This window comes from Hydrogenophaga luteola, from assembly GCF_042648585.1.
GTDB lineage: Bacteria > Pseudomonadota > Gammaproteobacteria > Burkholderiales > Burkholderiaceae_C > Hydrogenophaga > Hydrogenophaga luteola.
Genome location: NZ_JBHRXX010000009.1, coordinates 335870 through 392410 on the forward strand (window position 1 = coordinate 335870; position 56541 = coordinate 392410).

At 59.5% G+C, this 56541-nt stretch carries 53 protein-coding genes, 1 tRNA gene and 1 pseudogene (1 of these 55 running past the window's edge); 22 read left to right on the forward strand and 33 right to left on the reverse strand.

Going from position 1 to position 56541, the window contains the following annotated elements:
* The first annotated feature begins 130 nt into the window (after positions 1–130).
* Complete coding sequence (ppa, locus tag ACFOPI_RS20370; protein WP_382178039.1) at positions 131–667, forward strand: inorganic diphosphatase; 537 nt, start codon at positions 131–133, stop codon at positions 665–667.
* Positions 668–748: 81 nt separating this feature from the next.
* Here ppa and ACFOPI_RS20375 read toward each other — a convergent pair whose 3' ends face one another.
* The 6 genes from ACFOPI_RS20375 to ACFOPI_RS20400 form a co-directional block, all read right to left on the reverse strand.
* Positions 749–1153 carry a bactofilin family protein gene (locus ACFOPI_RS20375; protein WP_066263662.1) on the reverse strand — a complete coding sequence of 135 codons (405 nt, stop codon included), beginning with the start codon at positions 1151–1153 and terminating at the stop codon, positions 749–751.
* A 4-nt stretch (positions 1154–1157) separates the two neighbouring features.
* Complete coding sequence (locus ACFOPI_RS20380; RefSeq protein WP_382178042.1) at positions 1158–1637, reverse strand: hypothetical protein; 480 nt, start codon at positions 1635–1637, stop codon at positions 1158–1160.
* A gap of 7 nt (positions 1638–1644) precedes the next feature.
* Complete coding sequence (locus tag ACFOPI_RS20385) at positions 1645–2235, reverse strand: bactofilin family protein (protein ID WP_382178045.1); 591 nt, start codon at positions 2233–2235, stop codon at positions 1645–1647.
* On the reverse strand, positions 2232–2690 hold the full coding sequence (locus ACFOPI_RS20390; RefSeq protein WP_382178048.1) for a bactofilin family protein: 459 nt from the start codon (positions 2688–2690) through the stop codon (positions 2232–2234). The genes ACFOPI_RS20385 and ACFOPI_RS20390 overlap by 4 nt, the downstream gene beginning before the upstream one ends.
* Positions 2687–3001 carry a hypothetical protein gene (locus ACFOPI_RS20395; protein ID WP_382178051.1) on the reverse strand — a complete coding sequence of 105 codons (315 nt, stop codon included), beginning with the start codon at positions 2999–3001 and terminating at the stop codon, positions 2687–2689. Before ACFOPI_RS20395 ends, ACFOPI_RS20390 begins: the two co-directional genes overlap by 4 nt.
* Before the next feature lie 100 nt (positions 3002–3101).
* Positions 3102–4286: a GNAT family N-acetyltransferase gene (locus tag ACFOPI_RS20400; RefSeq protein WP_382178054.1), complete on the reverse strand. Its 1185-nt coding sequence runs from the start codon at positions 4284–4286 to the stop codon at positions 3102–3104.
* A gap of 64 nt (positions 4287–4350) precedes the next feature.
* Between ACFOPI_RS20400 and ACFOPI_RS20405 the strand changes: the two genes are divergently transcribed.
* Both ACFOPI_RS20405 and ACFOPI_RS20410 read left to right on the forward strand, forming a co-directional pair.
* The gene (locus tag ACFOPI_RS20405) at positions 4351–6042 is read left to right on the forward strand and encodes an NAD+ synthase (RefSeq protein WP_382178057.1); all 1692 of its coding nucleotides are present in this window, start codon (positions 4351–4353) and stop codon (positions 6040–6042) included.
* Between the two features lie 81 nt (positions 6043–6123).
* Complete coding sequence (locus tag ACFOPI_RS20410) at positions 6124–6462, forward strand: P-II family nitrogen regulator (RefSeq protein ID WP_066263643.1); 339 nt, start codon at positions 6124–6126, stop codon at positions 6460–6462.
* Here ACFOPI_RS20410 and ACFOPI_RS20415 read toward each other — a convergent pair.
* From ACFOPI_RS20415 to ACFOPI_RS20425, 3 genes are all read right to left on the reverse strand, one after another.
* Positions 6459–7046: an LOG family protein gene (locus ACFOPI_RS20415; RefSeq protein WP_382178061.1), complete on the reverse strand. Its 588-nt coding sequence runs from the start codon at positions 7044–7046 to the stop codon at positions 6459–6461. The two genes, ACFOPI_RS20410 and ACFOPI_RS20415, sit on opposite strands and share 4 nt — an antisense overlap.
* The gene (locus ACFOPI_RS20420; protein ID WP_382178064.1) at positions 7043–7378 is read right to left on the reverse strand and encodes a diacylglycerol kinase; all 336 of its coding nucleotides are present in this window, start codon (positions 7376–7378) and stop codon (positions 7043–7045) included. The genes ACFOPI_RS20415 and ACFOPI_RS20420 overlap by 4 nt, the downstream gene beginning before the upstream one ends.
* A 65-nt stretch (positions 7379–7443) precedes the next feature.
* On the reverse strand, positions 7444–7989 hold the full coding sequence (locus tag ACFOPI_RS20425; RefSeq protein WP_382178766.1) for an RDD family protein: 546 nt from the start codon (positions 7987–7989) through the stop codon (positions 7444–7446).
* A 266-nt stretch (positions 7990–8255) separates the two neighbouring features.
* Between ACFOPI_RS20425 and ACFOPI_RS20430 the strand changes: the two genes are divergently transcribed.
* From ACFOPI_RS20430 to ACFOPI_RS20455, 6 genes are all read left to right on the forward strand, one after another.
* Positions 8256–10040, forward strand: coding sequence for an acetolactate synthase 3 catalytic subunit (locus ACFOPI_RS20430; RefSeq protein WP_382178067.1), 1785 nt, complete (start codon positions 8256–8258; stop codon positions 10038–10040).
* 133 nt (positions 10041–10173) lie between these two features.
* Positions 10174–10665, forward strand: a complete 492-nt coding sequence (gene ilvN / locus ACFOPI_RS20435; protein ID WP_066151204.1) for an acetolactate synthase small subunit — start codon at positions 10174–10176, stop codon at positions 10663–10665.
* A 110-nt stretch (positions 10666–10775) separates the two neighbouring features.
* Positions 10776–11792: a ketol-acid reductoisomerase gene (ilvC, locus tag ACFOPI_RS20440; protein WP_382178070.1), complete on the forward strand. Its 1017-nt coding sequence runs from the start codon at positions 10776–10778 to the stop codon at positions 11790–11792.
* A 113-nt stretch (positions 11793–11905) separates the two neighbouring features.
* Complete coding sequence (gene pssA / locus ACFOPI_RS20445; RefSeq protein WP_382178073.1) at positions 11906–12715, forward strand: CDP-diacylglycerol--serine O-phosphatidyltransferase; 810 nt, start codon at positions 11906–11908, stop codon at positions 12713–12715.
* A gap of 235 nt (positions 12716–12950) precedes the next feature.
* Positions 12951–14492 carry a 2-isopropylmalate synthase gene (locus ACFOPI_RS20450; RefSeq protein ID WP_382178076.1) on the forward strand — a complete coding sequence of 514 codons (1542 nt, stop codon included), beginning with the start codon at positions 12951–12953 and terminating at the stop codon, positions 14490–14492.
* A 177-nt stretch (positions 14493–14669) separates the two neighbouring features.
* The gene (locus ACFOPI_RS20455; RefSeq protein WP_382178079.1) at positions 14670–15890 is read left to right on the forward strand and encodes a serine hydrolase; all 1221 of its coding nucleotides are present in this window, start codon (positions 14670–14672) and stop codon (positions 15888–15890) included.
* Between the two features lie 60 nt (positions 15891–15950).
* On the opposite strand, the gene ACFOPI_RS20460 is transcribed toward ACFOPI_RS20455, so the two are convergent.
* The 5 genes from ACFOPI_RS20460 to ACFOPI_RS20480 all read right to left on the reverse strand — a co-directional run bounded on the left by ACFOPI_RS20460 (position 15951) and on the right by ACFOPI_RS20480 (position 18821).
* On the reverse strand, positions 15951–16754 hold the full coding sequence (locus ACFOPI_RS20460) for an IclR family transcriptional regulator (protein WP_382178082.1): 804 nt from the start codon (positions 16752–16754) through the stop codon (positions 15951–15953).
* Between the two features lie 37 nt (positions 16755–16791).
* A complete protein-coding gene (locus ACFOPI_RS20465) occupies positions 16792–17532 on the reverse strand; it encodes an arginyltransferase (protein ID WP_382178085.1) in 741 nt (246 codons plus the stop codon).
* Positions 17529–18302 (reverse strand): leucyl/phenylalanyl-tRNA--protein transferase, encoded by a 774-nt coding sequence (gene aat, locus ACFOPI_RS20470; RefSeq protein WP_382178088.1) that lies wholly within the window; start codon positions 18300–18302, stop codon positions 17529–17531. The genes ACFOPI_RS20465 and aat overlap by 4 nt, the downstream gene beginning before the upstream one ends.
* Before the next feature lie 4 nt (positions 18303–18306).
* Positions 18307–18711 (reverse strand): VanZ family protein, encoded by a 405-nt coding sequence (locus tag ACFOPI_RS20475; protein ID WP_382178091.1) that lies wholly within the window; start codon positions 18709–18711, stop codon positions 18307–18309.
* Positions 18712–18751: 40 nt separating this feature from the next.
* Positions 18752–18821, reverse strand: a tRNA-Asn gene (locus tag ACFOPI_RS20480).
* A 129-nt stretch (positions 18822–18950) separates the two neighbouring features.
* Here ACFOPI_RS20480 and ACFOPI_RS20485 point away from each other — a divergent pair.
* The 3 genes from ACFOPI_RS20485 (at position 18951) to ACFOPI_RS20495 (ending at position 21852) form a co-directional block, all read left to right on the forward strand.
* Positions 18951–20267: a tyrosine-type recombinase/integrase gene (locus ACFOPI_RS20485; RefSeq protein WP_382178093.1), complete on the forward strand. Its 1317-nt coding sequence runs from the start codon at positions 18951–18953 to the stop codon at positions 20265–20267.
* Positions 20268–20590: 323 nt separating this feature from the next.
* Entirely contained in the window at positions 20591–20905 is a 315-nt protein-coding gene (locus ACFOPI_RS20490; protein WP_382178096.1) for a hypothetical protein, read from the forward strand.
* Positions 20906–20910: 5 nt separating this feature from the next.
* On the forward strand, positions 20911–21852 hold the full coding sequence (locus ACFOPI_RS20495; protein ID WP_382178099.1) for a hypothetical protein: 942 nt from the start codon (positions 20911–20913) through the stop codon (positions 21850–21852).
* A gap of 161 nt (positions 21853–22013) precedes the next feature.
* Here the strand turns inward: ACFOPI_RS20495 and ACFOPI_RS20500 are convergent.
* The 12 genes and pseudogenes from ACFOPI_RS20500 to ltrA all read right to left on the reverse strand — a co-directional run.
* Positions 22014–22202, reverse strand: a pseudogene (locus ACFOPI_RS20500) (integrase core domain-containing protein); the annotation flags it as partial.
* A gap of 245 nt (positions 22203–22447) precedes the next feature.
* The gene (locus ACFOPI_RS20505; RefSeq protein ID WP_382178102.1) at positions 22448–24709 is read right to left on the reverse strand and encodes a hypothetical protein; all 2262 of its coding nucleotides are present in this window, start codon (positions 24707–24709) and stop codon (positions 22448–22450) included.
* An 83-nt stretch (positions 24710–24792) separates the two neighbouring features.
* Positions 24793–24921, reverse strand: coding sequence for a hypothetical protein (locus tag ACFOPI_RS20510; protein ID WP_382178103.1), 129 nt, complete (start codon positions 24919–24921; stop codon positions 24793–24795).
* 7 nt (positions 24922–24928) lie between these two features.
* Positions 24929–25912, reverse strand: a complete 984-nt coding sequence (locus tag ACFOPI_RS20515; RefSeq protein ID WP_382178106.1) for a hypothetical protein — start codon at positions 25910–25912, stop codon at positions 24929–24931.
* The gene (locus tag ACFOPI_RS20520) at positions 25909–26298 is read right to left on the reverse strand and encodes a hypothetical protein (protein ID WP_382178108.1); all 390 of its coding nucleotides are present in this window, start codon (positions 26296–26298) and stop codon (positions 25909–25911) included. The genes ACFOPI_RS20515 and ACFOPI_RS20520 overlap by 4 nt, the downstream gene beginning before the upstream one ends.
* A gap of 408 nt (positions 26299–26706) precedes the next feature.
* Positions 26707–27906, reverse strand: coding sequence for a tetratricopeptide repeat protein (locus ACFOPI_RS20525; RefSeq protein ID WP_382178110.1), 1200 nt, complete (start codon positions 27904–27906; stop codon positions 26707–26709).
* A 178-nt stretch (positions 27907–28084) separates the two neighbouring features.
* Positions 28085–29059 carry an enediyne biosynthesis protein UnbU gene (locus ACFOPI_RS20530; RefSeq protein ID WP_382178113.1) on the reverse strand — a complete coding sequence of 325 codons (975 nt, stop codon included), beginning with the start codon at positions 29057–29059 and terminating at the stop codon, positions 28085–28087.
* 13 nt (positions 29060–29072) lie between these two features.
* A complete protein-coding gene (locus ACFOPI_RS20535) occupies positions 29073–30992 on the reverse strand; it encodes a CRTAC1 family protein (protein WP_382178116.1) in 1920 nt (639 codons plus the stop codon).
* Entirely contained in the window at positions 30989–32026 is a 1038-nt protein-coding gene (locus ACFOPI_RS20540) for a DUF1702 family protein (RefSeq protein ID WP_382178119.1), read from the reverse strand. Before ACFOPI_RS20540 ends, ACFOPI_RS20535 begins: the two co-directional genes overlap by 4 nt.
* The gene (locus ACFOPI_RS20545; protein WP_382178122.1) at positions 32019–32453 is read right to left on the reverse strand and encodes an acyl-CoA thioesterase; all 435 of its coding nucleotides are present in this window, start codon (positions 32451–32453) and stop codon (positions 32019–32021) included. The genes ACFOPI_RS20540 and ACFOPI_RS20545 overlap by 8 nt, the downstream gene beginning before the upstream one ends.
* A 13-nt stretch (positions 32454–32466) precedes the next feature.
* Positions 32467–38259 (reverse strand): SDR family NAD(P)-dependent oxidoreductase, encoded by a 5793-nt coding sequence (locus tag ACFOPI_RS20550; protein ID WP_382178125.1) that lies wholly within the window; start codon positions 38257–38259, stop codon positions 32467–32469.
* Between the two features lie 416 nt (positions 38260–38675).
* Complete coding sequence (ltrA, locus tag ACFOPI_RS20555; RefSeq protein WP_382178128.1) at positions 38676–40175, reverse strand: group II intron reverse transcriptase/maturase; 1500 nt, start codon at positions 40173–40175, stop codon at positions 38676–38678.
* Between the two features lie 742 nt (positions 40176–40917).
* On the opposite strand from ltrA, the gene ACFOPI_RS20560 reads away from it, so the two are divergent.
* The 5 genes from ACFOPI_RS20560 (at position 40918) to ACFOPI_RS20580 (ending at position 45535) form a co-directional block, all read left to right on the forward strand.
* The gene (locus ACFOPI_RS20560) at positions 40918–41454 is read left to right on the forward strand and encodes a JAB domain-containing protein (RefSeq protein WP_382178131.1); all 537 of its coding nucleotides are present in this window, start codon (positions 40918–40920) and stop codon (positions 41452–41454) included.
* A gap of 702 nt (positions 41455–42156) precedes the next feature.
* Positions 42157–42609, forward strand: coding sequence for a single-stranded DNA-binding protein (locus ACFOPI_RS20565; RefSeq protein WP_382178133.1), 453 nt, complete (start codon positions 42157–42159; stop codon positions 42607–42609).
* A 69-nt stretch (positions 42610–42678) separates the two neighbouring features.
* Complete coding sequence (locus ACFOPI_RS20570) at positions 42679–43539, forward strand: DUF932 domain-containing protein (RefSeq protein WP_382178135.1); 861 nt, start codon at positions 42679–42681, stop codon at positions 43537–43539.
* 228 nt (positions 43540–43767) lie between these two features.
* Entirely contained in the window at positions 43768–44625 is an 858-nt protein-coding gene (locus tag ACFOPI_RS20575) for a ParA family protein (protein WP_382178138.1), read from the forward strand.
* Complete coding sequence (locus ACFOPI_RS20580) at positions 44606–45535, forward strand: ParB/RepB/Spo0J family partition protein (protein WP_382178140.1); 930 nt, start codon at positions 44606–44608, stop codon at positions 45533–45535. Before ACFOPI_RS20575 ends, ACFOPI_RS20580 begins: the two co-directional genes overlap by 20 nt.
* Here ACFOPI_RS20580 and ACFOPI_RS20585 read toward each other — a convergent pair.
* Complete coding sequence (locus tag ACFOPI_RS20585) at positions 45495–46442, reverse strand: hypothetical protein (protein ID WP_382178143.1); 948 nt, start codon at positions 46440–46442, stop codon at positions 45495–45497. The genes ACFOPI_RS20580 and ACFOPI_RS20585 overlap by 41 nt on opposite strands.
* Before the next feature lie 247 nt (positions 46443–46689).
* Between ACFOPI_RS20585 and ACFOPI_RS20590 the strand changes: the two genes are divergently transcribed.
* Complete coding sequence (locus ACFOPI_RS20590; RefSeq protein WP_382178146.1) at positions 46690–47259, forward strand: hypothetical protein; 570 nt, start codon at positions 46690–46692, stop codon at positions 47257–47259.
* 16 nt (positions 47260–47275) lie between these two features.
* Positions 47276–48247, forward strand: coding sequence for a relaxase/mobilization nuclease domain-containing protein (locus ACFOPI_RS20595; protein WP_382178148.1), 972 nt, complete (start codon positions 47276–47278; stop codon positions 48245–48247).
* Between the two features lie 221 nt (positions 48248–48468).
* Here ACFOPI_RS20595 and ACFOPI_RS20600 read toward each other — a convergent pair whose 3' ends face one another.
* Genes ACFOPI_RS20600 through ACFOPI_RS20620 form a run of 5 tightly spaced genes read right to left on the reverse strand, consistent with a single transcriptional unit; the run spans position 48469 to position 52925 of the window.
* Positions 48469–48945 (reverse strand): Mov34/MPN/PAD-1 family protein, encoded by a 477-nt coding sequence (locus tag ACFOPI_RS20600; protein WP_382178151.1) that lies wholly within the window; start codon positions 48943–48945, stop codon positions 48469–48471.
* Positions 48933–50561, reverse strand: coding sequence for a ThiF family adenylyltransferase (locus tag ACFOPI_RS20605; protein ID WP_382178153.1), 1629 nt, complete (start codon positions 50559–50561; stop codon positions 48933–48935). The genes ACFOPI_RS20600 and ACFOPI_RS20605 overlap by 13 nt, the downstream gene beginning before the upstream one ends.
* Positions 50558–51700, reverse strand: a complete 1143-nt coding sequence (locus tag ACFOPI_RS20610; RefSeq protein ID WP_382178155.1) for a CBASS cGAMP synthase — start codon at positions 51698–51700, stop codon at positions 50558–50560. The genes ACFOPI_RS20605 and ACFOPI_RS20610 overlap by 4 nt, the downstream gene beginning before the upstream one ends.
* Positions 51694–52692, reverse strand: coding sequence for a CBASS cGAMP-activated phospholipase (locus ACFOPI_RS20615; RefSeq protein WP_449272028.1), 999 nt, complete (start codon positions 52690–52692; stop codon positions 51694–51696). Before ACFOPI_RS20615 ends, ACFOPI_RS20610 begins: the two co-directional genes overlap by 7 nt.
* Before the next feature lie 8 nt (positions 52693–52700).
* Complete coding sequence (locus ACFOPI_RS20620) at positions 52701–52925, reverse strand: DUF2188 domain-containing protein (protein WP_382178160.1); 225 nt, start codon at positions 52923–52925, stop codon at positions 52701–52703.
* A 275-nt stretch (positions 52926–53200) separates the two neighbouring features.
* On the opposite strand from ACFOPI_RS20620, the gene ACFOPI_RS20625 reads away from it, so the two are divergent.
* Positions 53201–53587, forward strand: coding sequence for a helix-turn-helix domain-containing protein (locus tag ACFOPI_RS20625; RefSeq protein ID WP_003454804.1), 387 nt, complete (start codon positions 53201–53203; stop codon positions 53585–53587).
* A gap of 2 nt (positions 53588–53589) precedes the next feature.
* Positions 53590–54459: an ImmA/IrrE family metallo-endopeptidase gene (locus ACFOPI_RS20630; protein WP_382178165.1), complete on the forward strand. Its 870-nt coding sequence runs from the start codon at positions 53590–53592 to the stop codon at positions 54457–54459.
* Positions 54460–54867: 408 nt separating this feature from the next.
* Here the strand turns inward: ACFOPI_RS20630 and ACFOPI_RS20635 are convergent, their stop codons facing one another.
* Positions 54868–55059, reverse strand: a complete 192-nt coding sequence (locus tag ACFOPI_RS20635; protein WP_382178168.1) for an IS66 family transposase — start codon at positions 55057–55059, stop codon at positions 54868–54870.
* A 147-nt stretch (positions 55060–55206) separates the two neighbouring features.
* On the opposite strand from ACFOPI_RS20635, the gene ACFOPI_RS20640 reads away from it, so the two are divergent.
* Positions 55207–56541: the 5' portion of a P-loop ATPase, Sll1717 family gene (locus tag ACFOPI_RS20640; protein ID WP_382178171.1), read on the forward strand. Its footprint extends 261 nt past the window's final position; 1335 of the gene's 1596 nt are visible here — the first part of the coding sequence; its start codon is at positions 55207–55209; its stop codon lies off the right edge, out of view.

Consider the following 56541-nt stretch of genomic DNA (forward strand, 5'->3'; position numbering starts at 1 on the left):
CGATTGGCCAACGGAGTGAATGTAGCGGGAATTGCTTCAGGGACGAACTGATATGGATCAGGAAGTCAGGTTGGAATCAGTAAAATCAGGGTTAATCACTAGCGTTTTCCTCAACTTTCCAAAGAACCCCATGTCTCTTGACAACGTCACCCCTGGCGACAAGATCCCCGAAGCGTTCAACGTCATTATCGAGATCCCCATGAACGGCGATCCGATCAAGTACGAAGTGGACAAGGAATCGGGCGCGATCTTCGTGGACCGCTTCATGAACACCGCCATGCACTATCCGACCAACTATGGTTATGTGCCCAAGACGATCGCTGGTGACGGCGACCCGGTGGATGTCCTGGTGGTCACCCCCGTGCCGCTGATGCCTGGCGTCGTGGTGCCTTGCCGTGCCATCGGCATCCTGAAGATGACCGACGAAGCCGGCGAAGACGGCAAGGTGCTGGCTGTGCCGACCAACAAGATCCTGTCGCTCTACAGCCGCTGGACCAAGCCCGAAGACCTGAATCCGATGCGCCTGAAAGCCATCGAGCACTTCTTCGAGCACTACAAGGACCTGGAGCAGGGCAAGTGGGTCAAGGTGGGTGGCTGGGAAGGTCCGGAAGCTGCCCACAAGGAAATCATGGACGGCGTCGCTGCCTACAACAAGGCGCAGGGCTGATCTCTCTTCGGCACCTTCGAGGTGCCGGACACAAAAAAGCCTGCCGAGCGGCAGGCTTTTTTGTGGGCGCAGCGAACAGGTTCAGTTCTGTGCAGCGTCGATGTCACCTCGGTACTCGATCTTGCCGCGCACACGGGCGCGCGGATGCATGTCGATCAGTTCGTCGTAGCTGGCGTCGCCGATCAGCGTGGCAGATCCGGTGATCTCCAGTGCTTTGCGCGCGATCACGGCGCCGATCACCTTGCCCTCGATGAACACGTAGTCGGCCTCAAGCCGGGTGTTCTCGATCACACCAGTGGCACCCACATGCAGGGTGCCGCCGGTTTCGAACGTGATGTTGCCTTTGAGCTGGCCATCGACCTTGATGCCCTGGTCGCGCGTGGTGTGAAAGTTGCCGTCGAAAACGGCGCCTTCGGCGATCAGGCTGGTGATGGCGGAAAGGCGCTCGGCCGGAACGAGGCGCGTGGACGCGGGGTTGTGGCTCATGAGATCAGGGCTCCTTGCTGTGCAACCAGTTTTCAGGGGTGAGGGTGAGTGTATCGGGAGATGTCGGTGCTTCAACAGCTGTTGTCGCGACGTTGGCGACGACACCAAGCGCCGCGCTGGCGCGCAGAGTCAGCGGTGTCGAGTCCGCTTCTGTGCTGGTTTCCGGAGGCTCCACGGCAGCCGGCGAGGGCGCGTACACCGCAGCCTCTGCTTCGATCATGCGTGGTTCGGCTGCCGCGGGTATTGCCGGGAGCCAGCCGGCCAGGTAGCCCACGGCGACCAGCAGCGCCAAGGCGGCCAACAGCCAGGGCAGGTACCGCAGAGCGAACCAGACGATCCAGCGCCAGACGATTCTGCGTTGGGCCACGCGCCGGTCCCGGCGCCAACTCGCCTGAAGCGCGGCCAGCCGCAGCGCCTCGGAGCCGGGGATCGGCGGCTGGCGGCGCGAGGGCGGTTGCTGGTGTTCGCTCCGCTGCCACTGCATGAGGCCGTCAGTTCACTTTCCGGGCGGGAGCCACGCGTTCGAGCGTCGCATTCAGATCGGCGCCATTGACCTGGATACGCCCATAGCGCACCAGCCCGTGAACACTGGCCGAATCGTGCAGGGACACTTCGCCCTGGCCCGAGTCGAGCACACCATCGGTGTGCCCCATGACGGAGATCTTGTGGGCGGTGATGTCTCCTTTGACACGCCCGGTCTCGGTGACCACCACCGACACCTGGATGCCTTCGGCCTGGGTGAGGTTGCCATCAATCTGCCCCGCCACGCTGAACGGCCCCTTGAGCAGGGCGTTGCCTACAAAGTGCATGCCATCGGCCAGCATGCTGCGGGCCGTGGCTGCCTCGGTCGCGTCGATCACGGACACGCTGCTGTCTTGCGCCTGCAGCATGGGAATCGCCTCTGCCATGGCCGGCGGCATGGCGCGGCCCACATCCACTTCAAGCGCCTGTGGCATGTCAGACGCAGGTGCCTGCTCCGGATTGGGCATGGCGGGGAAGCTGTTCTGGTCGTTCATCATGGTCTGGGGTCCTGGGTGCTGTTCGAGATGGCGTTCGGGCGGAATGTAGCGGCGTGCTTTCATGATCGGCTTCCGGGTGCTCTCAAGGGCTGCTGGGACTGGACATCATGCAACACGGGCACGGTGCTTCCCAACTTTAGCGTCTTGAAAGGACCGCGAAGATCAGCGCCCTCGTACAGCTGCAATCGTTTGGCCATCAGCGTGCCCGTGGACACACCAGTCTGGGCCACATAGGCCATGCCATGGCATTCGAGCTGCGTGTCCTGCGCGGAGCCCTCGGCCACGCCGAGCTGGCCGAACAGGTACAGGTCGCCCTGCACACGAACCGTGCCCCGCACCACGCCACCCTTCCAGATGATGAGGCGTCCGTTGACCCGAATCTGCCCGGAAATCTCCCCCTGGACCAGCAGGCCTCCTTCGAACAGCAAGTCTCCCTGCAGCCGGCTCCCGGCGGCCACCCGGTTGACCACGTTCATGGCGATCGGGTCGATCGTCAGCGTGTCCTGCGGCAGCTTCATTTCCACAGCAGCAGCCCCCAGGAAACGGCCGATCCGGTCAGCGAGAGCAAGCCCAGAATTGCCACCCACAGCGCATGGCGCTCCATCAGGCGGCGCACACGACCAGGCCGGGCCCTTGCGGAACCGGGTGGCGTGGCATGGTGGAGCACTGCCCATTCCTGCCAGAGCCGGCTCAGACGGCTTTCACCGGTGGCCAGATCAATGCGCAGGCCTTCCGAGTCCGTGCCACCGGGCTGGCGCCGCCGGCCGAGCAGGACAGTGAATGGCGCGCCCACAACGGTCTGGGTGAAGAAGGCGTCTGTCGGGTCCATGGTTCGCGATTGTAGGGAGAATGTAACAAGTCGCTACGGACGCGTGCGCACGTCGAATGTCTTAGAGCATTCCGTGGGCAGCACACAGGGTGCAGCGGGACTACGACCGATTGTCGGGGATGGTTGCGGCAGGTGGCTCTGCAGATGTCCGGACCGGATTGCGTTCCGCCAGATGCGCGAGGTAGTTGTCCACACCGCTCTCCTCGCGCTCAAGGAAGCGGGCCACCGCGTCAGCAAATGCCGGGTGGGCCAGCCAGTGGGCGCTGCTGGTGCGCGTGGGCAGTAGCGCGCGGGCCATCTTGTGCTCGCCCTGGGCCCCGCCTTCGAACCGTTCAAACCCGTTCCGGATGCACCAGTTCAGGGGCTGGTAGTAACAGGCCTCGAAATGCAGGCAGTCCACCCGCTCCAGCGCGCCCCAGTAGCGGCCGTACGCCACCCGCCGTGACGCGTCGATGCCCACCAGGCTGCTGGCAATCGGACGACCTTCGCGCTCTGCGACGAACATCAGCCAGTGTTCGGGCATGTCGTGGGCCATGCGGGCGAAGAAGTCCGGCTGCAGGTAGGGCGCATTGCCATGTTCCAGGTAGGTGCGTTCGTAGCAGCTGTAGAAGAACCGCCAGTCCGCGTGGCTGATGTCCCGGCCCTGTGCATGGCGGAACTGCACGCCAGCATCGGCGACCTTGCGCCGTTCCTGTCGGATCTTCTTCCGCTTGTCCTGCTGCAGGCTGGCCAGGAACTGCTCGAAGTCCAGGTGGTTCTGGTTGTGCCAGTGGAACTGCACCGTGTGGCGCAGCATCAGCCCGGCATCGACGCAGGCCTGCTGGTCGCGCGGCTGGGCAAACAGCAGATGCAGCGACGAGAGCTTCTGGTCCTGACAGTAACGGAGCAGCGCCTGCAGCAATGCCGCTCGTGATGCATCGTCGCGCGCCAGCAGCCGGGCGCCGGGCACAGGGGTAAAGGGCACTGCCACCAGGGCTTTCGGGTAGTAGGACAGCCCATGCTGTTCGTAGGCGTTGGCCCACGCCCAGTCGAACACGTATTCGCCATAGGAATGCCGCTTCAGGTAGAGCGGGCAGGCCGCGACCATGTGACCACCGTCCCACAAGGTCATGAAGGCCGGCTGCCACCCGGTGCGATGGGTGGCGCTGCCGCTGGCATCGAGCGCCGCCAGATACTCCAGTCGCATGAAGGGGCTGGGGTCGGTCTCGAGCGCCAGCAGGTTATTCCAATCGGCGAGAGGGATTTCCGCCGGCGCTTCGAAAACCCGGGTGACATAATCTTTCACCCCCCTGCCGGGGCTTGGTGCACCGGTGGCTGTTCTCTGTGTTGTTCCCCTTGGTTCCGATTCCATGACGCTCAAAATTTGTGTGGCCCAGCTCAATTTCGTGGTGGGGGACATGACTGGCAACGCCAGGCGCATTGTGGAGGCGGCGCGCAGCGCCCATGCTGGCGGAGCACAACTGCTCGTGACACCGGAGCTGGCGCTGTGTGGTTACGCGGCGGAGGACCTCTTCCTTCGGCCCGCCTTTGTCGACGCCAGTGATGATGCGCTCAAAGTGATCGTCAGCGGCACGGCCGACCTCAAAGGCCTGCACATCGTGGTGGGACATCCGGCCCGCATAGAGGGCGACGCAGGGGTGCGCAACCGAAGTGTGTCGGTGGCCAGCCTGTACAACGCTGCGAGCGTGGTCTGCGAGGGGCGCATCACCCACACCTATGCCAAGCGCGAGCTGCCCAACTACCAGGTCTTTGACGAGCGTCGTTACTTCGTTCCGGGGGATGACGTCGGCGTGTTTGATGTTCTGGACAGCACAGGCCGGTCTGCGAAGGTGGGCCTGCTGATCTGCGAGGACGCCTGGTTCGACGAGCCCGCAGCCGATGCCCGCGCCGCTGGTGCCGAGGTGCTGGTGGTCATCAACGCCTCGCCGTTTCATGTCGGCAAGGGGGGCGAACGCGAGTCCACCATGCGCGATCGAGCCCGGGCGGTTGGTCTTCCGCTGGTGTATGCCCACCTGGTCGGCGGGCAGGACGAAATTGTGTTCGAGGGGCGCAGCTTTGTGCTGTGCGCCGACGGGGGGCTGGCGGGCCGCGCGATCAGCTTTGAAGAATCCCTGTTTGACATCGCCATGACCCGTGCCGACGGTGGCTGGCAGATTGAGGCGACCGTGGATCGGCCCCACAGCCTGGAAGCAGATCTTTGGCACGCGCTGGTTCTGGGTGTGCGCGACTACCTGGGCAAGAACGGCTTTCCCGGGGCGCTGCTCGGGCTATCGGGTGGTATTGACTCGGCACTGGTGCTGGCGATTGCGGTCGATGCGCTGGGCAAGGAACGTGTGCGGGCGGTGATGATGCCGTCTCCCTACACAGCAGACATTTCCTGGATCGACGCGCGAGACATGGTGGCGCGTCTGGGGGTGCGCTACGACGAGATCGCCATCGCGCCAGAGTTCGAGTCGTTCCGGGCGTCGCTCACACCCCTGTTCGAAGGACGCCCAGAAGACACCACCGAAGAAAACCTGCAGGCGCGCATCCGCGGCACGCTGCTGATGGCGCTGTCCAACAAGTTCGGCTCCATCGTGCTGACCACCGGCAACAAGAGCGAGATGGCCACGGGGTACTGCACTCTCTACGGTGACATGGCCGGTGGATTTGCGGTCATCAAGGATGTCGCCAAGACCATGGTGTTCCGGCTGGCGCGCTGGCGCAACGCGCACGACCCCTACGGCACCGGCGCGAACCCGATTCCGGAACGAATCATCACGCGGCCGCCGAGTGCCGAACTGCGGCCGGACCAGAAGGATCAGGACAGCCTGCCGGAGTACGAGGTCCTGGATGCCATCATCGAACGCTACATGGAGAACGACCGCAGCCCGGACCAGATCGTGGCGGAGGGATATCCGCAGGCCGACGTGGACAAGGTGGTCCGGCTGATCCGCATCAACGAATACAAGCGGCGCCAGGCGCCCATCGGCATTCGCGTCACGCACCGCAGCTTCGGCAAGGACTGGCGCTACCCGATCACCAGTCGATACCGCGCCTGACACGCCCGAGTGCCCCATGGGGACAGGCCCCCTTGGGCATAATCGCCCGGCAACTTTGCCCGCCAGACTGGAGACCCCGACATGAAGCAGATCACCGCCGTCATCAAACCGTTCAAGCTGGAGGAGGTGCGGGAGGCGCTCGCCGAACAGGGCGTGACCGGTCTGACCGTGACCGAGGTCAAGGGGTTCGGTCGCCAGAAGGGGCACACCGAGCTCTACCGAGGTGCCGAATACGTGGTGGACTTCTTGCCCAAGGTGAAGCTGGAGGTGGTCGTGAAGTCGGACGACGTGGATCGTTGCGTCGACGCGATCGTGCGTGCCGCGCGCACCGGAAAGATCGGTGACGGCAAGATCTTTGTGACGCCGGTCGAGCGCGTGGTGCGCATCCGCACCGGTGAAGAAGACGAAACCGCGGTCTAAACCCGGTCCAGGTGGTCGGCGGGCGTGACGCCCCCGGCCTGCACCAGTTCCGGCAGCAGCAGCTGCCAGTCGGATCCCACGCGGATCAGCTCCATCTGCCACGGTCCCATGAACTGCTGCTCAACACCGGTTTGCATGAAGCCCAGCAGTCCGTCGTAGTAGCCATCGACATTGAGCAGGCCGACCGGCTTGTCGTGGTACCCCAGCTGGCGCCAGGTCCAGACCTCGAAGAACTCCTCGAAGGTGCCGATGCCTCCCGGCAAGGCGAGAAAGGCGTCGGCTCGTTCGGCCATCATGCGCTTGCGCTCGTGCATGGTGTCGACCACATGCAACTCGCTGCACCCCTTGTGAGCCCATTCCCGCTCGACCAGGGCCTTGGGAATGATGCCAACCACCCGTCCACCGGCCGTCAGCGTCGCGTCGGCCAGCAGCCCCATCAAGCCGTTGTGTCCCCCGCCATAGACCAACTGGCCTCCATGGCGCCCGATCCACTCCCCCACGCATCGCGCAACCTGCGCATAGGCAGGATTGGCGCCCGGTCGGGAGCCGCAGTAGACACAGAGAGAGAACGCAGGTGATTTCATGGGATTCGATGGATGAGGGCTGCGACCCAGGTGCCGGCACACAGCAACAAGCTGAGCAGCACCGCAGCGCTGCCCATGTCTTTGGCGCGCTTGGACAGTTCGTGCCATTCCGGTCCGATGCGATCGATGGCTGACTCGACGCCGGTGTTGAGCAACTCGACGATCAGCACCAGCAGCACCGAGCCCGCCAGCAGAACCACCTCCACCCAGCTGCGACCCAGCCAGAAGGACGAGGGCAGCAGCAGCGCCGCAGCGAGCATCTCCTGCCGCAGAGCCGTTTCCTGCCAGCCCGCGCGCAGCCCCGCCATAGAGTAGCCGAAGGCGTGCCACATCCGGCTGAGTCCGTGCCGGCGCTTCTGGGCGTCGGTGGGCTCGGTAGGGGTGTTGGGCGCGGGTTTCACAGATGCCAGAACTTGCGCGGGCGAGGGGGTAGGTCGGGCTTGAAATGCACCAGGCGTGTGCCGGCCAGCGCATCGTGGACAAACTGGCCCTGTGCGTGGAACCGGGACAGCAGGGCCCAGACCAGCACCCATCCCACCACGATGACCGAGAGTTCTCCCGCGGGCAGCCTGAACATCCCTCCAGCGGCCAGCGGCGGCAGGAACCACAGCCAGCTCAGGAGATAGCGAACCAGGGCCCTTGTCTGTGTCAGGGCATGCCCGTTGGCGTCAACGACCCGGATGTGCCATGTCTTCATGGCCAGCGTCTGCCCCTTGGCCCAGAACCAGACGAAATAGATGCCAAACACGATGAACAGGAACCCCTGCTGCCAGTGGCGGTTGTCCAGGGCGTTGCGGGTCTGGGTGAGTGTGGAAAACAGATAGCCGGCGATGAACACGACGCCAAAAAGGAGCGTGCCCTCGTACAGCCAGCAGGCCATGCGGCGCATCAGCGGGGGCGCAATGAGGGAGGGAGGACTGGCAGAGACGGGAGAGGCTTGCATCATGGGCGCGCGAAACAGCGGGCGATTGTCGCACCCTGCGACAGGTGCTTTGCTCAACGTTTCTGAACATCTTGGCGGGTCATGCGCGAAGGTTTGTGCTGCAGTGCGATAATGTCAGGCTGCAATTCAAAAAAGCAAACGGGTCATGGTCCGGCGGGGTATGTGTCCGCTCATGTCCACTGGCCTCAAGTTCCGACACCGCTTCACGAGAGTTGGTGAAGGAGCACCCAAGGTATTTCGTCAGAGAAATTCTCGAAAGGTTGATCATGGAAATCTCCAAGGCTGAAATGGCCTCGGCCGCCGCCGCTGTCGCCGGCCAATCCCCCGCATCCGAACAGCTCATGGGCGCCGAAATCATGGTGCGCGCCCTGCAGGCCGAAGGCGTGAAGTACATCTGGGGTTACCCGGGTGGTGCGGTTCTCTACATCTACGATGCCCTGTACAAGCAGGACACCATGCAGCATGTGCTGGTGCGCCACGAGCAGGCTGCCGTGCACGCCGCAGACGGCTACGCCCGTGCCACCGGTGACGTGGGTGTGGCGCTGGTCACCTCGGGACCTGGCGTGACCAATGCCGTCACCGGTATCGCCACGGCGTATACCGACAGCATCCCCATGGTCATCATCGCGGGTCAGGTGCCCACGGCGGCCATCGGTTCGGACGCATTCCAGGAATGCGACACCGTCGGTATCACCCGCCCCATCGTGAAGCACAACTTCCTGGTCAAGGATGTGCGTGAGCTGGCGGACGTGATGAAAAAGGCCTTCCACATCGCCCGCACCGGTCGTCCTGGTCCCGTGGTGGTGGATATTCCAAAAGACGTGTCCTTCAACAAGGCCACCTGGACCGGTTACCCCGAGTCGGTGGAAATGCGCTCCTACAACCCGGTTCGCAAGGGGCATGGAGGCCAGATCCGCAAGGCGTTGCAGCTGCTGCTGACGGCCAAACGGCCCTACATCTACACCGGCGGTGGTGTTCTGCTCGGCAACGCGGTTCCCGAATTGCGCACCCTGGTGGACTTGCTGGGCTATCCGGTCACCCACACCCTGATGGGGCTGGGCGCCTACCCGGCGACCGATCGCAAGTTCCTGGGCATGCTGGGCATGCACGGCACCATCGAAGCCAACCACGCCATGCAGAATTGCGACGTGCTGCTGGCGGTGGGTGCACGCTTTGACGACCGCGTGATCGGCAACCCCAAGCACTTTGCTTCGGTGGAGCGCAAGATTATTCACATCGACATCGATCCTTCGAGCATCGCCAAACGCGTCAAGGTGGACGTGCCCATCGTGGGGGATGTCAAGGATGTGCTGACCGAGCTGATCAACATGATCAAGGAAGGTCAGGCAAGGCCGGACGAGAAGGCGCTGGCTTCCTGGTGGGACACCATTGAGGGCTGGCGTTCGCGCGACTGCCTGCGCTATGACCGCACCAACACGCAGGTGATCAAGCCGCAGATGGTGGTGGAGACGCTTTGGAATCTGACCAAGGACGACGACTGCTACATCACGTCCGACGTGGGGCAGCACCAAATGTTCGCCGCGCAGTTCTACAAGTTCAACGAACCTCGGCGCTGGATCAACTCTGGTGGTCTGGGCACGATGGGCGTGGGACTGCCATACGCCATGGGCATCAAGCTGGCCAAACCCGACGCCGACTGCTGGTGCATCACCGGCGAAGGCTCGATCCAGATGAACATCCAGGAGCTGTCAACCTGCCAGCAGTACGGTACGGCGGTGAAGGTGTTGTCCCTGAACAACCGCTACCTGGGAATGGTGCGGCAATGGCAGGAACTGATTTACCAGGGCCGCTACAGCCACAGCTACATGGATGCGCTGCCGAACTTCGTCAAGCTGGCAGAGGCCTATGGTCACGTCGGCATGCTGGTCGAGCGCCCACAGGACGTAGAAGCCGCATTGCGTGAAGCGCGCTCCATCAAGGATCGCTGCGTCTTCATTGACGTGCGCACCGACCCGACGGAGAACGTCTGGCCCATGGTGGAAGCCGGCAAGGGCATCACCGAAATGCTGCTGGGCTCAGAAGAGCTCTGATAGACCCTCTGCACCAGGACGTTGCGCGCGTCAGCACGCAACGTCCTGGTGCTTCCCTTCGACGAATCTATTTGCAGCCGAGCCTGTGCATTACCGTGCGCAGGGGAGGGCTCAGAAAAGAGGAATCTTCATCATGAAACACATCATTGCCGTGCTGCTTGAGAACGAAGCTGGCGCGCTGTCCCGCGTCGTGGGGTTGTTCTCGGCCCGCGGCTACAACATCGAGTCACTCACCGTGGCGCCGACGGAAGATCCGTCGCTTTCGCGCATGACCATCCAGACCACCGGGTCGGACGATGTCATCGAGCAGATCACCAAGCACCTGAACCGCCTGATCGAGGTGGTGAAGGTGGTGGACCTGACCGAAGGCGCCTACACCGAGCGCGAGCTCATGCTGGTGAAGGTGCGCGCGGTAGGCAAGGAGCGCGAAGAGATGAAGCGCATGGCGGACATCTTCCGGGGTCGCATCATCGACGTGACAGAGAAGAGCTACACCATTGAGCTGACGGGCGACCAAGGCAAGAACGACGCATTTCTGGAAGCCATCGACCGCTCTGCCATCCTTGAGACGGTGCGTACGGGCTCGTGCGGCATCGGACGTGGCGAGCGCATTCTGCGCGTTTAAGATCTTGGGTTTTTCGGGCTCAGCCGAACCGCCGTTCGGGCTGGGCCTGTCGAGGGCCTTCGACGGGCTCGCATGCGAACGGCAAACCAACACTCCAAAGAGGAATGACCATGAAAGTTTTCTACGACAAAGACTGTGACCTGAGCCTGATCAAGGGCAAGACCGTCGCGATCATCGGCTACGGTTCGCAAGGCCACGCCCACGCCCAGAACCTGAACGACAGCGGCGTGAAGGTTGTGGTCGGCCTGCGCAAGGGCGGCGCCTCGTGGGACAAGGTCGGCAAGGCCGGCCTGACCGTGATGGAAGTCAACGACGCAGTGAAGGCCGCTGACGTGGTCATGATCCTGCTGCCTGATGAGCAGATCGCCGAGGTTTACAACAACAACGTGGCCCCCAACATCAAGCAAGGCGCTTCGCTGGTGTTCGCCCATGGCTTCAACGTGCACTACAACCAGGTCGTTCCCCGCGCCGATCTTGATGTGTGGATGGTTGCGCCCAAGGCCCCCGGCCATACCGTGCGCAACACCTACACCCAAGGCGGTGGCGTGCCTCACCTGATCGCGGTGCACCAGGACAAGTCCGGCAAGGCCCGCGACCTGGCCCTGAGCTACGCCATGGCCAACGGTGGCGGCAAGGCCGGCATCATCGAGACCAACTTCAAGGAAGAGACCGAGACCGACCTGTTCGGTGAGCAGGCCGTGCTGTGCGGTGGCGCCGTCGAGTTGATCAAGATGGGTTACGAGACCCTGGTCGAAGCCGGCTATGCACCTGAAATGGCCTACTTCGAGTGCCTGCATGAGCTCAAGCTGATCGTCGACCTGATCTACGAAGGTGGCATCGCCAACATGAACTACTCGATCTCCAACAATGCGGAGTTCGGTGAGTACGTCACCGGTCCGGAAGTGATCAACGAAGAGTCGCGCAAGGCCATGCGCAACGCGCTCAAGCGCATTCAAAACGGTGATTACGCCAAGATGTTTATCCAGGAAGGCCGCCTGAACTACCCGAGCATGACCGCCCGCCGTCGCAACACCGCCGATCACCAGATCGAAGTGGTGGGTGCCCAGCTGCGCGCCATGATGCCGTGGATCGCCAAGAACAAGCTGGTTGACCAGACCCGCAACTGATCGACATTGCCCAGTTTGAGAGGCCACTTCGGTGGCCTTTTTTCATGAAGCTGGGCATTGTCACTGGCTTACACTGCGCCTCTCACGCCTTTGTGGCCCGAATACCCTGACCCATGCACGACGGATCCAATCCCCTTCACGAACCGGCGGCGGAAAGCCCCCGTCGTCCCAAAGGCATCTACATGTTGCCGAACATGATCACCCTGGCGGCTTTGTTCGGGGGCTTCTACGCGATCGTGATGGCCATGAACGGGCGCTTTGATCTCGCCACCGTCGGTATCTTTGCCGCCATGGTGCTGGACAGTCTGGACGGTCGCGTCGCCCGCATGACCAACACGCAAAGCGCCTTTGGCGAACAGATGGACTCCCTGTCGGACATGGTGTCGTTCGGAGCGGCGCCGGCGCTGGTGGCCTACGTCTGGGTGCTCAGGGACATCGGACGCTGGGGCTGGATTGCCGCGTTCGTTTACTGCGCCTGCGCCGCCCTGCGGCTCGCGCGTTTCAACGTGAATACCGGGGTTGTCGACAAGCGCTATTTTCAAGGTCTGCCTTCACCGGCAGCGGCTGCGCTTGTGTCGGGGTTCATCTGGCTCGCCAATGAGCTTGAGCTGGTCAAGGCCGATCTGGTCTGGGCCATGTTCGCGATCACGCTGTACGCCGGTTTGACCATGGTGACGAACGTCCCGTTCTACAGCTTCAAGGACCTGAGTCTGAAGAAGAGCGTGCCCTTCGCCGCCATCGTGCTGGTGGCCTTGGGCATTGCGGTCATCAACATTCATCCGCCCACGGTTCTGTTTGGGTTGTTCGTGATGTATGGACTGTCGGGGTATGCCATGTATTTCTGGCGCAAGGCCAAGGGACGCCCCACCAGCGTGATCAGCACATCTACCGATGAACCTGACGAGCGCGGATTGCACGAATGAGAACGCGCATGGCGCCCATGGTTTTCCTCAATCGGCGTGTTCTCTGTCCTGTGCTACATTGCACGGCATGAGTTTCAGCACCTTCTCGCTACTACTGGATGTCCGTGACGGGCAGGTCTGGTAACGCGCGAGAGGTTTCCAACAACGGCCCGTTTGCACCCGCAGCGGGCCGTTTGTTTTGGAGCTGCGGGTTTTTTCAAGAGTGGTCCACGAGCCCACACACCGGAGAAAAGTTATGAGCGACCAGTTGATCATTTTCGACACCACTTTGCGCGACGGCGAGCAGTCGCCTGGTGCTTCCATGACCAAGGACGAAAAGCTGCGTATTGCACGCCAGCTCGAGCGGCTGAAGGTCGATGTGATCGAGGCGGGTTTTGCCGCCAGCTCCAATGGGGACTTTGACTGTGTCCAGGCGATCGCCAACACCATCAAGGACTCAACGGTTTGCTCGCTGGCCCGCGCCAATGATCGCGATATTTCCCGCGCCGCCGAAGCCCTCAAAGGAGCCAATCGGGCACGTATTCACACCTTCATCGCGACCAGCCCCCTCCACATGGAGAAAAAGCTGCGCATGACGCCGGACCAGGTGTTCGAGCAGGCCAGGCAGTCGGTGCGTTTTGCGCGGAACCTCGTCGATGACATTGAGTTCAGCCCGGAGGACGGATATCGCAGCGACATCGACTTCCTCTGTCGGGTGCTTGAAGCTGTGATCAACGAAGGTGCGACAACGCTGAATATCCCCGACACCGTGGGGTATGCGGTGCCCGAGCTTTACGGCAACTTCATTCGTACGCTGCGGGAGAGAATTCCCAACTCCGACAAGGCTATCTGGTCTGTGCATTGCCACAACGATCTCGGCATGGCGGTCGCCAACTCACTGGCTGGCGTGAAGATTGGTGGCGCCCGTCAGGTCGAGTGCACCATCAATGGGCTCGGCGAGCGTGCAGGCAACTGCTCGCTCGAAGAAATCGTGATGGCGGTGAAGACTCGGCGCGACTATTTCAACCTGGACATTGGCATCGACACTACCCAGATCGTCCCGGCCAGCCGGATGGTCAGTCAGACCACTGGTTTTGTGGTTCAACCCAACAAGGCTGTCGTAGGGGCCAACGCGTTTGCGCATGCCTCGGGCATCCACCAGGATGGGGTGCTCAAGGCGCGCGATACCTATGAAATCATGCGTGCAGAGGATGTAGGCTGGAGCGCCAACAAGATCGTGCTGGGCAAGCTCAGTGGTCGCAATGCGTTCAAGCAGCGCTTGCAAGATCTGGGTATCGAGATGGCGTCGGAAAGCGAGATCAACACCGCCTTCGCCGCTTTCAAGGAGTTGGCCGATCGCAAGAGCGAGATATTCGACGAAGACATCCTCGCGCTGTGCAGCGACGAGAGCGTGACCGCCGAAAAAGAACGCTATGGTCTGGTGTCGCTGTCCCAACGCAGTGAAACGGGGGAGCGCCCCCATGCCGAGGTGGTGTTCACGGTCGAAGGCAAAGAAATCCACGGCTCGTCCGACGGCAACGGCCCCGTCGATGCCTCGCTCAAGGCCATCGAGAGCCATGTCAAGAGTGGGGCGGAACTGGTGCTGTATTCGGTCAATGCCATCACCAGTGGTTCAACCGAAAGCCAGGGAGAGGTGACCGTTCGACTGCAGCACGGTGGCCGGGTGGTGAACGGGGTCGGTGCCGATCCTGACATCGTCGTGGCGTCTGCCAAGGCCTATCTGAGTGCTCTCAACAAGCTGGAAAGCCAAGCGGAGAGGGTTGCAGCACAAGGATAAGGCATTACAAATCAACCACTTGTAACGAAATCCTCGGAGCAAGCCACGAACAACCATGTATCTCAGCGGTTGTTTCGGCGTTCACTGAGGAGTGCGTTACAAGCGTTTGATATTGCTAGTTTTTTTTCATACTCCTATACTTAGGCACCTGCTTTTGAGGCCGTTGGAGTGGAGCCCATGAAATTGTCCCGCGTACGATTCGTCACGCTGCTGCATTTTGTTGCGCTTGCCGTGATGTCGGCGTCCCTGGCGTTGCCGGTGACCGCGGAGGCGGCCTCCAACAAAGCTGAAAAAGCTGCCCGCAAAGCTACTTCCCAGTCTACCGAACGCAGCAAGCGCTCCAGCGTCGCCAAGAAAGATGCGCGCGAGAGCAAGAGGGAACTCTCTGCCAAAAGAAAGCAAGCGGCGAAAGCCGCTCGTTTGGCGCAGTCTGACTCCCGGGCGAGCAAGCGCAAGACTGAGAGAAGCAGTCGTCTGGCGAAGGCCCGCAAGGCCAGTGAAGCAAGGCATGCTCGTGCCGCTCGCCAGCCAGTGCGACTGGTGGCGCACCAGCCCAGTCGCACGGTACGTTCGGTGGCGGTGGAGCCACGTGCATCCATTGGGGAGCGGATGGGGCTTCGGGCTGCGGGGGATCCTTTGGATCTCAACTCCAGTGTTGCGCTGGTGGTGGATCAGCAAACCAACGAGGTGCTGTTCAGCAAAAACGATTCCGCGGTTCTTCCAATTGCATCCTTGACGAAGTTGATGACTGGGCTTGTGGTCACCGATGCGAATCTGCCCCTTGATGAGATGGTGACGATCACGTCCGACGACGTTGACACGGTCAAAGGCAGTCGCTCGCGGTTGGCGGTGGGGACCACCCTGACGCGGCTGGAGTTGATGCACTTGGCGCTCATGTCCAGTGAGAACCGCGCCGCCCACGCTTTGGGGCGCACTTATCCTGGTGGGTTGGATCAGTTTGTGCGTCTGATGAATACGAAAGCACGCGAGCTGGGCATGCTCGACACACGTTATGTCGAGCCGACTGGCTTGTCGAGTCTGAACCAGTCCAGCGCGCGTGATCTCGCGACTTTGGTGTCTGTGGCGTATCAAAGGCCGCTGCTCCGCAGCCTCTCGACTTCGCCAAGCCACCAGTTGGAACTGGGTCATCGAACATTGGAGTATCGCAACTCCAACCGTTTGATTCGTGATCCCGACTGGGATATTGGTCTCCAGAAGACTGGGTACATATCGGAGGCGGGTCGATGCCTGGTGATGCAGGCGCGTGTGGCTGGGCGCCAGTTGATCATGGTGTTCCTCGATGCAACGGGCAAGCTGGGAAGGGCCCAGGACGCCGAACGAGTGCGTCGCTGGGTCGAGGCACAACCAATGCACCAGGCAGTGCGCCCGCAAGGTTGAGTTTCTCCTTGCCACCAAAGCAAAAAAGCGGCCCGAAGTGGACCGCTTTTTGTTTGCAGGTCAGCGGGCAACCGGCTGTGCAGCGAAGCCTTTGGGACACCCCAAAGCAATCGAAATCTCCGCGGCTGTTGAGCGAAGTTTAGGAACCCAGTTTTCGTCGATGCGATCTGCGGGCGCTGAAATTGACAGTCCGGCGACCAGCCGGCACTGGTCATCGTAGATGCCAGCAGCCATGCAACGCACTCCCAGTTCCAGCTCCTCATTGTCACGGGCCAAGCCAGCCATACGGCACTGCTGTAGTTCTCGTTCAAGGTTGGGCAGCTGAGTCAGGCTGTTGCGGGTGTTGCCAGCAAGACCGGTTCGGGTTGCGTAGGCACGCACCCTCTGAGGTTCATCGGCAGCCAGAAACAGTTTGCCCACCGAAGTCAGATGCAGTGGAGCGCGGCCGCCAATGGCGCGGACGACCTGCATTCCAGACCGCTCGCTGTAGGCCCGCTCCACATAGACGATTTCGTCGCCCTGCCGGACGCTTAGGTTGACCGGTTGCTGGATCAGCTTGTGGAGCTCTCGCATTGGAGCAAGCGCGGCATCCCTGACACTGAGGCGCGCTTTCACCAGGTTGCCCAACTCAAGCAGGCGCATGCCGAGTCTGTAGCTCCCTGCCTCAGGACGGTCCACGAAGCGGCCGATGGTCAGGTCGTTGAGAATCCGATGCGCGGTTGAGGGGTGCAAGCCGGTCTTCTCACTGATTTCCTTGAGGGATACCGGCTCTTCGCGGGAAGCTAGAACCTCCAGAAGGTTGAACATCCGTTCGATGACCTGGACCGTGGGGGTGCTGGGCAGAGAGTCGTTTCGTTTTGTCATGGCCGCAATAGATTTGCGGATATTTTACGAGATGAAATCACCGCGGCATCACCCACTGCCCATCTCTGAGCAGTTCATGCGGTCGAAAGGACGCCTTATAGTTCATCTTTGAACTCTGCTCGATCCAGTAGCCCAGATACATGTGCGAAAGGCCCAATTCACGGGCTTGCTCAATCTGCCAGAGGATGCTGTAGGTGCCGTAACTGGCGCCCGCGTCCGACGGGTCGTAAAAGGTGTACACGGCCGATAGCCCGTCGTTCAGGACGTCGACGATGGACACCATCACCAGGCGGCTCGGATGGCCAGCGTGAGCGGGTTCACGAAACTCTACCAATCTTGAGTTGACACGGCTCTGCAGCAGAAACTGGCTGTACTGGTCAACACTGTCCTGATCCATGCCTCCCCCGGCATGACGACTGTTCTGGTAGCGCAAGTACAACTGGTAGTGCTCGGGTTCAAAGCACAGTCCGAGAACCCGTGTCTCCAGGTTGGCATGCCGTACCAAGGAGCGCCGCTGGCTGCGGCTAGCGCGAAACGTGTTCACCGGAATGCGCAGCGGGATGCAGGCGTGGCAACCGTCACAGTGCGGGCGGTAGGTGAACACGCCGCTGCGCCGGAACCCCAGGGTCACGAGGTCCGAATAGGCATCGTTGTGAATCAGATGACTTGGTGTAGCAACCTGCGAACGGGCCTGACGGCCAGCCAGGTAGCTGCAGGGGTAGGGCGCTGTGGCGTAGAACTGCAACGCCTGCAGCGGGAGTTCTTTCAGGTGCGTCACGCTGTTGCGTCAGGGCCTGTGATGAGGTGATTCCAGTATACGGGCTCGAATAGCCATACCGGTGCGCGGTGGGTCGTGGTCTTCCGCAGGTGATGGCTGAAATCGGTCCGTGGCATCAGGGTCGCTCCGAGGGAGGCCAGATGAGGAGTTTCCTGCTGACAGTCGATGAGAGGGACTCCATTGGCCAGGCAGAACGCCACCAGGCCGCACATCGCCAGTTTGGAGGCATTGCTGCGGCGGCTGAACATGGATTCTCCGAAAACCATGGCTCCGATATTGACGCAGTAGAGCCCACCTGAAAGCTCTCCATCGATCCAGGCCTCCACACTGTGTGCATGACCGGCGGAATGCAGCTGTAGATAGGCCTGGACCATGGGGGGCAGGATCCAGGTGCCCGCCTGGCCCTTGCGAGGTGTGTGGGCGCAGGCCCGAATCACCCGCTCGAAGTCGTGGTCGAACCGGATGTGCAGTCGTTGCTCCATAAGAAGCTTGATCAGCGTCTTGCGAAGCGAGCGGTGCAATCTGAACTGGTGCGTGCGGAGCACCATCCGCGGGTCGGTCGACCACCAGAGGATTGGTTGCCCTGCGCTGTACCAGGGGAAAATGCCTTCGCTGTATGCGCGCAGAAGCGTGTCAACATCCAGTGCCCCTCCAGCAGCCAGCAAGCCCGGCGCAGGGGTGGTCATGCCCCAAGCGCATTCCACTAGAGGGAATGGGTCGCCGGGTTCCAGCCAGGGGAGTTCCGGAGTGAATGTGGGGGTGGAGGACATGTGCCTATTGTGGGCGGGATCGCCGCGACCGAGGCCGGGCAATCGCCAGAACCAAGGCTCCCAGCCACACACCCACCGCATCGGCCAGCAGGTCGAGCAGATCGCCGTTTCTCCAGCCTGTTGCTGACTGGGCCACCTCGATCAAGGCACCGTAGACGAAGAGGCCGATCAACGTTTTTCCGTGCGATCCCGGGTAGGCGAGTCCACCCAGCAGAGTGAGGACCGTGAAGCCAGCAGTGTGCTGGGCTTTGTCCCATACGTTGAACGCCTGTGCTGGCAACTCTGCCACTGGTGCTAGCGACAGTGCGCCGACCAGGGTTGCGGCCACCCAGAAGGCGGTTCTCTGCATGAGTTTGTTCATGGTGGATCGTGTCGCCGCCGTTGGTTGATGCGGCCGTTTGGAAAACAAAAAAGCACTTAGGCCAACGACCTAAGTGCTTTGAATATTTTGGCTCCCCGACCTGGACTCGAACCAGGGACCTGCGGATTAACAGTCCGTCGGAATGGGACTTTCTGGGATTTCCTGATACAAATTGCCATCCCTAAAGCCTTTACAAATCAACAACTTGCGTCCAAAGTGGTTTCTGGCCGTCCCAGGCCATTCCAGCCCAAACTGGCACCAGACTGGCACCAGAACAACTGCGGACTATGGCAAAAGATCAACTTTCGGCAGCAGCCGCAGCCATCCAATCGCTCGATGGTAGCGCCTTCGTGACCCTGCACAGCCGCCTGGATCGCGGCGGTGCGCTGCAGGCGCGCAAGCTGGCCAACGGCGCCGTGCAGCTTTATTGGCGGTATTCGTACGCTGGCAAGACCAGCCGCGAACCCATCGGCGTCTACGACCCGACGGCACCACCCAAGAAGCTGCAGCCCACTGTGCGTGGATACGGCATCGCTGCCGCGCTGGAGAAGTGCAGGGCGCTGGCCGAGGTGCATGTTGAACGTGCCAACACCGGTGGACTTCAGGAGGCGAAGGCCGAGAAACGCAAGGCGTTTCTGGCCAAGAAGGCCGAGGAGACCGAGAAGTCCACGCGCACGCTGGAAAAACTGCTCGATACCTATGTGGAGTATCTGAAGGCTCAGGGTCGGCGCAGCCATGTGGATGCGCAGGGGATTCTTCAGAAGCATGTGACGAAAGCATGGCCTGCGGTGGCCAAGGCCCCAGCGGTCGATCTCACACCGGATCAAGTTCTCGACATGCTTCGATGCCTCATCGAAAGCGGTAAGGGGCGCACCGCTAACAAGCTGCGGTCCTACCTGCGAGCTGCATATCAGTGTGCGCTGGATGTGCGGACCCTGGCCGCCATTCCGGTAGCCTTCAAGACATTCGCAGTAACGTTCAACCCTGCAGCGCAGACACGACGATCACCTCAGTTCGACCGTGCCGACAAGCGCCCTTTGACCTTGGAGGAGATGAAGAACTACTGGGGATTGATTTCTGCTCGGCCTGGACCCGAGGCAGCAGCCTTGCGGTTGCACCTATTGACCGGCGGCCAACGCATTGAGCAGTTCATCCGGCTAAGGTGGGCGGATGTTGGAGATGACGTCATTACGCTCTTTGACGGAAAAGGCCGACCCAGCCACGGACCGCGTCCGCATCAAATTCCCCTCGTGCCACTCGCCGTGAGCGATATGAAGCAATTGAGTAGGGAAGGGGAATTCGTGTTTTCCACCACACATGGCAAGAAGCCCATCAGTTCTCGCACGCTGACAGGGTGGGCGCATGGGATTGTCGGCGCTGAGACTGAGGGTTTTCAGTTGAAGAGGATCCGCTCCGGCGTCGAAACGCTTCTGGCTCGTGAAGGGGTCAGTCGCGAGGTCCGCGGGCATCTGCAGTCACATGGCCTGACAGGTGTACAGGCCAGACATTACGATGGGCACGACTACATTCCCGAAAAGCGACATGCCCTTGGTTTGTTGGTCACTTTGGTCTGCGTGGAAACCTACTTGGCCAGGAAAAGATGACCGCAAGATTTTGGTTTGTCTCACATGAAGGTACCCGTAAGGGTTCATCCTTTACAGGGCCTCGGGGGCGGATTTGCCAATCTTCAGCAGTGAATGGTTTTAACCGGCATATGACCCACATTGACCGGTTGCTCCCTCGAAGTGAATTGTTCTTGTGCAACGATTGCCGTCAGTCGCAGCGGAGAGCTGGGTTCACGGTGCCTGGCGCGAAGCCTTCATCGGCTAACCCGACAGCGCAGAAGCATGAATGAGGATGAGTGGAAGCGCAGACCGTATAACCCGCGCACCGGTGCTAACATAACGGGACACGAAGAGGAGGCGAAATGGCCAAAACCGCGAAGAGACTGGCGAGCATCGCATCAGGGCCATGGCTGACGAGCGTCGAGGATCTTGTCTTCTACGCGATCGACAAGGCGTCTCCTTACAACCTGGCGCTTAGCCGGATGAGTGACTCGATCGCCAAGATTGGGAAGCTGACCTTTGCCCAGCTGATGATCGACAAGCTGGGACTGTCGATCATGTGGACCATCATCAACGCTGGACTGCCTGGCCTCGGTGGCGTGGCAGTGGCGCCGGCAGCAGCGTCAAAGTGCAAGACCGCGGAAGATGTTCTTAAGGCCGCGCAGGCGTCGAAGTAGGTCACATGAAATACATCAAGCCCGAAGCGGCAACGTCGGCACTTGTCGCACTAGTAGTTAGCGTGGTAGCTACTGCCGCCCACGCGCAATCGCAATGGACTCCATCCCTGAAAGCCGCAGACTCGCCAGCCGCAAAGCCGTGGGAGGACGGTGCGACGCTTGCCGTAAGCTCTGTCGACGGCCAGACAGTGGCTGTGGCGGACGCCGTGTTTAAGCTTGAACGTGTTACCGATACCATGAGTGCCAATGGCTTCGTTCGACAGACTTGGGGGCCTGGCCTGTACCTCAGTCGCAACTCGGATCCCGCAAAGCGCACGAACGACCGAGGAGTGAAATTCTCGTATGGCGGCCTGTGGGTCGACAACGGACCTGCAAGCGGCGCGCGCACGTCGTGGGGCTGGGCGGTCGACCTCAAGGCCGGCAAGAAGCTTTCAAGTGAGACCGTTGCCGGTCAGAAGGTCTGGTTCGATCGGGACTCCACGCGTCTGACCGGGGGCGGTCAGTTCGTTTACGCGCCCTCCCTGGGACGCCTCGATCCCAACAACCTCAACCGTCTCAATCATTTCTACACCGCTAGCACGCGGCTATACGTGGATCGAGCGAGCGGCGGCAGCGCCGTCTCTGGCCGCGTGTCGGGGGTTGAAGTCGGCTTGCGCGCCGACGTCGCACCATTTGGCCTTGAGCCACTTGCACTTCTGGGCTCCAACCTGGCTGTTGTCCCCACGGCAGGAGTGTGGGCGCAGTACCAAAATGACCTCTCTGCCTCGGGAGGACGAGCCAAGGACGAGCGACAGTTGTTTGGCGTGAAGCTCGGCTTCTCTTTCTCGAGGCCGGACTCCGAGGGCGTGGTGCCAGGCATTTCCCTTGAGCGCACAGTCGGAAGCGATTTGCTAACCGGGCGCAGCCCGAGCGGCGTGACGAAGCTCGTGCTCTCGTTGAAATACTGACGCGTGTCACCGGGGGGCAGCAAGCCGACAGCTTCTTTGGCCGATCCAGTTGCTTCGCCATCCTGGCCTCGGCACTGCAGCGGTAGAGCAGTCCGGCAAACCGTCCACCACTTCCTGTCCAGCGGTAATCCCCCCGAAATGCATCGGGCTGAGAAGTAGATTCAGGCGGTCATGGCCGACCGCTGTTTTGGGGTGATGCCGCCCAAGGCCATATTTGGGCGTTCGTGGTTGTACATCCACATCCAGTTGGTGGCGTACAGCCGGACCTCATCGAGGTCGCGCCAATGGTACTGTGACAGCCATTCGTAGCGCACTGTCCGGTTGAACCGCTCCACGTAGGCGTTCTGTCGCAGCGCCCAGCTGCCAGTTTCTTCAGCGCCCACACCATGCGCTTGTGCCGGTCCTGGCCAAAGTCCGATGAGGCGTGAAGCGGTTCCCTCCCTGTCTCAGAGTGCATCCCTGGCAATCTGCACATCGGACTAGTCCAAGTTTACCCAGAGAACCAGAGAGTCGCTAGGGCAGTAGCGCCCTCAATCAACACGCTCCACTGCGCTTACCCATCACATTGACAGTTCGCCGAGTCCACGACGCCGGATCAAGTCTTCTTGAGCGCCGTCAAGATGCCTTCGGAGCTAAGGTCGACCCCGAAGGCCAGGACGAAGATGGCAAGGACCTCCTTGAGGTTGCCAACCCAGGTGTCGCTGTAAAGCGCCACCACCCCGCCTATCAAAACAACGGCCAGCACAACGCTCTGCAGCGCCTCGGTGGAGGCCGAGTGCAGGCGCAACTGGTTCCTTTCCTCTTCCTTACCCGTGAGTTCGCTCAGTGTCGGAAGCCTTGATGTCGCATCGCCGAAATCGCGCGAGATCCAAGGCGGCCCACCAGCGCCAGCCCCGTAGCCGATGTCCTGCAGCCCGCGCGCTACCTCCAAGCCATACGGAACGCGTCCCAGCAGCTCCGCCTCAGCGGACGACAGCCGCGCCATCCTCACGATGAATGCGTCGCTCGCGCCCTTCGCCACGGCTCCCCCGTGGGCCCTATGCAAAACGTCTCTCGCAGACTGTAGTAACTGATCCCACTGACCCTGGTCGGCCAGTTGGCGGGCATTCTTCGCGTCCAGCGCAGGAGCTTTCGACAACAACAGGTCCACCCACGCCTGCCTCAGCTCAAGCACTCGCGTCTCGAACCCACTCGCTGAGTAAGGGTGCGTTGCCATGTCCCTGGCTATTGCAGCATTGCCCATCGTCGACTGGATTCGCTCGGCAAGCGCCAACGCCTCCTTGTCGTCCGCAGGCAGGCCAAGTTCGCCTACAGCTTGGGCGAGGAGTCGACTGGCATGCTCGGCCAGATGCGCTAGCACCAGGCGGACACGCGTGTCCCAGCGTGTCCAGATGCGCCATACGGCGCGCAGTTCAGCGGTGCTTGCTTCGCCCCCCGGAGCCTCTTGCCGAGCGGCGTCAACATCCGAGACCAGCTGTTCTAGCGCCTTCTGTTCAAGCGCTGGTATTGGCGGCTTCGCATCCACGGTGGCACTGAGGTAGCGATGCAGCTGCTTGATGTCTTCCACAAGCGCTGCCTTGTACTCCTCCCTCAACGGCTGAAGAGCAGCTCCCAGCGCGGCTGCCGCAGCCTTGGCATCTCGGGCCTGGAGCGCCGCTTCGGCCACACCGAAAAGCGCGCCCAGCCGTTGGCTCGCCATGGCTGCATTGGAGGGCACTCGATGAGCTTCAGCCGAGAGTTCACGCAGCTCCTGCATGCTTGACGCTACGGGCGCCAGTCGGTCGTCCAGCGCCTTGCGTTGCTTGCTCAACTCTTCCCGGGCCGTCGCGGTGGCTTTGTCCACATCCACTGGCTTTGCGCCATCGGAGGCGTCAAGCAGGCCCTTGCGTATGCGTTGCACTTCAATCGCGAAGTCAGGGTCAGCGCTCCTCGTCAGCTCTTCGTCCATGTCCCCGATCAGCTTGGATGCAGCTGTGAGGGCCGCAGCCGTTTCAAGCCGCATTTTGAGTTTTACCCTGACCAGCCAGCCCACGAACACGCCCGCGACCGTGGCAAGCACAGCCCACCAGATGGTACGGGTGACCTTCACTTTGAACGCAACCTGCAACGGTGCAGCGAGGTCAGGCGACCGGGCCTCGAGCTTGCCCGTCGTCTCGCCCATGGGAAAATCGCCGTCGACGCCGACCTTCACCTCAGTTGCTTCACCTGGGTGCAGTGTGATCTTGGAGGGCTTGATGACGAGCTTGCCGCTGTCAGCCAACACCGGCGGCACCGTGTCACGCAAGACCGAAATGCTCAAGTCGCGCGCAGCTGCCTGGCTCGTCAGTTCCTTGAACTCCAGCACAGACGGTATGACGGAGTCGGAGCCGTCGAGCTGTCTGACCACGTGAACTGAGAACGGCTGAGCGCGGACTTCAGGGGCCGGCACCTGCACCGTCAAAGCAATGGTCTGGATATGTGACGTGCCCTTCGGCTTCTGCTCGTCGACGTCCAGAGTCACGTTGAATGTGCCTGGACGATAGGCGGTTGCTCCCTTTTCGACTGAGATGAGGATGCTCTTGCCGCGATTGCCAGGGATGTCTTCGAGTGACGGCCGCATGGCTTCGAGCAATCCCTTGGTACGACCGAGAGTCCCAGACACGTCGTGCAAACGAACTCGGAGAACGCCTCCTTCGCTGAGAGCTGCCCCATCGGCCATCCGCACGGGAACGCGAGCGGTGAGGTTGCCCATGTCGTCCAGACTCAGCGTATAGGCCGTGCCCCCGCTGAGAGTCAGCCAATCTTTGGACTCGGCCGACATCGCTGGAGCGATGTACGCCCCGATGAAGACAATCAGCGAAAGCAGTCTGGTCAACATCTCGACTCCAAGGTTCAGGTGCACTTAGGCACAAGGTGTCAATTGACCACGTCCTTGAGGCGCAACCGAGTTCGCGATGAACCTCAGTCGAGCGCGATGCGCCAGGGCAGCAGGGACTCGAAGTCGTCGACGGTGTCCCTTAACCGCGGATGCGCAGCCCAGAATAGCGGGACGCCAAAGCCTTCATCATCGCCACGCACGCGCAGGTACAAGTGTTTTCTATTGGCTGTTGCTTACTGTTAGTGCAATGTAGCCCGACACGAAATCCTCTGGGCCGCGCGCGACATTGCATATGCTGAACATAACGGTGTCCAACGCGTTCAAGCTCTCGGCAGGTGCCTTTAGGGCACCCCGCAGGTTTATGGTTTTGGCCGCACTTGACCTCAATAGCAATCGACCGGAGCGTCTTCCACGAAGTTGCATTCGATTCAACGGATCACAGAACCACCTCAGGTCTAGCTTTCTTTCTAGCAAGTTGCTGACCTTCAAGGTCGCTGACCAAGATTCGGGAAGTAGGTTGCCTTCGACTAGTTCAACTTCCACCCCGTAGTGTGGCAACACCATCACCTCGGCTTTCTCCAGTCGCGCAACTGGAAGGAAAGAATCCGATGGTTGAAACATCTGGATTGGCTCGACTTGGGTGTGCGTTCCCGCAGCGAGAAAGCGACTGGGTACACCTCCGTCTATAAGGTATCTCTCGTACTGAGGCGTTCCGGCCGGGTATGCGCGAAATCGCGCGTCAGCCATGAGCACCTCTCGCCCCATCGCTACGGAGTCAGCTCGCAGCACAAGTGCATCGCGATTCTCCATCCTAAGGTTCAGGGCCGGGATCTTGATATCGACAAAGAGACTGTTAATGATACGTGCTGGCAGCAGAGTGCCGGACGATTGCGGCATCACGAGAGCGGTAGAGCGGTTCTTACCCTCTGGCAAGACCTTGAATCGTGCGTGAATTTCGCCGAGGTTGTCGTCATGGCCGAACATCTGATTGCTCAACCACTCCATCGAGGCGATTGGCTTGCGATCCAGTTCGACCATGCTTGCCGGCTGCACGTCGAAGTTTCGGGTAACCGAGGCAACTCCGACTCCGCCCATGAAGACTTTGATCTCACGTTCGGGTGCGGCGAAGGCAATCGACGTGCTGCAACCCTTACCCTTGGCTGCTGCCACTATCGGGTCAAGGTTCTGAACGAGCTTGGTCATGTCATTTCCTTTGGTGGTGGGGGGAGCAATCCTGCAGCAACAACAGCAACGCGGTCAAAACCGCGGGCAACACGAATCAAGAAGCCGAAGTCCCCGTGGTAACGGATACGCCCGCTCATCACGGAAGCCACGGCACTCACGCGCTGCTGCATCAGATCCTGCCAAGCAGCATTCGAACCCTCGAATCGACGTAGCGGCGCTTCAAATGACACAGTGACCTGGCCACATTCGTCCCACTCCAGTACGCAGTACGGGCCTATTGCCTCCGCGTTCTGAACGCAGAACGCAGTTGGTCCGGTGCTTGTGATAGCGAGCTTAGAGCGGCCGGTGGTCGCGTTCCAGGAGGTCGCGAAGCTTTGGGCCCACTCGAACGAGAACAGCGTCATGGTTGACACTCGTAAAGCTCCAAGACCAGTGCCGGAGTGAATTCGTACTTCAAGGGCTGTGAGAGCACCATCGATGCCTCGCGCTGGCAAACAAGTCCGAGGCTCTCCAGTCGCAGCGCCACCTCTCGGGCGTTTGCCAACATCAGCATCAGACGTACCTCCGAGATGTTTGGTTCTGCTTCGGTCACGAGTCGAAGGCATAGCGCAATGGAGAAGTCTTCACTTACTAGCATCACGAAGGTTTCGTCGCGAGCAATCGGCGAAAGTCCGAGTCCAGCGACCAGAAGGCCTTCTAGCCTTGATAGGTCAGTAGTCCGAACCTCAAGAGCACTGCGCCAACACTGGCCCCACACCAGAATAGGAGGAATCAGTTCGGAGGATCCGCTGAGGGGCATATGTCGTCTAATTCTAGTCATAGAGGAATGTGAGGTTCATGCGCCGCGCCTCCGGAGAGTGCCCAAAGCGATAAGGCTGTGTTTGGTGTATAGAACGGCCATGAAAGACTACAGCTCGGTTGAATCTGTAGGGAACGGCTGTGCCGTTTGAAGCGCCAACAATATCTTGGGCTAACAAACGGGCCTGCTGCTTGCTGTCGGCTGAAAAGTAGGACTGGGGCGCAACCGCATCAAAGACTGTTAGCCCACCGCCTGTATTGTCAAGGCAGTATTCTTGAGGGGTTAGCCACAGGTTTACCGAGATATCGCCATCGTCTGCGTGAGGAACTGGCGGCACGTCATTGCCGAAATATCTATAGTGCCAGATCGCCGACACTGCCAACTCAGGACGTGCTATTGCCAACATGGTGCGAACCTCGTGCGCTGCGCGCAATAGTGTAGCGCTCACAAGTCCATCTGAGAGGTCTGCAACCGCCTCGTGCCCTGAACTAGAGCGGCGCCAATTAGCATGTGACAAGGCACTGTTGCGAACAGACTGCAGCGCCTGCGGAGTTAGGAAATCGTCGATTACGAGTACCGACTTGGGCATCAGGGAGTACGAAGTTAGCGCCTCTCTTGCTCTGGTACTTAAACTTGAACCTTCTTCGACGACGTCTGCATCATCGAGCAAAGAATCCTCCCTTCGCAATAACCACGAGAGCGCCGGAGTAATGTGGCCTGAACGCAAATAGAGCAAGCTGATTCGTTCGCGGATACAGGATAGATGTCGCCAATCTGTGAGTTGCGGAAAATTGTTGACAACACAGTCGGGTTCAACTCCGATCCGCTCGCCGCATAGCACAAAGGCCACACCGTCGGCCACGTCAAGCGCAGAGCATTCCGCCAACGATTGGTAGATGCGAAAGGATCGCGAAAACTGGCGCTGATTAAACGCAAGTCGAGCCAACCAGAGCGCTGGCTCGGTGGCGCTGGGATGATGATAGAGCCAACGTTCAAAGCAATTGCGAGCGCCCGTCCAGTCCGCAGTTTCCCATTTCATCGCACCAAGGTTGCGTAATGTGGTTGCGTCGCTCGGTGTGTGCATCAATATTGTGATATACGCTCTTTCGGCTTGATCGTACTGGCCCTGCGCAGCGAGTTTGTCTGCAAGCTCGCGCGCAGCCAAGAGTTCTAGCTGCTCACTATTTGCAGAAGTTTGAGTGTCTTGTTGCATTGACGGCCGTATGCGCTCTCTCAAATATGACACCGTCGCGTGCATTTTTGTTGCAACACTTGGGTGGATTGAAAAATCTGCTCGTGACGAAAACTCGTACGCATTTGGTCATTGTCTGAGGGATGACTGCTCGCGATAGCTTCATTGAACTTGTTCGACAACTTAAGGTATTGTCCGTTCACGAGGGATTGGTCAACCTCCCGGAATCTTGAGAGGTTTTGGTCAAATGCGGGTCGCGCAATCCGCCCAAGGTGGATGCAGCTAACGCTGCGCCACGCAGGGCTGACGTGGCAAACAGTGCGACAAAAAGCCCAAAGACTATATGAGCTGAGATGACGACTCCGTAGATTGCGGCAACAGTCAATCCGAAGGCAATCTGCCTTCGGATTTGCAGGGGAGTAGTAGCAGGGTCTGGGATCATGTAGAGCGTGAACAGGATGAATGCCGCACTCGTCATCGGCATTAGTGGCACATTCCAAGGAATATCGAAAATCCAGGAGCGTATTAGACCCTGTAATACGAACCCTCCGATCCAAGCTGCGCAGAGTGGAAGGCGGCCGGTGGCATAGCCATGCACAAATAGGCCCGACAAAAGAATCCCCAGTGGCAAGAGCCAATGCGCTGCGCCGGTAAGATTTTCGGTGAAGTGATACGGTGGCGCCAATCCGACTGAAGGAAACAAGAAAAGAGTGAGGGTGATTCCAAGGTTCGATGGGTTGAATATGTGCTGCGTTCCGTTCCCAAAGGGAATGCGGATCAGCACTTTCGAGGCTATGGAAAGTGCCGATGCAAACACGAGTGGCAACAGGCTCTCATTGGGATAGAGCAGCATGCCTACGGCTAGCCCTGGGATAAGTGCTGGAATGAAGGTGCTGGCAAAGGCGTTTGTTCCGCCCAGGTAACGTACTTGGTCGTTCTGCGTGAATGAACGCAGATGCTCAAGAAGCAGCGTAACTAGTGCCGCGGTGCCTACCGAGACGACCGGTGAGGCCCATGACTGTTCGAAGCCAAGAAATGTGTGACCGGCGATGTTCCACAGGGTGATCAGGCTTCCGAAGTACCAGAGTGCAAACAGCCGCCTCTGCGGGCTGCCTTGCGGATAGAGGTACTTGCTCGTGACAGTGTCGAGTTGGCCCACGTTGATTCCCTTCATGGTTTGCGTGCGTTCAGGCACCAAGCAGTACGGTCTGCCACCCTGGTCCGACGGTCAAAGTTTTTGTTTGCAGCTTCCCATCGAACGATCTCCACTCAAACTTCACCTGCTGTGGCTTTGGCGATGCGCCGAGACCAAAGTGGAGTTCGGGCGAACGGCGTCCCGAATGGCCATTTCCTCCGTCAATTTGACCGGTCCGCATAGGCTTGTCGTCGCCGGTAAGCAGAGTCACCCTTGCACCTATTGCGGCTGGCAGATGGATGCGAGGTCGTCCGGCTACGACCTGCGTCGTTGATGAATCCTTCTGAAGTAAGAGTCGCAGGCCGAGAAACCCACCGCAGCCGCGGCATTCGTTTTGTACGTAGGCAGACGGTTCCCACTGATTGGCGTAGACGATGTCAAGCAATCCATCGCCGTCCACGTCTGCCAGTGCGATGCCACGTGTTACCCATTGCTCTGCAATACCGAGCTGAGGTCCGATGTCCACGAAGCGGCCGCTGACGTCGCGCGCAAAGACTGGATTGGTCTGATGTCCGCTGAGGTCGTCGCCGGGTCGAAACCGAGGCCAAAAACGCGGGTTGCTCATGATCCTGTCATTGCTGGTGGCAAGCGCCTGCAATTCTGGCCAGCGGTCAATGTCGCCCTTCAGAAAGCCTGTTGCCTGTAGCACCTCGGGTGTGCCATCGTTGTTCAGGTCTGCCAATTTGATATCCCAACCCCAGCCGCTGCGGGAAAGGCCAAGCCTCTCGCTTTGTTGTGTATATGGGGCTTCGCCACGTGCAATCGCTTCTTTGTCGCCGCTGTTGACCCACACCATATGGCTCTCCTGCAGTGAAAATGGAGCCGCGATGTTGCTAACAAGGATATCGGGCAATCCATCGCCGTTGATGTCACCCACCTCTGCACCCATGCCCTTGAATGAGTCCTGCCCGAGTACTGCCGATTTCGGGGTGAGGAAGTCGCGTGTTCCTTCAAGGATCCGGAAATCCAGATGACCAGGTGTCGAGCGGTTGTGCAACAGGCGGTCAGGACCGAAGTCGTTTGAAAGGTACAGGTCTGACAATCCATCACCATCTATATCTGAAGCTGCCACGGCTAGGGTCCAGCTGCGGTCAATCTTGGGATCAGCGAACGGTTGCACTGACTGGAATGTCACCATAGGGTTCGATCCACCCGCAGCAGACTTGAACAGCAGGAAATGCTTTCGGCCTCCATTGAAGGATTTGGATTTTGTATCGTGCATTTCCTCCAAGCCCGTACCATTCGTGTTCAGGGTGTCGCTACCATCTGGGAAGTAGTTTGCGAAAAGAATATCGATGTGCCCATCGCCATCGAAATCAGCCAGCGTTGCACTGTTAGTAAACCAGCGTTCCTTGTTGGGAACCAACTCGATTTCTTCAAATGCCTGTCGCAACAATCCGGAGTAAGCTTCTCTTTGGAGGAATGCAACTGGGGTACGACCCCAATAATACACGATCACATCCAAATAGCCATCTTCGTTTAGATCACCGAACATGCACCCCATTGGTGCCATCGTTGCATCGAACTTGGCTCTTTCCAGATCCATTGTGAATGGTTTGTAGCGATCGGTTGTGCCCGGAACTGGACGCAATGTGACCTTGTCTGTTCGCGGGTCAACGTCACACAAGTCATTGGGCAATCCGTCACCATCAATATCGCCAAGAGCCACAGAGGCGCCGACACTGGAGATCCAACCTGAGATGCGTTCGAGTGATGGGTGTACTTTACGCACGTTTGACAAGCTGATGCCGGGTGTTGAATCAAGCTCCACCGGGGTGGCCAAGCTGAAACTGTCAGCGATTCGACTCATTTGATCATTAGAAACCTTTGATTCTGTTGTCGCCATCCCTAGCCCCAAAACGAGAGCGAGAGCAACAATCTGTGGCAACCTCAGTCTGACACTCATTTTCATGGTTGCTCCCGATTAGTGTGGCAGCGATTGCCTAGAATGGTCGCACATTCCAGTTGAATTCGTCGCCTCCATTCCTGGTAGGACGACAGGTCATCACCTTCTGGCTTGCATCGGGTAGCCAAGTCGGCAGTCAAGCGCAATGGCAGCGCCAATACAACTTTGCATGCAAGCTCAGAGTGGTGAACCGGATTGCCTGCTCGACGTCTCGCCTCTGCAGCAAAGACGACCCCTTGGGCAAGTGCATTGGCGTAGGAGCCACTGCTATTCAGCAAGCGCTTCAGATGGTTCTCTGCCACGCCTCCAGCGTAGGTGGCCGCAAGACCGACTCCGGACCAGAGATCTGCTTGTCTATTTGACTGGAAGCTTGCAATGGTCGTCGCTATGCGGGCGGGACTGGCTCCGAGTACGAACCATAGGCTTCGACCAAGGCCTTGGTCAAACACATGCCCGGCAAGCCCTTGCATTGATCGGGGACGACGCTGGTTCAGGATGGATTTACGCCATCCAAAATACCCTTCGTGAAAACCAAACCCGTCCAAGGCAAGCCACTTATTGAGAGAGCGGTGCCGTCTCAAACTCCAAAGCGCTGAGACAGGCAAGCGCGCCAGGGCCCACCCCAATCCGACCCAGGCCATGTATTCATGATGGTGTCCGGGGCCATCGATGAATGCCTCAAATAGACGGCGCCGAGGCTGAAAGGAGTCCGCCACGGCAAGACCCATGGCGGCACCTTCAAACGCGAATCCACAGTCCTCGTTAGACACTGTCTGCAGTGCATGCAACGTCTCGGCGAGCTCCACGCTGCTCATCGCACTGTTGAAGCCATGCGCAAAGCAGGCGCCGATCTGTTCAATGCGTGCAGTCACCTGCGGGTCGTCAACAGTAAACTCACGGGTGGATACCTGTGTCTCGCGAAGGTCCAGGTGCAGGACACGAGCCCACAGGGCTGTCCAATAGCGCTTCGGAGATTTTTCCAGGCGCGTCAGTGCCATGGGGGCGCCGTTCATTGGGTTGGAGCTGGAATGGTCACTCATAGCGTTGAAAGATCTCCATGAGTGGCTGAGGTATTTCGAACAAGTCCCATCGGAGCCCCTCACGCCTCAGAAATTTGATGTCCTGTCTGCCTCGCGCAACCACCTCATATGCAACAGTGTCGCTAGGTACGCGCCCGTATTCAAACCCAAGGCTTACACCAAATGGGATGAAGCGATTGAGTGACATTCGAACTAAAACCTCATCGAAAGCAACGAACTCATCCACAAAATCGCAACTTGCATGCGCAGTGACAAGGCGCAATTCGCCGGCAGTCACCTCTGCGAGCGTGGAAGGGGAGTGCTCTCGCAAGAAGAGTTCGCGTGCACGCCCTTGCCAGAGAAAGTAATTGGTAAAGTAGACATTCCCGACAACGTTCGTTTCTTCAAAGGTCACAAGATGTCGACTATCGAACGTTTGCTTGGCCATTGCGTTCCTTAGCTTATTCAGCGATTGCGGCGACGGTCCCGTGTACAAGCCTCGGGACTGTAAGAGAGGCTGCCGGGAGATCAGACACGCCAACTGCGACCGATGTGAAATGCGCCTGTTCGAACATGTGTAATAAACCAACCGCGATCCGTATTTCCTTTGACTCCAACCGAACAAGGGGACCGGTATACGGTGCAACGCTCACGTTTGTTTTGCCAATCTCAAAAGGCCAGTCCTCGCAACCAAGCTTTGAAAGACACTCAGAGGCAGTCCATACGATAAGCGCGCCAGTTTCCCTCAACATCGGCGCCATTCGCTCAAGATCGCACACAAAGTTCCACCGTCTGTTCCCTAGCATCAGTCGCCACTGATCTTGCTCTAACGATGCATGGTGTTCAATGTCACACGTGATCTTTTTGGTGGCGTGGGTCACTGCCATCGTCAGCAGATCCGTGTGGCTGATCGAAACAAATCTCTCGCCAATAACTGGGCGGCCATTTGCGTCATGAATCAACGCCACATCGAATCCAACGGATCGTTGAACCGCTTGTTGTGATGACTCCGAATCGACCCATGGACAAACACCAACGGTCCACTCGCGCTCTTTCAGCTCGTCCAGTAGCAGGCGCCCAACGTACGCCTCCAGAAGACCAACGTCCAAGTTCATTTGCATAGAGAGGTCAACGCTGGAAGAGCTGACCCGAGCGAGCCTCAAGCCTCTCCAACGTTCGACAATCAGTCCGCACTCGTCGCAAACGTCAACGTCAAACTTGAAACTATCTCCATCACCGAAAGTCTGCTCCCCCATCAAGAAGTAGGAGCGATTGGAGTCAAGAGCTCCGAGCTCCACACTGTCGGCGCCCACAGGAAGGATTGGTTGATGAGGTATACACCCTTGCAACGCATGCAGTAAGGCATCTCTGGATGTTGGGTCACCGCCCTCCAAACGTTGAGGGTGAAGGGGCCCAAACCACTTTTGCGAGGCACCCACCTTGAGTCCTGCAACGCAGTGATTCGCAGTGAGCTTGTGGAACACGGCAACACGCTGAAAGCGAGGACCATGAAAGCACAAGCCGTTATAAATTAAAGGATAAGCAGCAAGTGCCTCACCGCCAGGCAACGAACGGGTCTGTGTGAGAGATTTGGTTTCCTGATACGTTAGTCGGGCGCTGAAATGCACAGCTTTAAATTCAGTCAGGCTGGATCTCAAGTCAACAACGACGATGCCATCATTGCGACGGACTGCTGACGTTCGAAGCACCGCTCTTTCACCAGGACGCAGTGTGATTGCATCACCGATGCATAGATCTTCCATTCGAACATGATCTATTTTTGGCTGCAATACCTTTCCTGCACAAAGCATCGCTTCCATCGCGGCGACCAGCGGAAATACGGGAACTCCAAACGGAGAATGATCAGACAGATATCGGTCGGTATCCGTGGAAATTTCGCAATCCGCTACCAACTCAATTCCAGGGTAATAGATGCGAGGTGTTTCAAGATAGCGGGAACCTTGGAGGGTTCGCAAATCCGTCGCAGTGTCGACCAGTCGTCCATAACGTCCAGTGACAATGATGGTTTCCCCGCCATGATTCGACTCGATCAGCGCCTGCAACGTCTCAAGGGCCTCACCCGTATCCAGGGCCCTTGCGTCCGCGTTGGCCAGCCCTTCAAGTACACCATCCATCCGTGCGGCCATGCCCACCTCGCGCCAAGCCGACCAAGCAATTGGCAAACAGCGAGTGCGAGGAGAGAGGCGGGCATAGGCGCGCGTACGCTCAGCCATCCATTCGTTCGAAAGCGCGTAGTGCGACTCGCCCGGCAGTCCAAGTTCACCAATGATGGAGGAGTAGCTGATCAACAGCTTCAGTTGATTGGCGGGCAAAGCCCCGAGCAAATGCTCCAACGAGCGAGCTTTTGCAGCGACTGTGGCGGTCATCAGTTCAGGCGTGAGTTCGCTTGCTGATGTCGGGACATTTGTTCCCGCTGAATGGATCAGAACGGATACGGTTCCAAATCGTGCGAAGACAGCGTCGACCAGCCGCGTGCACTCACTTGGGACGGTAAGGTCGGCCTGCACATAAAAACATGCTGGCGTGAGTGACTGAACCACTGATAGGGTGGCGAGCACTTCTGTGTCATTCGGTGAACTCCTTCCAACCAGAGCAACTCGGCAACCGTATGTCCTTGCAATCAGCGCAGCTGTCGCTGCACCGATTCCTTTTGCTCCGCCAGTGACCAGAACGACGTCGTCGTGTGTGATGACATTTAGTGGCTCTTGCCGCTGGATGGGCAGGACCTTCGGGACGCGCCTCTGGAGGCGGCCTGCCTTCAAGCGCAACTCGGAGTACCCACGAGGGAGGCGAGTGAATTCAGCGACGGCGAGGCCCAGAGGGCCACAGGCAAGCTCTTCGAGCTCAACAACACATATTCGCGCAGTAGGGAACTCCTTCGCGAGTGATTGAGCGAAGCCATTGGCTAGCTGGGCAGTCTGTAGAACAAGCAGTCCCTTTTCGGCTTCGTCGACTGACGCGGCCAGGATTTCCAGCACCCTTTCAGACTGGGTGTCTCCGAGGTACAGCAGTCGTGGTGCGTCTGGCGCGTCAGACAGCAACTCGTCAAACGCAGCAGGTGGGCTGAAAGGGAGACCTTCCAACCGGAACTTCTGTTTGACGGTAGTGTGATGAGGCTCAGTTGTTGCTTCCCAGCGGTGACTTAGCGCTGCCAGCCAGACTTCAACTCCCGGGATTGGAGCGTCCTTGGATGCCAAGCCAGACGATTGTTCTGATCTTAGGGAGTCGAGAAGGCTTGCTACCTCGGCAACAGTAGCTGACGAGATGTCTCCAAGATTGAACGGCAGACTTTGTAGGCCCAATCTTCTGGCAGTTGTGGCAACTACATGTCGCGCTCGGAGTGAGTTCAGGTGAAGATCGGCCAGAAGCTTCGAGTCTGCCCCGACAGCTCGCTTAGGCAAGTCGGCTATCTCCGCAATCACCAGCTGAAGTTGCTCAAGGGGATCAGCAGACTTGAATGTTGTTGCTGGAGCATCCTGAGTGGATGTCGCCAGGTAAGGAGCAGGACTAGTCTTCCGAATGACGGGTTTGGCGTCGCGGTTGATGGAACAGGGATTTGTGAAGAAACTGAGTAGAGCTTCGCGATGGAATGGGCGGAAATGTCGGTTGTCAAATAGAACGTCGCAGTTCACCCTGCCTCCAAGAATCCACCATACTCCTACTGCATGCAGCAACGGATCAAGAGGTCCGGCGAATGTTGGCACGCTGACGCAACGTGGGCCATTGAGATGTGAAACCAGCCCGCTCAACCCGGCAGCGGCCCCCAGTTCAATTAGGAGGTCAACTTCTCCCAATGCAGAGAGTGCGTCATTGAATCGAACGGGCGCAGTGAACTGCTGAGTGAGCAACGTCTGAAGAGGTTCATCTGAGAGAAGTCCTCCAGTGACCGTTGAGGCAACCGGGACGGTCGGTCTTCCCAGTGAAAGAGATGAAATCTCTTCCGAGAAGGTAGACTGTGCATCACGCATTAGACGCGAGTGAAATGCTCGGTCTGTTGGCAGTAGGCTGGAGGCAAATTGAACACGGTCGCAGTGTTGCTTCAAGTGGGCAATAGCCTCTTGCGAACCAGACAGGACATGCCTGTCGGGAGCGTTCCAGCAAGCCACATCCACGTCAAAATCTCTGGCTAGGGCGTTTGCGGTAGATCGATCTATCGCTACGGCCAGCATCCCCCCTGGTGCCGAGAGTTCATTCATCGCCCGTCCGCGACGAGCGGCCAGAGTACGAAACGTTGACTGGTCTATGGCACCTGCCGCACACAACGCCGATAACTCGCCGAAGCTGTGTCCCAACACGGAATGCGGTTGAAGTCCCAACCTTCCCAACAAGTCGATTGAGGCTATTCCAACTTCTGCCAAGAATGCTTGCAAGGCCGCCGTGTCACTCTCTTCTCTGGTTGCTATCCGTTCTGCAAAGTCAGAAAGCCAGGGGAAGCGAGCAACCCATGGCGACAAGTCTGCTTGGGCAGTGACAGCTTGTCCGGAGAAGAGAAAGGCCAGTCGTGGCGAAGCCATCTGGCTTCCAGTCCAAGCCCAGTTTTCCCCTACAGCAACCGTCCCTTCGGTATCGGACCGGAGAGAGTTGATCAGCACCGCCGCACGAGTCTCAAGCTCCCTAGGTGTTGACGCCACGACGTATGCTCGCCACTCGCTGTCATTCGTTGGTCTATGTGCTGCGGCGAGGTCTTGCAGCTCCGCTCTCGATAGAGCTACAGCCAGTCGCTTGGTCTGCTCAATCTGTTCGAGGAGCTGTGTGTGGTTTGGCGCTGAAAACGTTATCAGTTCGGCACGAAGTGCCGAAACAGATACCTTTGGCGCCGCTGTAGGCCGACTCACATCGAGCTCGCCACCCTGTACGACTATGTGGCAGTTGATTCCACCGAACCCGAACGAGTTAATACCCATCCAGAGTGGTCGATCGTGGTTGATGGACTCTGCAACGATTGGGACGCGAAGCGCTTCGCGCACACCTTCTTCCACCAGCACCGCATGAGCGTTGTAGTGGCCTGCTGTCGGAGGCACTATTCGGTGTCTTGCGACCGATAGCGCCTTGATGAGTCCAGCCATTCCTGCTGCGGCCTTGGTATGTCCGATATTGGTTTTCACCGTTCCTACCGGTATCGGTCGCGAGGTGCGTGTCTCCGATACCAGTTTTGCAAGTGCTCGGAGTTCAATCGGGTCTCCCGTCGGGGTCCCTGTGCCATGTGCTTCGAAGTAGTCGGCCTGCGATGGAGCAACTTTTGCCATAGCCCAGGCGCGCTGCAGTGCAAGCAATTGTCCCGTGGTGGTCGGGCGTGTCAGCCCTCCATGTCCGTCGCCAGACATTCCTGTTCCACGTATCCAACCCAGGACTTGCCAGTTCAAACGCTCGGCGAGTTCCTTGGTTGCAAGTACAACGACACCACAGCCCTCGCCGGGCCAGAACCCTTCACTGTCGCGATCAAAGACCCGCATTTCCTTGCGCGCAAGTGCTCCGTTTCGGGCAAATCCAACCAGTTCAAAGGGGTCTAGGCTTAGATCCACTGCACCAACAACTGCGCAATCAAGTTCTCCGCTTCGCAGGCGCTCGCAGGCTGTGACGATTCCCACCAGTGAAGAGGCGCAAGCGCCGTCTACTGCGTGGGCTCCGCCACGAAAGCCAAAGTGGTTGGCGATACGGCCTGCAATGGTATTGGAGAGTCCTCCGGCCAGACTGTCACTGTCCGGATCGGGAAATGGTGCTTTGATCTGCTGCTCAAGATCGCCAAGAAAACGTTCAAGATCAGATGAGGCAAGAAACGAATGGGCCGCAGTTCGAACTTGGTGCTCAATGAAGGGCCAGCGATATCGCAATAGTGCAGAGCGACTGAATTCCCCGGTCAAAGTGTTGGCTATGACTACGCCAGTGCGGTCCTTGACTCGACTAGTTTCCAGTGAGTCCGGCGGTAGCGAGGATATTGCACGGCTTGCCACGTCCAAAGCAAGCCAGTGCGACAGGTCCGTGTTGCGAAACGTCGCAAGCGGTACCAAGAATCGCTCGCGATCAAAGGAGTAACCCTCAATGAGGGCGGCCTCAATCTCATACAGACCGTCAGGATCTCCTTCACCTCGGAGGTATTGGGTAAGCGAAAGCCTCGAAGAAGGAAGGCGTCTAAATGCCTGTCGGCCGAAAAGGGACACCTCCCAGAGGTCGTTGGGTGACCGAGCATCGGGGTACTCGCATGCAGCAGCAACGATCGCGACAGCTTGAGCCACCAACCCTCCCTAGCACGCCACTCAGTAGTGAGAATGCAGATTTAGTTTGCGATGTCTTTGATATCCGTCAAATTAATAATATGCCAGTACAGGATGGTTTGAGAAGAGGTTTTTTAGAAATCTTTTGGACCGCCTCAGCGTCCCGGCGGCGTACCGCCGTCGGGCTCTGCGGGCTTCGCCCCGCGCCCCCTTGACGGGTCGCGGCCATGCGGCTTCGATCCCTGACTTCTCCGGCCGTGGGCATTCCCCCCGGCCTGCGCGCTGCGCTTGCCTATTTCACGCCTGCTTTTGTGGTAGGGCTGGCTTGCTGATCCCTTCATCCTCGCACACCGTCGGGTAGCAGCGGCGCATTGCTGCGCCGCCGCCCCCTAAGAACCGGACGTGCGAGTCACCCCGCATCCGGCTCAAGCCATTCTTCAGCACCATGGGGTGGCACCGAACAATTTGACGGAACGTTTCGCGGCTCGACGACGGGCCAGGTATGCAGTCCACTCCGGATCGAACGGATGGGCAGCCCCAGGAACCTTGACGTGGCGGGTGATCGCTACCGTCATCGCGCAGAAGAGTTGAAGGCTGACAGTTTTGCCGTCAGTCGAACCCCTCGTTGCGAAGGCCCAAGACCGTGATCCTCTTACCCTGAAGTACCGCCTGATGACCCATCGTGCCCCTTTGGCGGGGTGCCTGCGCACGGCCCACCTCCAAAGCATGTGCCAGATGTGCGAGTCAATCAATGAGAAGGTCGCTTTCGCCGCAGCATGACGGTGATACATGGCCCAACCTCGGATCACCGGGTTGAGTTGCCGAATCACCGCCTCCTGCGTGGCGCTCGCGTTGTCCTTGATGATGTCCCTGACCTTGTCCAGCAGCGACTTGATGCTCTTCTTCGCCGGCTTGGTCAGCAACTGGTCGCCGTACTTGCGCACGTTTTGACCCAGGAAGTCGAACCCTTGCCCGATGTGCGTGATCCGGGTCTTCTCCTCCGACAGTTCCAGCCCACGTTCGGCCATGAACCGACGAATTGCAGGCAGGACCTGGGATTCGAGCACGTCTTTCGACGCACCAGACACCACGAAATCATCGGCATAGCGGATGACGTTGAGCTTGGCCCTGCGGCGTGCGCGTTCCGATCCACCGGCACTCGCATGCACCACCGCCTCCAAGCCATCCAACGCCATGTTCGCGATCACGGGCGAGATGATCCCCCCTTGGGGTGTACCTGCCCGCGTCTCGAACAAGGATCCCTCATCGACGTAGCCGGCCTCCAGCCATCCGCGCAGGACCGCCTTGTCCATCGGTATGTGCTCCAGGAACCAGGAGTGACTGAAGTTGTCGAAACAGCCTCGGATGTCACCCTCCAGAATCCACTGCGCCGAAGTACGGCGCGACAGGACCGTGAAACACTGTTCGATGGCATCGGCTGTCGCGCGCTCAGGCCGAAAGCCGTAGGAGTTCGGGTCCGCCTGTGTCTCCGCGACGGGCTCCAGGGCGAGCTTCCACAAGGCCTGCATCGCCCGACACCGCATACATGGAATTCCCAGCGGACGCTTCTTTCCATTGCTCTTGGGAATGTAGACCCGCCTCAGCGGCATCGGGCGGTAGCCACGATGCCCCAGCGACAGCATCCCCTTCCATCTGGCCGCCGGGGTCAGCCAGACTTTTCCGTCCACCCCCGGCGTTCTCTTCCCACTGTTTTCCGTCACTCGCTTGACGGCAAGCATCTTGCCGCTGTGCGAGCGGGTCAGCAGACGTTGCAAGGTTTGCACCTTGCCCCACCTGCCTTCCCGAACTGCCTTGGCGATACGCATCTGAAGTCGCTTCACCTCTGCTTCGATGTGGGGCCAGTTGGCCTGGTCCCACATCAGCGCAGCGGGCGAGGACGCACCAGCGCCCGATACCTTCGTATCGTTCGCCGTCATCTGCTTTTCCTCGTACAACGATTGGTCAAGATTCTCTCGCCATGAATGACCGCGCGGAAGTCTGCCCGCTTTCGCGTCGGGCGATGTCGCAGCCCGTATCCCGTCCATTACAGCCGGGCATTCGCTTTCTCCGCATTCCTCTACCCACCACACCCACAGCGTTCCTCACGGTTCGCCTGCCGTTGCCGGCAGCGTGATGGGTTTACCCTGTTCCGCATGAATTTCCGGATGGTGCGGACCCGTCCTGTGCGCCGGCGGCAATCATGTCCATGACGGTCCAGAGAACAAAGGACCGTGCCTTGCCGCATACCTTTTGGTTCAAGCCTTTCAGCACATTTGGCTTGTCTGACATTACGACGCGTTGTCGGACGTTCACATGTGTTGGTCGTACCCACCCATCCCTTGCTCCTCTCCGCCCTTGTGCTGGCAGATTCCGCTTCGCCTCACGGCTTTGCGTACCGGTAAACCGGCGGCAACGTTGTCCCCGGAGCTTCACACCGAGCCGTTGCCAGCTCCGCATGTCCGGGTAGGGAACGGCTGATGGAACAGCCGGTTTCATCAGGTCATAGCTACCTCCGTGAAACAGAAATTCAAGCGACCTCAGGTCGCACGTTCTCGCCGTCAAGGTCTGCGCGCATTGCATGCGCTTGCGGCCATTCGACCGTCTTCGAACCTGTGACCGCTGCGCTGCGGTGTGCCGGTTCCGGTCTCGGGCAATCCCGCCCGATCACCGGAGTTGCTCATGCAGCACGATCTGTTTTCTTCCCTCGATTCCCTCCTGTCGGTGCCCGCAGGAGCGGGAGGCTTTCTCATCCGCGACCTGGCGGGCCAGTACCGGCCGGCCGAGGCCGACGAGGTGCTGCTGGCGGCGCAGCGATTGCTGGCGGCACAGGTGCGCGGTAGCGATCTGATGGACTCGCCCGCTGTGGTGAAGGACTTCTTGCGCGCCCGCCTGGGCAACCTACCGTACGAGGTGTTTGCCGTGGTGCACCTGAACTCGCAGAACCGCGTGCTGGACTACGTCGAGATGTTCCGCGGCACGGTCAGTCAGACATCGGTGTACCCGCGCGAGGTGGTTCGTGATGCACTGATGCGCAACAGCAGCGCTCTGGTCCTGGTGCACAACCATCCCAGCGGCGAGGCCCGTCCGTCACGTGCCGACGAACATCTGACGCAGACCATCAAGGCCGCAGCGGCGCTGGTCGATACGCGGGTGCTCGATCACTTCATCGTCGCCGGCGACGTGATCTGCTCTATGGCTGAATGCGGTCTGGTGTAACCCATGGGGCCGTTGGCCCCCATTTTCTTGTTGCTGAACAGCGCGCTTCGCGCGGACACAGGGGAGGGCTGCGCATGGCCGGTGTCCACCGGCGGCACGGGGAGCAGCGGCCCTATCCCGTGCCCGGGGATCGAGGTCTGGTTTCCTTCCCGCTGTGCGGGAACGATCCCGCTGGACGAACTGGCGGGCGGTCCGCTCCCGCCGCTGCGCTGTGGTCCCGTCCCGCCCGTCAGATCGTCCCCCCGGTCACCCGCCATGCCCGGAGCCGGGCCGCTGGAAGCCTTGGGGGTCAGTGAAGTCCTGAAGTGATCGCAGCGGCTCGAACGCCGCGCCAGTCGCTGCGCTTGGTGTCACGCCGTCCGCAGAGCCGCCGCTGCTCAAGTAGCTCGGCCACCTGCGCTTCGCTGGTCGCCCGAAGAGGCCCGGGCAGCGCGTGCGCCAATGGGCCCACCGTTATCCCCCCACGGCGCCCCCATCCACAGGTGAGGGGGACTTGTGGGGGGATCTTTCAGCGGTGGGCCAGGTGACTGGCTCACTGTTTCGTGCTGCAAGGTTTCCCCATCCCCCACCCCTTCCCGAGGGAAGGGGCCTTGCCCACCCCCCGCCCGCCCGTGGGCGGGAGCGAGGGAGTCCGAGCAAGAGGATCGGTTTTGAGGAGCCCGGATCGGGGTCCGGCTGGTCGCTCTTGCAAGGAGTTTCACCATGGCCAACGTTCAAGTCATCCAGCGCCACGCGCACCTGGCATCCGCCGTCAAGCTCGAATTCGTCAACGGGCGCGAGGGCAAGGTCGCCAAGGCGGTGCTGACCGCCATCAGCAACAGCCGCCGGGGCAGCGGCGAAGAGCGCTCCGAAGAAGCCACCGCGATCCAGTGGACGCTGTGGGCCAAGCAGGCCGAACACGCCGCCGAGTACCTGGGCAAGGGCTCGCACGTGAACATCGTTGGCCGGGTGCGCAACAACCACTACCAGGACAGCGACGGGGCCGAGGTCTACGGGCTGGCGTTCACCGTGGACGAGATCGACTACCTCGACAGCAAGGCCGAAGGCGAGGCCCGCCGCGCTCGCGAAGGTGCAGGTGATCCACCCGCAGCCGCCCCCAGCGCTGCCAGCAGCAGCCGCAAGGCCCGCAGCGAACGCCAACCGGCACACGCCTGAACTCACACACCGGGCGGTTCTTCCGCCCGGAATCCCTCATTTCGCATTTTCCGAACCAGGAGAATCACCATGATCTCTACCGCCCATTCCCCCCGTCTGGCCGCCCGCTTTGGTCAGAACACCTTCGTGATCCGCAGCGAGATCCCGCTGGCCGAAGACCAGATGCGCCGGGCCGCACCGTCCATCTTTGCCGAAGGCAAACACGGCAGCCGTTCCGAGCGCTACACCTACATCCCCACCATCGATGTGCTGCGCGGACTGCGCCAGGAGGGCTTCGAGCCCTTCATGGTGGCCCAGAGCAAGAGCCGCATCGAAGGCAAGACCGAGTTCACCAAACACATGATCCGCATGCGCCACGCCGGGCAGGTCAACACCCGGCCCGAGGCCAACGAGATCATCCTGATCAACAGCCACGACGGCGCCAGCAGCTACCAGATGCTTTCGGGTCTTTTCAGGTTCGTCTGTTGCAATGGCTTGGTGGTGGGTGACATCACCAACGACATCCGCATTCCGCACAAGGGCAACATCCAGGACGAGGTGATCGAAGGCGCCTTCCGGGTGCTGGAGGACTTCGAGGTGGTGGACGCGTCCACCGACGGCATGAAGGCCCTGCCGCTGCAGCGCGAAGAACAGCAGGCCTTTGCCACCGCCGCCCTGGCGCTGCGATACGGCGAACGAGGGGAGGGCGAACCACCGGCCCCGGTGACCGCCGATCAGCTGATCGAAGCCCGTCGGCCGGAAGACTTCGGCAACAGCCTGTGGACCACGTTCCAGCGCGTGCAGGAGAACGCGTTGCGTGGTGGCCAGCCGGGGCGCGGCGCCAAGGGCCGGCGCCTGCACTCCCGCCCGGTGGCCAGCATTGACCGCAGCGTGAGCCTGAACCGTGCGCTGTGGGTGCTGGCCGAAGAGATGCGCAAGCTCAAGGCCTGATCCACAAGGTCTGAGCGATCCCGGCGCTGGATTCAACCCCAAATCCAGCGCCGCGAGCGCGACATACCGAGCCCATCATCGGACGGTGCGTGCGCGTGAACTTCTGAAACGCGCTCGCCGGCCGGCGCCGGCTCGCGCGATCCCGGCCGCTGGCGCATCGAGCGCGGCGCCCGGGAACGGTTGTCCTCCGCCTCGACCACCCTTGTCGGTCGCGCTGGAGGAAACCCCATGAAGACCCTTGTGCTCGCCAACCAGAAGGGTGGCGTCGGCAAATCCGCCGTCGCCACCTTGCTGGCCCACTACTTCCGCAAACTCGGCAGCCGCGTGCTGGCCATCGACCTGGACCACCAGGGCAATTTCTCAGACCCACTGCGAAAGTCCCAGCGCGCGGCCGTGGCCGAGGTTCCGGCCAGCGCCTTGCTCACGCAGGCGAGTCCGGTCATCCCGGCTGCGGACTTCGTCCTCGTCGCCGCTGACCAAGGTCTCTCCGGGCTCGAGCGCCAGCCCAGCCTGCACAACGACTTCGCGAACCGCCTTCGAGGCTTCCTGAAGGTCATGGACGGTCGGTTCGATGTCTGCCTCATCGACACCAACCCCAACCCGGACATCCGCATGATCGCAGCGCTGGCTTCGGCCGATTGCGTGCTCTCGCCGATCCAGCTCAACCAGGAAGCCCTGGACGGCGTGCACGCACTGCTCAATCACTACCGGGTGGGGGTACGAAAGATCAAAACCATGCTCAACCCGAAGCTGCACCTGATTGGGCTGTTGCCGGTTATGGTGGAGGCCACGCCGTTCCAGCGGGAGAACTTCCTGCAGCTGGTGCAGAAGTTCCACCCCATCCTGATCCCCTACGGACCGAAGCCAGGGCAGTTCGCGTCGATGCCGCGCCGCTCGGCCGTGGCCGAAGCGCAGGCCGAGGGTCTGGTGCTGTGGGAGATGAAGAAGACCGCCGCGCGGGACGCCTGGCGCGAGATCGAGGTGGCCATGGCCGTGATCGCCAAAGCCGTGCTGGCGGAAGTGCCGACACAGTCAACCCAAACGACCCCTGTCAATGGAGCGGACCATGGCCCTGTCTCTGGATAGTCTGGACCTGCTTCCGCCGACAGGGGGTGAGGGCGGAACCCCCTTGCGGATTCCACTGGACGCCATCGACGAAGACCCGGATCAACCTCGGCAAGAGTTCGACGATCAGAGTCTGGACGAACTGGCTGAAACCATCCGGGAGCGGGGCGTGCGCCAGCCGGTCTCGGTGCGCACGCATCCCACGCAACCGGGGCGCTGGATGCTCAACTTCGGCGCCCGTCGCCTGAGGGCCTGCAAACAGGTCGGACTGTCCGAGATACCCGCATTTGTGGACCAGACCGCCAACAGCGTGGACCAGTTCATCGAGAACGAACAGCGCAAGGGCCTGAGCCCGCTGGAGATCGCGCTGTTTGTGCAGCGGGCGCTGAACCAGGGTCAGACACAGGCCGACATCGCTCGGGCCATCGGCAAGAGTCGACAGTACGTGACGCTGGCGACGGCGTTGATCGATCCACCGGACTGGTTGTTGTCCGCGTACCGGGAAGGGCGGTGCCGCGGTCTGAACGAACTCCATGAGTTGCGTAAGCTGGCCGGTGAGCATCCGCAGTACGTTGAGGCTTGGACTTCGGATCGCAGCACCATCACCCGGGATGCTGTGATGGCTCTCCGGGCCGAACTTGCTGAGGGTTCAGGCAGTGTGCGGCGTGGTACATCAGCACTGCTCGAATCCGTGGAAGCTGGTCTCAGGACTGGCGAGGCTGGAACAGGGGCGCGGAAGTCACGTCAACAGCAACCCAAATTGATTGCTCTTCTGGATGGAGCCGAGGTCGTGGTGAACACGCTGCAGGCCCCGCCCAAGGCAAGGCAGCTTTTCGTGATCCCTGTGAAGGGCGGCCAACCGGAGGCTGTGGACACGGGTCGACTGATCCTTATCGGCCTGACGCGGGACACGAGTTGTCAATCTGATTGACAACCGGGAGGGCCTTGGCAGCCAACACCTGTTCGGCCGCATCACCTTGCCCAATATGCAGCGTGTACCGATCATTGATCCGGTACACCGTGCGACTCCCCCCGTTGGGCAGCGCTTCATCCATCACGTCGAAATATTCGGCGGCAAGCAGAATGCCTTTGAGGTTCTGGTGGCCGTAGCGCTTCTGCAGGTCTTCCAGCTCATCTGGCGCCTTGCTCCGGATCAAGTTGAGTGCCGTGGTGAGGTGCGCCCACCCATCAGTTCGTGCCGTCTTCAGGGCGATTTCACCAAGCATGGCCACCAGGTGGCTGCCCTGCAGGAATCCAGGCTCCATCTGTCGAGCACCCTCGGGCGATGCAAAGAATGCCGCCAGCTGTTTCCGCCCTTCATCCATCGTTTTCACCCAGCCCCTGAGTCTGTCTAACATGCGAAAGGTTTCGTCACGCTGGGCATCCAGATAAGCCAGGGCGGCTTGTGCATCGCCGTCCACTGCCGAGTACCAGCGTGGCAGGAAGTGGTGAATCAGATCGTTTCGCGCGTCCACCAGGGCGCGCATCTCCTGGTCGTGCTGGTCAATGAACTGTGCGTCGGTTTCCACAGAGAAATGAAAGCCAACCCAAGGCTCTGTGATCTCATCCGGCATGCGGTGTTCGGGTGGTGCTTGCAGGACATGGGTCACCATCCTGCCAGCCAGTTCGCCCATAGTCTTGCGGTGAACAGCAGTTCTTTGCGCGTCCATGCGATCTGCCAACTGGCTTGCCGGCCCGTGCACCGAAGCAGTGGCGTTCAGGTGCTTGAGCATGGCCTCAACCATCTGGAAATTCACCACATTGCGACCGATCCGGCGCAGCACCTCATCTTGCTCAGGTGTTCGCTCCAGTCCGCGAGGCTGTGACGTGTCGTTCAAAGCGTTCCCTCCCATGTGGTTCAAAGGTGTCTGCATGCAACCTCGGCCTGGCCAGTTGTCAATCTGATTGACAACCTGGCCGCCATCGGCGCCGCATGGGTCTTGCTGGATTTTCGACCGAATCCAGCACCTCGACTCGATCGGTTCTCGGAGAGCATAGGTGCATGGTGGATTGCAGGATAGGCGGCCCGCCGCCGTTTTCACAAACGACTCGCTTCGCTCACGTTTGCACCTTTCGGTTTGCCCCATGAACACCCACAGCCCTGACTTCGTCACGGTCGATATGCGAGGTCTTAAGGCCGCGCTGGTGGGGCATGCCCAGGCCCACCGGGAGAGTGTGTCGGTCCTCGTTCGCCGGGCCGTGGCCCGTGAACTCGGTCTGGACGCGGTTCGACCTGCTACGGATGTTGAGCCGCTCGTCGCATTCCGTAAGGACCAGGTGAAGTTGTCAATCAGATTGACAACTGTCGAGGCAGATCGACTGGCTGAAGGAGCGCGACAGGCCGGTCTGTCGCGCGGGGCCTACCTCGCTGGCCTTGTCGCGGGCGTACCCGTGTTGACCGCTGGTGCAAGCCGCACAGACCAGGTCGCCGTGCTCACCGCGTCCAACGCCCACCTCGCCGACCTCAGCCGCAACATCCACGCCCTCACACGCCTGCTGACCCAGAGCAACGTGCCCAGGGCACTGGTATACCGCGACATGCTCGACACGCTGGATGGCGACGTTCGGCGACACCTCACCCAGGCTGCGGCCCTGCTTGCCGATCTGCGACCGCGTGGGGCATCTGCTGAGACTTCGCGGCGCGTGAGCCGTTGACCACCAGGAGGACATCATGACCCAGACACCCGACATCGATGGAGTGCTGATCCAGTGGGGTGATCGCCTGTTCTACCCGGGCAATCGGGTGGTCAAGGTTCCACCAGCACCGAGGATTCGGGGCGGGAGTTCTCACGAACGAGCGAACGCCATCCGCCAACGCATCGAAGCCACGGTGGTGAAACGGGCGCCACAGGTCATGGTCAAGGTCACCGGGGGAGGGCGGGGCATGCTGGCGATTGCGGCGCACTTTCGGTACATCAGCAAGAACGGCCGGCTCGACATCGAGAACGACCAGGGCGACACGGTGCGGGGCAAATCGGCCGTGCACGAGCTGACCGACGACTGGCGCTACGGGGGCAGCCAGATCGGCGATGAAGGCTACCGTCGCGAAGCCTTCAACATCATGCTGTCCATGCCCCGGGGCACCGACCCGCTGATCGTCCAGCGGGCGGCACGCGAGTTCGCGCAGACCGAACTGGCAGACCACAAGTACGTGATGGTGCTGCACGATCACCAGGCCAGCCCGCATGTGCACATCAGCGTGCGGGCCGAGTCGCGCCATGGCAAGCGGCTGAACCCGCGCAAGGCCGACCTGCAGCGGTGGCGGGAGACCTTTGCGGAGAAACTGCGTGGCTATGGCGTCGAGGCCGAGGCGACCCGACAAGCCACGCGAGGGCGAAACATCAGCTATCCGGACCTCTGGCGGCTGAAGGCCAAGGATGACGGTCGGTTGAGAAACCTCCGACCCGTCAATAACTCCGGGGCCAAGGCACGCGCCAGCCGGGACGAGGCTATGAGGGGTTGGCTGCACATCGGGCAGGCCTTGGCCCAGTCGCCCGACGCGCGGGACATCAGGCTGGCCGTTTCGATTGCCGACTTTGTGCAGGACGCGACTGCATCGTGGAATCATCAGAGGAGCACGCACCAGACTGGGACACTACCGCAGCGTCAGGTGCCGACCGTTGGGCCAGAGACTCGACGTTGATGACGGCTGCCAACACTGTGCGGGCTGGAAGGGCGGGTCGAGGCTGAATGCTGCCGGTGACCAAGCACGCCTGAATGTCGGCCGCCGCAGTTACCTGTCTTTCGAGGATGAAGGGGGCGAACGACCGCTGCACATCCGTCACCAGCCTCTCAACACATGCCAGCATGGTCGCGGCGCCGCGAGAACGACTCCTCATGCCTGAGGTGAGCGCGCGCGGTGCACTATCCCACAGGGGAAAGCACCGAACCACGGCCTGAACTCGTCACCAATTCGACATACAGAGCTTTTCGCCCGACGATAACAGCAAGCATCGGCCGCTTATCCCGACGCTGCGTTGACAGTCGGCTCCATTCCGATCTGTCGAGACCAGAAGGATGAGGATGATCTTCAGGGTGGGTATGCCATTCGCCCAAATAGCGAATGATTCCTTGAGTCGCCGTCCATCGAGACAAGGCAATGGCTTCGTGTCCAAACGGCATCCTCTCAAACAGGTAGCGAAACCGCTTGTCCCAAGCCGTGGGAACCGTCGCTTGCTCAATGAGCAAGTGGCCTCCATGTACGGCACCAAGCAAAAGTCCGCCTGCTTCGCAGTCGGCATCATTTCCCTGAATATGCTGACTGAATGTCTGCAGCGTTCCTGCAGAAAAATGAAGCAATCTGCCTTTGTCGCCGGTTGCCCAGGAACCTAGGAATTGCATAGCGGGCAATCCCGATCTCGCAAAGGATCGCAGTCAGGCGTGGCCAGTCGATAGGTCTGGTCGATCAGCCGGGTCCTCAACGTAGGAGAGTGGAAGCCGTTGATCCAATTAAGGGCCATCTCAGCACCCAAGCTGGCAGCCTGCACCGACACCGAAGCCGGAAATGGCACATACAAGCCGTCGCACCCATGGCCTGCCATGATGTTAGGCAGAGCATCAAGGGTCGACCGAAGTTCGCCCCTTCTCTGGCTGTGCCATAGGCATCGGTAGCAAGCACCCGATGCGTTCGTTCTCAGGAGCGCACGCACAGCCGTTCCAGGCCCTTCGATCCAGACAGAAAGCATGGGCGTGGGAGCCCTGTAGCGGCCGCACAGCCAATGCCCGAGGGATTCTTCGCCGGTGGCATCGATGAGTAGGTCCAGCTTTCCCAGTTGGGCCTGCCTGGCATCCACGGGGAGCGCATGAACCTCGACGCCTGGCGACAAGCGCTTGAGTTCCTTCGCCATCGCCTCAGCCTTGTTTGACAACAAGTCCGGGAAGCCGAGTCGATGCCGTCCGATGTTCTGTGGAAGGAGGCCATCAAAATCCACCAGCGTGAGTTTCCCTCCGCATGATCCTGCCCCGGCCTTGACCAGCATGTCCGAGAGGTATCCGCCGATCGTGCCGCACCCCACAAGTGCGATTCGCTTTCCTGCCAGCGTTTTTGACTTGGGGATGTTGCGCTGGGCCAGATACCGGTCATCAATCCGGATCACCGTGACGGGCATCACCTTCAGCCCAAAACTCGAATCCTTGCGGTCAGCGAGCTTGGTCTTTTGACTCAATTGGTGCTCAAAGAGCACGGCAAAGCCGTAGGTCATCAGTGGCGACTCGATGATGATCAGTACCCCATTTGCTCTTTTGCTTTGCCCGTCCTTGATTCGTTCCTGAATCTTGCGCCGACACCGAGGGTCCAGGGTGCTTTGCCAAGCCAAGATATCCGCCACTGTCTCCGGTGGCCAGTGGCTGGTCAATGGTCGGGGTTGTGCGGTGGTCTTGACCCGGTAAGTCAGCACCGTTTTATCGGTGACCTGGTAGCCGAGCGAATGCAACTTTTTTGTTGTTCGATCTTCGTTGTCGGTGATGAACCAGAGTGGATTCCCATTGACTTGCGCAACGATACAGTTTTGCCGCCCCAGATCCTCGCCTTGCATGTCCACAAAACAAAGCCCGCCATTCCAGTAGGCAAAAAACTCATCGGCGAGATCCTCGATCATCTCGCCCTTCAATATCTGCCCGAGCACCTCTGCCGCCCGTTGCAGGCACGCCAAGGACTGCCCTACAGGATCGTAGATATCCAGCACGACAGTTCCCTTGGCCAGATAGCAAAGGCCGCCCTCCGCGCCAAGATGAGGAACTGCATTGGGCAGTTCACGCGGAATTTTGAGCAGCCGAACGCGAGGCAGGTCGAAGAAGGTAGGGTCGAGCTGAACCTCACATGGAATGCCATCGTCCGCGCCGCACGGGATCAAGAGCCCCCTCAGTTTGAACCAGCCGTCGTCCGTCTTGCCGACAAACTCGAAGCCTCGCAGCCTGAAGGCTTCGACCACATCGGAGACCACGGCGACGCTGCTCATCCGGCCTTCGTGCGCCCGACCAATTCGCTCGGACCAGCCGTAGCCGGCGCTGCGGCAATAGTGGCGACAACGGATACCACCTTGACCCGGTCCGGCTCGTTCGGAAAACGCGGGCCGAATTCGCCTCGCATCCAGACGCAGGCCTGTGAAGGGCTACCGGCGTCGGTGGCTCCGCGCAGCACTTTTTCGAGTGCTTCGAACGCTTTCGCAGCCTCTTCGACGCCCTCTTTACTAAGGCGTGCAGTAAGCGACTCCGACTCATCAACGGGGTTGTTCACCCCCGCGCGCAACCGGGCCGGCAATGCTGTGACAACATCCAGCAATGCCAGGTCGTCGCGCCGATCCCGCTTCTCGAACAGCGGAGCCGCAGCGGCCATCAACAGAATCGAAGCCGGTCCACCGCTCGACCACTGCCAATCGCGGAACGCCTTCAAGTAGCGAATCACGCGGCGGAACTGTTCTCCCTTGGCCTCCACCTCGCCCAAAAACCATTCCTTCACAGGCCTGGGGTCGGAGGTCATCCAGTTGCACTCGCGGTGAGCCAGGAGCACTTTGTCAGCGGGTAGTGCCGTCCAGGCATCCCGCTCTGCCATGTTCACAGCCTCCGTCAGCGAGTCATATCCGTACCGCTCCATCGAGGCTTTCGCGAGCGTGACGAATTCGTCGTCGGGGATGGCGTACAGCGGAATGTCGATGTGGGCATAGGCCGCAATGACAATCCGGATGCATGTCGGCTTGTCGGTGACGAGCTTCCAGTGCTTCTCCTCCACCAGCGGCTTCAAGGCTTCTTCAGCAGCTGCAAAGAACACCGTTGTGGCCCTGCTGGGACGCTTCGTCTGCGAGACAAAACTCAACGGCAGATAGCAACCATCATCGACATCCGCCTGCTGGGGCCGTTGTGCCGGGCCGTTCAAGGTCTTGTACGCCCACGATCCTTGCGTGAAGAAGCGCGGCTGCGGCACGTCGTCCGTGTACCCGCGTTCGCGCAACACGCGCGGGATGCCGGTGCGCAGGCAGTTTCTGACGTCGTTGCGGGCACTGGCGATCCAGGCGCGTTGCTCAGGCGACAGATCCAGCTCTTCGTGCATGCAGGATCCGTCATCGACGGTGGTGAAGAAAAGCGGGCTCAGGTTCAGCATGCGGCCTCCGGCACATTCTTGTTGGGGCCGTGATAGAAGGTGGGTGCGCCGGCCTGGTGCGCTCGAAACGGTTGGAAAAGAGGGTCGCCAAGCGCGCGCTGCGCTGCATGATTGCCGCGGTCCTTCAGCGTATTCGTGGCGCCGATGGAAGCCCGGTCCAGCGCCTTTACGTCCTTGCTTTGATCGGGCGTGGCCTTGTCATCGATCTGGAAGTAGTTGCTACCCAGCGACTGGCGCAGCATGTAGTCCACCGACGATTCCTGGGCAGAGATCACCAGATCGAACAGCCCTCCGCGCCACTTGCCGAATCCGCGGTCGAGGCTGGCACCGCCACGGACGGTTGCACCGATCGTCATCGTGCCGATGGACAGCACCCGTACCAGTGCATTCTGTTTCGGCGCGAGGAACGTATTGACTTCGTGCAGCCCGAACAGTCCGGGCGCATTGCCGACCAGTCCTCCATCCGCAAAGACACCACGATCATTGCGCGCTAGCGGAAAGTAAACGGGCGCAGCGGCGGTCGCCAACGCCACATCCACGATCCTCATACGGTGGTCGATCTCAAATGAGGGATGGTGAGGCGTTTTGAAGAACTGGCCGCGCCCCGTCGAGTAGTTGACGGCTGGCACGAGAACGCGGTGCTTCAAGTTGCCGATCGTGGTGTCTTGAAAGCGCTCGGTCAGCACGCCCCGCAACCCTGCGGAGTCGTGCTTGGCGGTCAACCAGAAGCCCAGAAGGCGCCGAGCGAGACTTCGGCAACCAAAGATGCGGGAGCCCTGTCCTTCGAACAAGGCTTTGAGTTCAATGGCAGGGATTTCTGCGGCCAGCCCCAAGGCAAGCATCCCACCTGCAGAGGTGCCGCAGATCAGGTCGAAGTGCGAAGCGATGGGGCGGCCCAGCACGGCTTCAAGCTCGGCAAGAACCGTCGCAGTGTACAAGCCGCGATAGCCGCCCCCAGACAGGGCGAGCACATGGTAGGTGGGCACGCCCATCATGGCGCTCAGCCCTTCGGCGGGAAGGAGTCGTTACCGTGGCTGTCCTTGTCACGGATGCGACCGTCCGGACGGTGGATGACCAGTTCGGACTGCTGGTTGCGTGCGATGTTCCGCGCCGCGTCAATGGCCTGTTGCTGCGTGTCGTGCACGGAGGTTGCCCGCTGATTGCCGGCGCCCTTGACGGCCCAACCGTCCTGGTGAGGAACTACGTGCTGATTTTTGCCTGTCATGGCGAATTTCCTAAAGTTGAACCATCGAGACCCCAGCCAGCCGGCTGGGTTGCCAATGACTCCCGGTTGAAGCAAAATCGTTGCTCTTGCAGACAACGGGCGAGTCAAGCCAAATCAACTTTCTGCATTCGTAGAACTCACTTCTGTTGTCTGGCTGGACAACAATGTATCAGACTTGGTGCCAAGCTGCAAATGGTGGGCTTGGTGCCGCAGAACGCAACTGCTTCGGGCCGGACACAAACCGGTGTCTGCCGCAGCCACAAGGAACGGAACGGATGTCACAAACAGGCCTGGGCGTCGCCCTCAAGACGCTACGCGAGCGCAGAACCCTCTCATTGCGCGAAATCGGTCAACTGTCTTCGGTGGACCATGCCTATGTCCACCGGCTGGAGTCGGGCGAGAAGACAAATCCGTCAGTGGACTTAGTCGAGAAGCTGCTGAAGGTTCTTAAACCAGGTGAAAGAGATGCTGCGCTGGTGATGTGGCTTGTCGACCATGCGGAGGCCGATCCCCGCCTTGTTGAATTCGTGCTGAACGATCCTTCCATCAGCATCGACATCTTTTCGGCTGCAGCAGGCGTGAGGCATCGTGGAAATACAAGACCCGATCCCGCGACACTGATCGCCCGGATACAGCGAGCATTCGAGGACGAGGACGACTGAACATGGATGAAGCGGATGTCAGACAGAAAGCACGTGCGTTCGTTGCGAAGGTCGATGCGTCCGACATCCGGCAAGATCTGACGCCCTATGTCGTCGAGGCCAACGCCAAGGTCAAGAAGGAGGAGCTTGGTGAGGGGGAGTCTGGCTACACGATCACCAAGCCGAACGGCAAGCACGTGATCACGGTGAACTCGCTGGAGACAGAAGAGCGCCAGCGCTTCACCATCTGCCACGAGATCGCTCATATCGTCCTTGCGCTGGACTCCAGCCACGAAGAAGTGCCGTCCTGGTCCTATGCGAAGCGCCATCCGAACGAAATCGCGTGCGACACCTTCGCCACCGAGTTGCTTATGCCGTATCAGCAGTGGCTGTCGCTTGTGCCCAAGGACGAACCTTCGCTGGAACTGATCCAGCGCATGGCGGATTTGTTCTGCACATCCTTTCCCGCCGCAGCGTCGCGATTCGCCTCCCTCAGCGACATCCCGTGTGCCTTCGTCACGATGGAGCGCGGTGCAGTGCGCTACGCGGCCCGCTCGACCAGCTTGCGGCAGGCTGGGGCTTGGATATCTCCCAGGTCTGCCATCCCTATCGGCTCTGTGGCCCACCGTCTCCGTTCTTCAGGCAGCAGTGCTGCCGACACGGATGAGGTTGCACAAGATATCTGGTTCGACAACTGGGAAAAGGGTTTCGACCTCTGGGAACTGTCTAGACACTACGCACGCACAGATATCACGACGTCGCTGCTGTGGTTCGACAGCGAAGACTTGCCTGAGGTCGAAGTGAACCGCTTCGGTGTGCGCGTCGAAGACGATGGCGGCTTGGCAGAACTTACCGGACAACTGCCTTGGCCCGGGCGGAGCAAACGTCGTTAGCAACACATGGCCAACGCCGACGCCTATCCGGCACATCAATCACTGGAGTTCGCAGTGATGTAGCGGGCGTGCAAGCCCCTCACTGCAAGCCTGGCTACAAGCCTTGTCGTTTGTCGTCAAGGCCGATATCAGCCCGGAGCAACAGAACCGCGTGCTCGAAATTGGATTGCTGCCCCTCTAGCCCGTACAGCCACTTTGTCCCATGGAACATGGTTGTTTGGAAACATTATCGATTCAAACGGATCGAAACATCGGAAAGGGTCAATGGGCCGGACCCCTCGCGCTGTCTCGGAGCTCAGATACTGAACTCAGTGAGGCGCCAAAGAAGCAAGGCCTCGTAGTCATCGACAGTCCTGTCGCGCGGGAGTGCCACCAGCAACACCCTCAGATACTGGTACGCAGTTGACCCTAGCAAGTCTCAAGCAACGAGTACACGTTGGCGCTCGCGGTGGCGCCGACTAAGGTGTCGGCGAAGAGACGGTTGCGTCTTCCGACGACAAATGGGCGGATCGAATTCCCAAGGCCGTTGTTTTCTAGTGGATGGTTACTGCTGTTGACGAAGCGCTCCAGCTTGGCCCAGGACAGGTAGAGCGAGCACATACTTGAAATAGTCGTGTTTCTGCATGATACTGGAATGACCAAGTCAAGAGCTGTGGTCTAACGGGCTACCTTTGCTTCCCACTTTGAGTAATTGGCAGGCCACACCACTCGCTATGTGACGAAAATTAATAAATTAATTAATATATTATGAAAACTATATCCCAGCTTGAGTTTGGTTTCATCGATGCACAGCGCTACCTCCAAAACCCAGGTGATCCACTATCTGAATTCTTTCGAAAGTCATTCTACAAGTCCAAACACCTTGAAAGAGCTATTGATCCTGATGTCTATTTTTTGTTAGGGGAAAAAGGCACCGGCAAGACAGCCTATGCTGTCTATGCATCTCTCTACATGGGATCGAGTTTTGTCGCTGATACTGAGTTTTTCGATAAAAACGACTTCACGCGCTTTAGAGAAGTTGCCTCGTCTCTTGGTATTGAGGCCTCGCAATATTCCAGTCTTTGGGTATTTACGTTCATCATCCTCTTGATAAACAACATTGATGAAAGAACCTCTCTGACAAAGAACCCCACTCTGTCACATTTTATGGGGGCGATTCGAACCATTAGTTTAGGGGGTCAAGTTCGGACGATCTCGCAATCGATTGAAATTGCATCACAAATCGACTCGCTATTCGATAAATTTGCATCGTCGGCAAATTTAGGATTGCCTGAAAGTGTTGTTTCATCGGCAAAGCCAATATTTAAGATAACTCGACTTTCAGATTTATGTGTTGCTGCTCTTGCTGATTACTCCAATGCGCTCCAGTTTGCCATGTTTATCGATGGCTTGGATGTAAGACCAGATGAAGTCTCATATCACGACTATCTGACAGTTGTATCAAGTATCTGCAATGCTATCTGGGTTATCAATTCGACCCAGCTGGCACGCATTGAGCCTCAAATAAAAATAACACTTTTGCTGAGGCCTGATATATTGGAAACTGTTCCATTTCAGAATCGTGGGCCCATGCTGCAGAATCATTCACATCTTGTGGAGTGGGGAACTCGTTACCCTAACTTTGCAGATTCCGAAATATTTAAGTTTACCGACCGCGTCCTGTACTCGCAACAAGATGAAGCTGAGAGACTGTACCCAGGTCAAACATGGGAGAAGTATTTTCCCTTTAAAGTCGAAAGCCGGGCTAGCGCCAGCGGCGACAATCCGTTCATATTGTTCTTGCGCCATTCATTCTACAAGCCGAGAGACATACTTAAGTATCTTGGGCTAATGAAAGATTTTTATGAGACAACCGGTCGAGGTGGGGTCATGCAATTTGAGGCCGATGTTTTTAAAGACAGAGACATAGGTGATAGCTATAGTCGATACTTGATGTTGGAAATTCGAGACCAACTCTCTTTCTACTATACCAATGAAGAGTATCAACAGTTTCTCGATTTCACTAACGGCTTTCTTGGTAAATATATTGACAAACGTGATCGTGTCTTTACCTATGAGAATTTTTGTAAAGCACACTTGGAT

Bases quoted from the DNA above. Each gene is read 5' to 3' on its own strand.
- ACFOPI_RS20520 (WP_382178108.1), bottom strand. From the start codon at position 26,298: ATGACGCTGTTCTCGTTCGAGTGGGCCCAAAGCTTCGCGACCTCCTGG.
- ACFOPI_RS20425 (WP_382178766.1), bottom strand. From the start codon at position 7,989: ATGCAAGCCTCTCCCGTCTCTGCCAGTCCTCCCTCCCTCATTGCGCCC.
- ACFOPI_RS20490 (WP_382178096.1), top strand. From the start codon at position 20,591: ATGGCCAAAACCGCGAAGAGACTGGCGAGCATCGCATCAGGGCCATGG.
- aat (WP_382178088.1), bottom strand. From the start codon at position 18,302: ATGTCCTCCACCCCCACATTCACTCCGGAACTCCCCTGGCTGGAACCC.
- ACFOPI_RS20635 (WP_382178168.1), bottom strand. From the start codon at position 55,059: ATGTGCTCGCTCTACCTGTCCTGGGCCAAGCTGGAGCGCTTCGTCAAC.
- ACFOPI_RS20580 (WP_382178140.1), top strand. From the start codon at position 44,606: ATGGCCCTGTCTCTGGATAGTCTGGACCTGCTTCCGCCGACAGGGGGT.
- ACFOPI_RS20530 (WP_382178113.1), bottom strand. From the start codon at position 29,059: ATGAAGGGAATCAACGTGGGCCAACTCGACACTGTCACGAGCAAGTAC.
- ACFOPI_RS20615 (WP_449272028.1), bottom strand. From the start codon at position 52,692: ATGGGCGTGCCCACCTACCATGTGCTCGCCCTGTCTGGGGGCGGCTAT.
- ACFOPI_RS20485 (WP_382178093.1), top strand. From the start codon at position 18,951: ATGGCAAAAGATCAACTTTCGGCAGCAGCCGCAGCCATCCAATCGCTC.
- ACFOPI_RS20605 (WP_382178153.1), bottom strand. From the start codon at position 50,561: ATGAGCAGCGTCGCCGTGGTCTCCGATGTGGTCGAAGCCTTCAGGCTG.
- ACFOPI_RS20495 (WP_382178099.1), top strand. From the start codon at position 20,911: ATGAAATACATCAAGCCCGAAGCGGCAACGTCGGCACTTGTCGCACTA.
- ACFOPI_RS20380 (WP_382178042.1), bottom strand. From the start codon at position 1,637: ATGCAGTGGCAGCGGAGCGAACACCAGCAACCGCCCTCGCGCCGCCAG.
- ACFOPI_RS20390 (WP_382178048.1), bottom strand. From the start codon at position 2,690: ATGAAGCTGCCGCAGGACACGCTGACGATCGACCCGATCGCCATGAAC.
- ACFOPI_RS20455 (WP_382178079.1), top strand. From the start codon at position 14,670: ATGAAATTGTCCCGCGTACGATTCGTCACGCTGCTGCATTTTGTTGCG.
- ACFOPI_RS20535 (WP_382178116.1), bottom strand. From the start codon at position 30,992: ATGAAAATGAGTGTCAGACTGAGGTTGCCACAGATTGTTGCTCTCGCT.
- ilvC (WP_382178070.1), top strand. From the start codon at position 10,776: ATGAAAGTTTTCTACGACAAAGACTGTGACCTGAGCCTGATCAAGGGC.
- ACFOPI_RS20430 (WP_382178067.1), top strand. From the start codon at position 8,256: ATGGAAATCTCCAAGGCTGAAATGGCCTCGGCCGCCGCCGCTGTCGCC.
- ACFOPI_RS20565 (WP_382178133.1), top strand. From the start codon at position 42,157: ATGGCCAACGTTCAAGTCATCCAGCGCCACGCGCACCTGGCATCCGCC.
- ACFOPI_RS20375 (WP_066263662.1), bottom strand. From the start codon at position 1,153: ATGAGCCACAACCCCGCGTCCACGCGCCTCGTTCCGGCCGAGCGCCTT.
- ACFOPI_RS20525 (WP_382178110.1), bottom strand. From the start codon at position 27,906: ATGCAACAAGACACTCAAACTTCTGCAAATAGTGAGCAGCTAGAACTC.
- ACFOPI_RS20610 (WP_382178155.1), bottom strand. From the start codon at position 51,700: ATGCTGAACCTGAGCCCGCTTTTCTTCACCACCGTCGATGACGGATCC.
- ACFOPI_RS20600 (WP_382178151.1), bottom strand. From the start codon at position 48,945: ATGCAATTCCTAGGTTCCTGGGCAACCGGCGACAAAGGCAGATTGCTT.
- ACFOPI_RS20625 (WP_003454804.1), top strand. From the start codon at position 53,201: ATGTCACAAACAGGCCTGGGCGTCGCCCTCAAGACGCTACGCGAGCGC.
- ACFOPI_RS20595 (WP_382178148.1), top strand. From the start codon at position 47,276: ATGACCCAGACACCCGACATCGATGGAGTGCTGATCCAGTGGGGTGAT.
- ppa (WP_382178039.1), top strand. From the start codon at position 131: ATGTCTCTTGACAACGTCACCCCTGGCGACAAGATCCCCGAAGCGTTC.
- ACFOPI_RS20410 (WP_066263643.1), top strand. From the start codon at position 6,124: ATGAAGCAGATCACCGCCGTCATCAAACCGTTCAAGCTGGAGGAGGTG.
- ACFOPI_RS20515 (WP_382178106.1), bottom strand. From the start codon at position 25,912: ATGACCAAGCTCGTTCAGAACCTTGACCCGATAGTGGCAGCAGCCAAG.
- ACFOPI_RS20405 (WP_382178057.1), top strand. From the start codon at position 4,351: ATGACGCTCAAAATTTGTGTGGCCCAGCTCAATTTCGTGGTGGGGGAC.
- ACFOPI_RS20460 (WP_382178082.1), bottom strand. From the start codon at position 16,754: ATGACAAAACGAAACGACTCTCTGCCCAGCACCCCCACGGTCCAGGTC.
- ACFOPI_RS20395 (WP_382178051.1), bottom strand. From the start codon at position 3,001: ATGGACCCGACAGACGCCTTCTTCACCCAGACCGTTGTGGGCGCGCCA.
- ltrA (WP_382178128.1), bottom strand. From the start codon at position 40,175: ATGACGGCGAACGATACGAAGGTATCGGGCGCTGGTGCGTCCTCGCCC.
- ACFOPI_RS20575 (WP_382178138.1), top strand. From the start codon at position 43,768: ATGAAGACCCTTGTGCTCGCCAACCAGAAGGGTGGCGTCGGCAAATCC.
- ACFOPI_RS20560 (WP_382178131.1), top strand. From the start codon at position 40,918: ATGCAGCACGATCTGTTTTCTTCCCTCGATTCCCTCCTGTCGGTGCCC.
- ACFOPI_RS20450 (WP_382178076.1), top strand. From the start codon at position 12,951: ATGAGCGACCAGTTGATCATTTTCGACACCACTTTGCGCGACGGCGAG.
- ACFOPI_RS20540 (WP_382178119.1), bottom strand. From the start codon at position 32,026: ATGAGTGACCATTCCAGCTCCAACCCAATGAACGGCGCCCCCATGGCA.
- ACFOPI_RS20545 (WP_382178122.1), bottom strand. From the start codon at position 32,453: ATGGCCAAGCAAACGTTCGATAGTCGACATCTTGTGACCTTTGAAGAA.
- ACFOPI_RS20620 (WP_382178160.1), bottom strand. From the start codon at position 52,925: ATGACAGGCAAAAATCAGCACGTAGTTCCTCACCAGGACGGTTGGGCC.
- ACFOPI_RS20415 (WP_382178061.1), bottom strand. From the start codon at position 7,046: ATGAAATCACCTGCGTTCTCTCTCTGTGTCTACTGCGGCTCCCGACCG.
- ACFOPI_RS20570 (WP_382178135.1), top strand. From the start codon at position 42,679: ATGATCTCTACCGCCCATTCCCCCCGTCTGGCCGCCCGCTTTGGTCAG.
- ACFOPI_RS20385 (WP_382178045.1), bottom strand. From the start codon at position 2,235: ATGAAAGCACGCCGCTACATTCCGCCCGAACGCCATCTCGAACAGCAC.
- ACFOPI_RS20630 (WP_382178165.1), top strand. From the start codon at position 53,590: ATGGATGAAGCGGATGTCAGACAGAAAGCACGTGCGTTCGTTGCGAAG.
- ACFOPI_RS20590 (WP_382178146.1), top strand. From the start codon at position 46,690: ATGAACACCCACAGCCCTGACTTCGTCACGGTCGATATGCGAGGTCTT.
- ACFOPI_RS20420 (WP_382178064.1), bottom strand. From the start codon at position 7,378: ATGTGGCACGCCTTCGGCTACTCTATGGCGGGGCTGCGCGCGGGCTGG.
- ACFOPI_RS20505 (WP_382178102.1), bottom strand. From the start codon at position 24,709: ATGTTGACCAGACTGCTTTCGCTGATTGTCTTCATCGGGGCGTACATC.
- ilvN (WP_066151204.1), top strand. From the start codon at position 10,174: ATGAAACACATCATTGCCGTGCTGCTTGAGAACGAAGCTGGCGCGCTG.
- pssA (WP_382178073.1), top strand. From the start codon at position 11,906: ATGCACGACGGATCCAATCCCCTTCACGAACCGGCGGCGGAAAGCCCC.